Genomic DNA, 57,671 nt, shown 5'->3' with positions numbered 1-57,671 from the left:
CAGCTTAAGCGATCGCTTGTTGAATTATTTGAGACTATCTGCTAACCAGTACACTAAAGGCGCGATCGCTAAAGCGGGTAAAAAAGAGGCAACCCTTACTTTAGCTAGCTCTAATAAATTTAAGCCCAGTCCCAATAACATCAAGCCACCGACACCAGTAATAATTAAGACCGATGGGGCATTAGCTGGATCAGGTAAGCTTTGAGCTAACTTTCCTGCTAAAAGTGACAAACTGCCTTGGTATAGGGCAACAGGTAAAGCCGAGAAACCAACACCGATCCCGTAAGTACTAGCAAATACAATTGAAATAAACCCATCTAGAGCTGACTTGAGCGCCAAAAGATTATCATCGCCTCTCAGCCCATTATTGAGACTGCCGATAATTGCCATCGGTCCAATGCAAAATAATAAACTTGCAGCGACAAACCCTTCAGTAAATTTACCTTTGCCCTTAAATTTCGCTTTTAGCCAATCACCAACTGATTCTAATCGCTTCTCAATTTGTCCTAACTCTCCGATTATGCCGCCAATAATTAGCGAAATCAGTGACAAGATCACGCCGTCAAGAGCACCTGCTTTAACTTTAAGCAGGCTATTAGCCATATTAAGGCTCACAAACATGGTAATAAGTCCGATCGCTTGTTTGAGAATTGGTAAAACCTGAGACAGGAATCGTCCACGCAAGATTAGCCCTAAAAATGTTCCGAAGGCGATCGCCAAAACATTAATCCAAGTCCCACTGGTTTTTGTCCAAAAATCTAGCATTTAGTTACGGTTATTTTGTGGTGATGAGCAAGCCATAGAATTTCTGAGCAAGCTTGTAATAAGTATATTTACTTGCGATCCCCATAGAATTCCCATAATAAGGATTGTAGATCCTTATAGTCCTGTAAACCTTTGCAACTTTTTGCCCCCTCTCTTGACTTTACTAAATATAGTGAAGGGAATTAACTTATCGATTGCTCAGCAATCAGACGCCTTTTTGAATGTTATAGCTTTGCCCCTTAAAGAATTAGGGCATAGCTTGTTAAAAATTAGGGTTAAGCCCAAAAGGAGAGCAAAACATGGCTCTAGAGCCTTGCACGGAATTACCTGTCAAAATTACTGCTGATATTCCCGTACTTAAGGAACGGGGACAAAGAGAGGTGTTTTGTGGCTTGACGGGGATCGTTTGGCTACATCGCAAAATGCAGGATGCTTTTTTTCTGGTAGTCGGTTCTCGTACCTGCGCCCATTTAATCCAATCAGCAGCAGGCGTAATGATTTTCGCGGAGCCAAGATTTGGCACAGCAATTCTCGGCGAACGAGATCTTGCTGGGTTGGCAGATGCCAATGAAGAACTCGATCGCGTTGTCGATCAGTTGCTTGAACGCCGCCCAGATATTGGCACGTTGTTTTTGGTGGGATCATGTCCCTCTGAAGTAATTAAGCTCGACCTTGCCAAAGCTGCAGAGAGACTTAGTACGCGTTTCTTTCCAAAAGTTCGGATTCTCAATTATTCTGGCAGCGGAATTGAAACAACATTTACCCAAGGTGAAGATGCCTGTCTGGGGTCTATGGTTCCAGTATTACCTCGCAGCGATGAAGCTGGGCTAATGGTGGTTGGTAGTCTGGCGGATGTAGTAGAAGATCAATTTCGCCGACTGTTTGACAAAATGGGTGTTGGCCCCGTTTATTTCTTTCCCCCCCGCCGTGCCGCAAATTTACCGCCTGTGGGTAAAGGTACAAAATTATTGCTTGCCCAGCCGTTTTTAAGCGATACTGTGCGATCGCTAGTTGCTCGCGGCGCAACATTGTTGCCATCACCATATCCATTGGGGATCGAAGGGACGACAGCATGGCTTAAAACGGCTGCAGATGCATGGAATGTTGATGCTAGCCGATTTGAAGAAGCGATCGAGCCTCCTGTTAAACGAGCCAAAATAGCTTTAGACCGCTACCGTCAAGCTCTTATTGGTCGCAAAGCGTTTTTATTCCCCGACTCACAGCTAGAAATTCCTTTAGCTCGTTTCCTATCAAGAGAATGTGGCATGGAACTTGTCGAGGTGGGAATGCCCTATATTGATCGCCTGTTGATGGACAAAGAAATTGCTCTGTTGCCTGCGGGAACTCTTATCTCAGAAGGTCAAGATGTCGATAAGCAGCTAGATCGTTGTCGTGAAGCTCGTCCAGATATTACAGTCTGTGGGTTAGGACTTGCAAACCCTCTCGAAGCTGCAGGTATGGCTACTAAATGGTCCATCGAATTAGTGTTTTCACCGATTCAAGGTTATGACCAAGCTGCCGACCTTGCTGAATTGTTCGCCCGTCCGCTTGAACGACGCAGAAGATTAACGGTGTGATTTAGTAGAGCGCTTCGCGCTCTACTAAATCTGCTCTTGCTACTTAAACTCATGACGATATAACTTATGGAATTGACTCTCTGGACTTACGAAGGCCCTCCCCATGTGGGGGCAATGAGAATTGCCACCGCCATGGAAGGCGTGCATTATGTGCTTCATGCACCGCAGGGCGATACATACGCCGACTTGCTATTTACGATGATCGAGCGTCGCGATCGCCGTCCGCCTGTTACTTACACCACCTTTCAGGCTCGCGATCTCGGTGGAGACACCGCTGAAATGGTGAAAACTTCGGTGCGCGAAGCTTATGACAGATTTAAGCCTCAAGTCATGCTTGTTGGCGAGAGCTGCACAGCTGAGTTAATTCAAGATCAACCAGGTGGCTTAGCCAAGAGTATGGGACTGCCGATCCCAGTTGTGAGTTTAGAGCTGCCCGCTTATTCTAAGAAAGAAAATTGGGGTGCAAGCGAAACTCTATATCATCTAGTTCGGACACTCCTATTACCAGTTGTTCCAGCTCCAAACACACCACGTCCCAAGCGCGATCCTAATATCCGTCCGAAAGCAAACATAATTGGACCAACTGCATTAGGCTTCCGCTGCCGTGATGATATTCGCGAAGTGCTCAAGTTATTGGCGGAGATCGGCGTAGATGTAAATGTCGTAGCTCCTATGGGATCAACACCCGATGATTTGTTACGGATTCCAAACGCAGATTTTAATATTTGCCTTTATCCTGAAATTGCGCTGACAACTTGCACTTGGCTCAGTCGTAGTTTTGGGCAACCAATCATTAAAACCGTTCCTATCGGAGTCGGCGCGACTCGCGACTTTATTGCTGAAATTGGCAAAGTTGCCGACATCGATGTTAGTCAAGCTCTAGCGCGATCGCATGCCGATACTCTTGGTAATTGGGATGCAGCGAGAGTATCATCGTCAGCCGAGGCAGGTGCTTCGAGACTTCCTTGGTATTCCAAATCAGTTGACTCCACATATCTCACAGGTAAGCGAGTTTTCATCTTTGGGGATGCGACTCATGTTCTGGCGGCGGCGCGGATGGCAACTGAAGAATTAGGATTTACCCTCGTTGGTATTGGAACCTATAGCCGTGAGTTTGCACGGGAAGTACGCGAAGTTGCCAAGAAGCATGGAATTGAAGCCGTGATTAGTGATGACTATCTTGCCGTGGAAGCCAAAATTGCTGAAGCCGCTCCAGAACTAGTGCTTGGCACTCAGATGGAACGACATATTGCCAAACGCTTGGGTATACCTTGCGCGGTAATTTCTGCACCAATTCACGTTCAAGATGTACCTGCTCGTTATTCACCACAAATGGGCTGGGAAGGCGCAAATGTGATTTTTGATAGCTGGATACATCCTTTGATGATGGGGCTAGAAGAGCATTTGATTGGAATGTTCAAAGAAGACTTCGAGTTTGCAGAAGGGCATATGAGCCATTTGCATACCGTACCATCACAAGAATCTCGTCGTGAATCTGTAGCAACTGATCATGCGATCTCCTCAACAAACAGCTCTAATCAAGCCGTTCTCACACCTGTTGCTCAAGCAATTGAGGGGGTTACTTGGAGTGCTGATGGTGAAGCTGAGCTGAAGAAGATTCCCTTCTTTGTTCGCGGCAAAATCAAACGTAATACCGAGAAATTTGCTAGCGATCGCGGCATCACTTCGATCACCGTAGAAACTCTCTACGATGCAAAAGCCCAGATTGGTCAATAGAAACACAAATTAAGGTTGTCGCTTAGCAACAATCTTAAAATAAACAATTATTTTTAATAGGAGTCTATTTTGGCAGTTTTAACCGCGCATCCACCATCAGTTACAAAATGTGAAGACGGCGAAGGCAGTGTTCAAGTTTATCAAGAACCAGGAATGGTAATTGAAGGAGCTTTGGTAATCGCCGTTTATGGTAAAGGTGGCATCGGCAAATCGACCACTTCTTCCAATCTATCCGCAGCTTTCTCTCATCTTGGTAAGCGAGTACTTCAGATCGGCTGCGATCCTAAGCATGATAGTACTTTCACTTTAACCAAGAAAATGGTTCCCACGGTAATCGACATTCTTGAAACCGTTGATTTCCATTCTGAAGAACTTAAGCCAGAAGATTTCATGTTTGAAGGCTATAACGGCGTGATGTGTATCGAAGCTGGTGGTCCACCCGCAGGAACTGGTTGTGGTGGCTATGTCACAGGTCAAACCGTTAAACTTTTAAAGGAACACCATTTACTCGAAGATACTGATGTCGTAATTTTTGATGTATTGGGCGATGTGGTCTGTGGTGGTTTTGCTGCGCCATTGCAACATGCTCATTATTGCTTGATTGTTACTGCTAATGACTTTGACTCGATCTTCGCCATGAACCGCATTGTTGCTGCAATCCAATCTAAAGCGAAAAACTATCGCGTGCGTTTGGGCGGTATCATCGCCAACCGTAGCGAAGGAACCGATCAAATCGACAAGTTTAACGATCGCGTTGGTCTAAAAACCTTGGCACATTTCCGTACCGTCGATGCCATTCGTCGCAGTCGCTTGAAGAAATGCACTGTATTTGAAATGGACCCAGATCCTGAGGTTCTAGAAGTACAGCAAGAATATCTGAAGCTTGCCAAAGGTATGCTGGAAAATGCGGAGCCACTTTACGCTCAACCTCTAAAAGACCGCGAAATTTTTGACCTACTTGGTTTTGACTAATCATCAAAAAAGCCCTCGTTAATCGAGGGCTTTTTTTTAGAAATCATGCGATCGCGTAATTGCATACATCTTTACATCCCAAGGACGTTCTTTCGTGAAAACATAATTATGCAAAATCCCTTCAAACTCCATTCCTGATTTTTCTAAAACTCTTGCTGAGCTAATATTCTCCACAGCACAAAACGCCTGAATTCTTAGCAAATGCATAACATGAAAGCCAAAGGCGATCGCCACATTTACTGCCTCAGGCATCAAGCCTTGTCCCCAATAATCCCTTGACAGTGTGTATCCTAGTTCTGCCCTTCGATGAACAGGCGTAACATGCAAGCCACAAGTTCCAATTAATTTGCCACTCTCTCTTTCTACTATTCCCCAAGTCATTCCTGTTCCATCACGATACATTTTAAAAACAAAGTTGTTCAAATATTCGTAAGTCGCATTAATTGACTGATGTGCTTCCCATAAAGTGTAAGTACTTACTTGTGGATCATGAGCATAGGCAAAAATATCCTCAGCGTCAGTGATCTCCAATTTACGAAGAATCAGACGTGGTGTTTGCAAAGTTAAAAATTGATCTGGCAGATCTAGCATAGTTGGGTTTTTTATAATGAGAATTGCTGATTTTTACCAACTCTATAGATTGCTACAAGGATAGCGATCGCGATATTTTGCTACACAATGCTTTACATTTGCTCCAGTCAACACAGACTAAATGTAAAGTATTTAACAGTGATATAGCAACTCTTAACGAGCTTAAGGAGTCTCAGCCTGCGGGTACGCCTTCTTAAACTCACAAACTCTTATAAAATTTTTAAGTCCAACATCTAAAAACTAATACGAAACGATTATGACTATCGCCCCTGTCGCTCCTAGTAAGGTTTTACTCAAAGTTCCTGTTGACTCTAAGACTCGCGTAAAACAGTTCATGCAGAGCTTGCAAGACAAAGTTTGCCAAGGTTTAGAAGAACTAGACGGCAAAGCCAAGTTTAAACAAGACGAGTGGGAACGTCCTGAAGGCGGCGGTGGCAGATCGCGTGTAATTACCGATGGCGATTATTTTGATAAGGGCGGCGTAAATTTTTCTGAGGTGTTTGGCTCCCAGTTGCCCCCAGCTATTTTGCGGCATCACCCAGAAGTTGCAGGCGAAACATTTTACGCAACTGGGACATCGATGGTGTTGCATCCAAAGAATCCTTACGCACCAACAGTTCATTTCAACTACCGTTATTTTGAAGCAGGCACAATCTGGTGGTTTGGTGGCGGACTTGATCTTACCCCTTACTACGGCTTTGGCGAGGATGCAAAACATCTGCACACTACACTTAAAGATGCTTGCGATCGCCACAATCCTCACTACTATCCTGTGTTCAAGCAATGGTGTGATGACTACTTTTTCCTCAAGCATCGCGGTGAAACTCGCGGCGTAGGTGGTATTTTCTTTGACTATCAAAATGGCGAAGATGGACTTTACAAAAATAGTAATGATTCAACAACCGCTCAAGTCATGAGTGACGAAGTCGGTGATGTACCTCGGACTTGGGAAGAGATCTTTGCCTTTGTCAATAGTTGTGGTAATTCTTTCTTGCCTGCCTATACCCCGATCGCAAATCTTCGCCGCAACATGGAATATGGCGATCGCGAGAAGCAATGGCAACTATATCGTCGTGGACGCTATGTAGAATTCAACCTCGTCTACGATCGCGGTACTATCTTTGGTCTACAAACAAATGGGCGCACCGAATCAATTCTGATGTCTTTACCTCCCCTAGTTCGTTGGGACTATGACTATCACCCTGAGCCAAATACTCCTGAAGCTGAACTAAATGAAACATTCTTGAAGCCTCAAGACTGGATTAACTGGAAAGCCTAATAAAAAAGCACCCCGCACGGGGTGCTTTTTTATTGATTAATCAGCCAATCCAAACACCGTTAGCATAGTCTAACCAATACTGCACTAACCATATACTTGATATTCCTAGTATCCACAAAAGCAATTTACTCACTTTTCGCGATGGAAAACATTGACTTATATAGGCGATCGCAAAAAAGAAATAAGGAGTTCCAAATATAAAACGTCTTAAGCTAGTTAACTTTTGATCGCTAAAAACAATAATAGCTGTATGTATTAGAGCAAAATATATACAGAACCAAAACACATAACTGGTGGATAATTTTTTGGCAGATTGAGTTAAGTTAATCCCCCTTAAATTATTTGTTTTACTTGTAAAATTACTCGTTTTAAAGTCCAAGCCATAAAATGCTAAAAAAGCTGGTGGATAGGCAAAAAGTAATATCCATTGCCAAAGGTTAGGAATTACAAAAATTAGCTTTCTAATATTAGTAGATATAGAAATTAACCATGATGTAATTAATGCTATGAATGGTAAATATATTGATATAAAATCAGCGTAAGTTATTGGGACAAAAAATAAATGAGGATAAAATCCCAATTGCTTTCTCCAATTTTCCTGATCATGAAAAGGGGCGAAAAAATCTCCTCTTGATTCTAAGCAATAATATCCATAGATACAATAACCAACAGTCGCGCCAAGGCAAATTATTAGGGTTGCTATGCCATAGATTTTAAGTATTTTTAAAGAGTCTGTACTATTCTGAAATCTATTTATTACTAAAATTGAGACCAATGCAAATATAGATGCAAATGCTGCTTGTATAAGAAAAGGTCTTGTTAATGAAAGCATCAAAGACAAAATAAATATAGGTGTTAATAGATATATTGATTTAACATGTTTAATAGGTGTTTTTGAAGTTACTTTAAAATTGTTTAGAATAATCAAAAAAATCAAGCTTAAAAAAGAAAAAATCCCTTCTGTATAGCCAATCATTCTAAAGACTGAAAGAGGATTCATTGCATAGATTGCTGTAACTAAAGATATTATTTTATAGCTTTTGATATTTTGTACTAGAAGAAATAAAAATAGGGGAATACTAATTAAAGATAATAAGCCACCAAAAACACGGAAATATAGTGCTGCATCATCTACTATTTGTGGTTTTGCTAATTTATTAATTAACCATGGCCATAGGGGATAAAAAGCATTACAAGTTTGATATATTGCTAAATTTGAATAATGCTCAATATCATAAAAAAGCTTGGTGGGAGAGTTAGAGAAAAAGCTTGTAAAAATATGTGGATTTATAATGATGGCAATGACTGTGCAAAGAATAAACCCTAATGTGATGAAAATTGATATTAAAAATATACTGAATTTCATTAATGGTATAAATTAAACTTTTAAGCAATATTTACTTTAGTATGACTTTAAATCGTTAATTATAGTTAACGTCAATTTATAGGTAAGATTTTATAGCGTAGGAGGAAATTATTAAGTGTTAGAGATTAACAACCTTAGTGTTAACTATGGTGGCATTCAGGCTTTACAGGATATTAATTTAAGGGTCAATGAAGGCGAAATCGTGACCTTGATTGGCTCCAATGGAGCAGGTAAAACGACCACTTTACGAACTATTTCTCGTCTTGTTTCACCGAGATCGGGACAGATTATTTACAACGGTAAAAACGTTACCAATCTACGACCAGATCAAATAGTCAAAATTGGGATTGCCCATAGCCCAGAGGGGCGGCGAGTATTAGCAAGACAGACTGTGCTAGATAATTTGGAATTAGGGGCTTTTTTGCGAAGCGATCGCTGGGGGATTAAAGCTGATATCGAAAAGCAGTTTCAGATTTTTCCGAGGCTCGGTGAACGGCGCGATCAATTGGCAGGGACATTAAGCGGTGGTGAACAGCAAATGTTAGCGATCGCCCGTGCGGTGATGAGTCGCCCTAGATTGTTATTACTTGATGAACCAAGTTTGGGGCTAGCCCCACAGATTGTCAGAGAAATTTTTAAAACCATTGTGAATCTCAATCAATCTGGGGTAACGATTTTATTAGTTGAGCAAAACGCGACCTTAGCTTTGCAGCACGCTAATCGTGGATATGTGATGGAGTCTGGAGTAATTACGATCGCAGGACAAGCATCGGATTTATTAGTCGATCAAAGAGTCCGAGAAGCATATCTAGGATAAAACCCAAAAGACGAGTGGCGGTGCTTGGCACCGCCACTCGTCAGCAATTCTCATTATGAAACCGATTTTTATAATGAGAATTGCTAGCTACTCGTCTGTTGGGTTTCATTTTTTAAGCTTTGTGGGAAAATTTTAGTAAATTTGTGTTTTAACCAACACTTTTAGCGCACAATTTTAAGTAGATACCTAGCGCGTCACATTGTTTCGTATGATTGAGACCCTCAATAAGTTGCCTCGTTGGTTTTCACTGGGCTTAACTTTCCCGCTAATTTTTCTGAACGGGTGGTTATTGCTATTGCTTGGTCGAGAATTGCAACCATTAGTCAGTATTCTGATCACTGCGACAGTGATTTCGTTTTTGTTAGATTATCCGATCCGCTTTCTGATCAAATTGAAGGTTCAGCGTGGTATTGCTGCGGGATTAGTAATTCTCATATTTTTCATGGTGCTGGGGACATTAGCGATTTTTCTAGTGCCTTTAATTTTGGCTCAGGCGAATGAACTCATTGTACGTCTGCCTGAATGGATTAAGTCGGGGCAGCAACAGTTGCAAATTTTTGAGACTTGGGCGATCGCTCAGCAATTACCGATTGACATTAGTGGCACATTCAATCAAGTGATCGAAAAGTTAACGGGTGTCCTGAGATCGATAACCAGCCAGCTTTTTAGCATTGTCTTTGGGGCGATCGGTAGTCTGGTAAATATCTTTTTGACCTTGATATTTTCAATTTTCCTCGTCCTGCGCGGCTCATTTCTATGGAATGGTTTGCTAAGTTGGCTACCTCAGAAATGGAATGATCAGGTTCGTAATTTACTGCCACGCAATTTTGAGCGCTTTATCGTCGGACAGGTTACTTTAGCAACAATCCTTGGTGTTTCGCAAACTACAGCCATGTTAATCTTGGGGGTTCCCCTTGCCCAGCTTTTTGGCTTTGGTATTGGCATTGCCAGTTTAATTCCCCTTGGCGGCTCTAGCACAATTATCACCGTTAGCCTATTAATTGCCTTGCAGAATTTCTGGCTTGGGGTGAAGGTTTTACTAGTCGCAGTGGCAATCATTCAAATTGTGGAGAATGTACTAGGTCCTCGTATTGTCGGTGAGTTAACAGGGTTAAATCCAGTATGGATGTTAATTTCCCTCGATATTGGCTTTAAGCTAAATGGAGTTTTAGGGCTATTAGTTGCTGTCCCGATCGCAGGTTTTATCAAGGGTACTTTTGACACAATTCGTGGCGTGAATGGTTCTGTCAAAGTTGAGGCGATCCCCGAAGCTCACACCGAAGTTTCAATAAAGTAAAAGCAAGATAGTAAACGCAATATGCAGAGCATCTTTAAGTTTTTGTAACGTATGCCCCGATCAATAGATATCCTGTTAATCTAAGTAAAAGAAACATGAGTAGCACTCAAGCGCCGCTCATGTTTCTCTTTTACAGAACTACTGATAATTTGGGCATATGAAGCGTTTTCGGGATGAATGGATTGATGAATGGTGTCAGGAAAATGGTTGGACTGACCTATTTGTTGAACGATGCTGCAATTATTGGGCATTTCCGCCAAGTTCAGTGATGCCATTGCCAATACCGAATGACACCCTTCGCAAAATCAAAAGTGCCAAAGGTATGAGCGATGACGAGAGGTCTTGGACATTTGCCGCGATCGCAATTTCCTGCATAGCATCAATATTTAGCTTTATTTTAAAAAATCCCGTACCAATTACCTGTGCTTTCGGCTGTGTCGCCTTTATTGTCGGACAACTAGAAATCGAAGAATTTTAAAAAAGGCTCGCACTAGCGAGCCTTTTTTTATAGTGCTAGTACTTTTGCTACTAGTGCAAGACTTTCTTCGTAAAGAGATTCTCGTCCCCAGCGCTGCAATTGTTGTCCAAGAAGAGTGTCAGCACTTTGATCTGACAAAGGCGATACTTGATGAACGCGATAGTTTTGCGCTCCGCCTCCAGCTTCCATCCGCATACAGCCTGTAGACTCCGAACAGAATACGTTGCAAGCGTCGGTATTTTGGTTAGAGGCGGTCAAGCGTAACCCAATCAGATCGCCAATCACCTCACCTGCATCGCTGAGGGGGATAGCAGCCAATTCAGCCTTAATTTTGATATTGTTTCGACCTTCAAAAATAATATGCTGGATATCGTAATCACCACCCTCAGAACTGCGTTCGATTGGTTCCCATTCCAGACGACTGGCGATCCAGCCGAGAAACATTAGAGCTTGGGTGCTGTTGCCACGTTCGTAGTCGATGGTGATCCCATCAATTTCCCAAACAGCAGATCGGCGATCGGGTTGGTCAAAGGCTTGGGCAGTAAGTTCTTGCCAAGGTCCAAGGCGTTGCCAATTCAAGTCTGCAATTTGCGTACTTGCTTGGATCATCCCTTGAACTTTGAGTAAATCTGACTCTGAATTAGCAAATGTAGCTGAGTCCATAATTAAGCGATCGCTTAAATTAACCAGCTTCTCAAACATGCGTGTATTCGGTGCAGGGCTATCTTTCCACCACAAAAATACAGGTAAGTCGGGGATCAGTAATTCTGGAAGAATACTATGTACGCGATCGAAGGCGCGTTTCGCCCCAGTCAGGGTGATATATTCACCACAAACCAAGGAGCTGCGGCTTTTTTGGATCGGACAATAGGCTGCGACCTGTGCCGATATGCCTTGATCCTCTTCATCAAGAGTTACCAAATCGACTACTCGGCATGGACTCTGAGAGACGATCGCATCAACGGAAGCCATCCGTGACACTACATCCATATTTTCTGGTTCGTACACCAAAAGATTAAATGTTGTAGCGCGAGCAGCTGAATTTTCACCATAGGACAACCAGATTTTGCTTAGCTCTGCTTCGACTTGAGATACCGAGACATCTTTGGGAGCTTGCAAAGATACAACGGAAGTTGCTTGGGTATTCATAGGAATTAAGAATTACAAATTACGAATTGGGAATTACGAATTGGGAATTACGAATTACAAATTTAAGGATGATTAATTCATAATTCGTAATTCCTAATTGATCAAAGTCGTCGCCACTGTCGTCCATCACGTTCGATCAGTTGCTCGGCTTCAGATGGGCCCCAAGTTCCAGCTTCGTATTGTGGAACGACGCTGGGATCATTGGGCATTTCCCATGCAGTAAGCGCAGGTGTTACCACTTTCCAAGCGGCTTCCACTTCGTCACCGCGTGTAAATAGTGTCTGATCGCCCAACATACAGTCTAGCAATAGGCGATCGTAAGCATCGGAGCCTTCGATACCAAAGGTTTTGCCATAGCCAAAGTCCATCTCTACCGATCGCGATCGCAGGTCAGCTCCTGGCATCTTTGCCTCAAACTTCAGAGCCACACCCTCATTAGGCTGAATCCTGAGTGTCAGTACGTTAGGTGAGACCTGCTTTGCTGCTGACTGAAATAGTAAATAAGGCACATCACGAAACTGAATCGCAATTTCGCTGACTTTTTTGGGCATCCGTTTGCCAGTTCGTAAATAGAAAGGAACACCTTGCCAACGCCAGTTATTTACTTCAAACTTCATGGCTACATAGGTTGGCACTAAAGAATCAGGATTAACATTAGGTTCACGGCGATAGCCTTCCACCTGTTTACCCTTCATCCAGCCCTGTCCATATTGCGCTCGTACACATGATCGCTCAAGGCGGCGTGTATCGGCGAGTCGGGTTGCCTGAATCACCTTCACTTTCTCATTTCGCAGAGAGTCTGCATCCATGGCGTTAGGTGGTTCCATTGCTGTCAAGCAAAAAAGTTGCATCAAATGATTTTGCAACATATCCCTGAGCGCCCCAGAGTTTTCATAATAACCAGCTCGATCTTCAACACCAACGGTTTCTGCAACCGTAATTTGGATATGGTCGATAAACTGGCGATTCCATAGTGGTTCAAAAATCGCATTGGCAAATCGCAGCACCAAAAGATTCTGAACGGTTTCTTTGCCCAAATAATGATCGATCCGATAAATCTGTTTTTCGTCACAAGCTTTCTGAACTACTCGGTTGAGATCTTGACATGATGACAAATCGCGCCCAAAGGGTTTCTCAATTACTAGTCGAGTCTTTTCGGCGTTCTTGATCATCCCAGCTTGCCCCAACTTCTCGATCGCATCGGTAAAGTAATTGGGTGAAACGGCTAAATAAAAGACTCGATTACCGCGAGTACCCCTTTCTTTATCAATTTGATTGAGAAACTCATCAAGCTTTTTATAATCCTCAAGATTGCTCATATCGAGGGATTGGTAATATAAGCCTTCAGCAAAATCTTGCCAAATTGCTTCAGCGCCAATACCCACGGAGAACTTTTCCACGCCCTCACGCATTTGCTCGCGAAAGTAGTCATGACTCCAAGGTCTTCGAGCCACTCCTACGATTGTGAGTTCGGGCGGGAGCCGACGCTGCTGTTTGAGATGATAGATCGCTGGAACTAGCTTGCGAATAGTCAAATCACCCGACGCACCAAAGATTACAAGGATCAGAGGTTCAGGTGTTCTTTCTTGCTGTAAACCAACCCGTAAGGGATTTTCGAGTATTTGTACCACAGGCTCGTTTGTTGAACGCTAGGTAGATTCTAGCCAATATATTCATTTTTCTAACAATATCGTCTATTTTCCTTTAGGATCACTGGGCTAATTGTGGAGTTTTCTGGTTTGCAGGCGCTAAACCCCACAAAACTGAGTTTAATGAAAACATGACAATTAAATTTTCAAACGTCAGAAAAGATCTTGGTAATGATAAAGCACAAAATTGCTACGCAATTTTGTGCTTTTAAAGACCTGAATGGGTTTTAGTCTTAATTCATGAAAGTGTTGCAACACTTTCATGAATTGGTATCAAAGCTAAATGGATGTATCACACCAACAGAAACTTTCTCGGCTGGCTGTATCCCAGAATGCCAGTAGCCCGACCTCTAACGGCACGAACAACCGTGGCTTATTGGTGATCCTTATCAGAGTACGGTTGAGCTAGAATTTGTACCGAAGAATTCCGAAGATGCTAGTCCCTTTGCGATCCGTCTGCAATATACTCGCGCCTCAGTAAATAATCTGGATTACAACACAGGTGGTGTGAACCTTGAGTGGGCTTTCAATAAATCTGTGGCGCTTTTTGGTCGCTATGGATTTGGCAATATCAGCAATCGCAGCAATGCTATTTCCGCAGCACTCCCTAGCTACACGGTTTCAGGTAATGCCTCTCTGAGTCCTCAAACTTGGTCTGCGGGTTTCGCGTTCCCTGATTTGTTTAAGGAAGGCGCAATGGCTGCGATCGCAGTTGGACAACCTTTCATCGAGAGTAATGTTGGTAATGCTACTCAAACCAATGTGGAGTTGTTCTATCGCTTCCCTATCTCTGACAATATCAGCATCACTCCTGATTTGCAGTTAATCTTCAATCCCAATAACAACAGTGGCAATAGCACAATCACTGTCGGTACATTGAGAACTGTATTCTCGTTCTAGATAAAAACCTCACCCCTAATCCCTCTCCTTGCAAAGGAGAGGGGAATAAGAAAAATCAGTTGCCCATTCCCAAAAGCATATCGACTAATTGAGAGATACCGCTACAGCAGGGATTTGCATATTCAGGTAGTTTATTTTGTTTGGCTAAGTTATCAAGATCTTTTGCTCTTGCGATCGCATTATTAGTTCGTGCGTTGTTGAGTAGTTCTGGATAATAGCATCCAGATTTATCGTAATTTGGAATATGCTTCTTTAATAGTTTTTCAGCCTTATCTGGTGCAATATTTGCTGAGTAATCTTGGAAATGGACAAGAAACCAAAACTCAATGCTAGGATTGGTGACCGCCAGCCTGACGTTTTCTTTTTTCGCTTTCTGAATAGCTTGATACCAATTATTTGGATCTTTCTGAATATGCTCGTCACCATCAAAAACAGCCCAAGCTAAATCTTCCTTTTCCCAAGTCCCTTCTCGTTTTACATCTTGCCTCTTGTCTAATACTTTATTCACCACACTAAGTGGATCAGTTCCATCATGGGGGAGGATAGTAATTTTTACTGTAGATAAACGCAAATCTTGTTTGATTGCTTTGAGATATAAAGGCTCTGTATATTTGCCTTCGCAAGCAATTAGAATCTTTTTGGCAACCTCTTTTTTAGGAGCATTTCTTTTAAAAGAAGGTTTAGCCATTATCCTCACCTACTGGCATAAAGTCATCTTCATCAGAAATAAATGGAACTGCTCCAAATCTTCCATCTAGATACGCTTTGTCAATCGCTAAATCATTACGCACTTTAAAATCACTAAGTGAATATAGCTCTGTACTTTGGTCAGGACGTTTCTGCGTAAACCAAATCTGATCTCTTCGCAGCAAATTATTTCTCTGCAAAGTATTATCGTGACTAGTAAAAATGAGTTGAGTACGATTGGGATTAGTCTCAGGATTTTGGAATAGTTTGACTATCTCACGAGTAATATTTGGGTGTATGTTTGAACCCAATTCATCCGCTATAACTAGAGAACCTAATAGAAACATAAGCTGAACCCTGCAAGCTAAATCGAATAGTTTTTGCGTTCCCATAGACTCTTCTTCAAATTTCCACGAGATAATTTTTGCGTCTTCTGTTTTATGCAAAGCGTATATTTGATAACTATTCTCAGCATCTTTAGTCTTTCTGATTTCAATGTCATATAAGCCTGTATCAAACTTAAGTAAAATATCTCTACCTTTTTTTAAAGCTATAGGCAAGATCACGGTGAATGTATTGCTAGGAGACTGTTCAAGCCATAACAAATTGATGATCTTGGTGTCAAATTCTCCACAATAGCTTCCAAATCGATTTAAACTTAACCAGTTAATAAGAGGTTGAACTACTGAAACTTCTAATTTGGAGAGAAGATCTATAAAAGGTTCACGCTCTTTTAAGCTTTTTTCAAGTTGAATATGCGAACCAGAAAAATCTGAACCATTTTTCCAATCAAATTTTTTGTTTTCTTCGTTCCAAATTCGACTATATAGTAATCGTGATCTCTTTGTAGATAATGGAGAATATTCAAGTTTTTCGGAAAGTATCCTAGTGCTGTTTAGAACTAAAGAATATATGTATATATTTCCATTAAATGCTGTACGAAGATAAAAATGGCTTGGCAGTAATACACACTGATGATCGAGCTTAAAAGGTATTAAGTCTGCTCCATGATCATAATCCCCAACAACCAAAAAATTAAGTAGGTAATTAAGAGCTTTTAAAATATTACTTTTGCCTGAAGCGTTAGCACCGAAGATCGAAATTACTGGCAAAATATCAATATCCCAACCCTCAACGTGAAAAGGCTGGGCAATTTCATCATCAGACTTAACTCGACGACTGCTTTCACTATTACTGGGTTTAGCCTTGCTCTTACTTGCTGCCACAGCACTTAACGTTTCCGCACCCTTAATCGAGCGAAAGTTCTCTACAGTAAAGTCTAAAAGCATAATTTTTCACTCAAGAGGCAAAAACATGTGAATAAATCACGTAAATACTATTGTAGCAACTTAAAAGTAGCTAATTATGTTAAATCATCATCTTCCCAAATTGTATATCTTTGTTCAAAGACCTCATCCCAACTTAGCGCCGTGATTTCTGCTTTCTTGCCCATCTCATCCCTAGCATCCTGTTTCGCCGCCGCAAAACATTTGTCCCAAATCGAACTTAGAAAATCTCGATTCAAACTTGGCATCTCTTGCTGACTTTCCGCAATCTCACGCCGCGCCGAACGAATTGAAATTACCCAACTAGCACTGCGTTTTTCAGGTTGACATTTCCACTTGATCACATGCAACATCAGTCGAGTTAGCTGACTGCTTACGCCCCTTTTTTCCGATCGCCCCATTGACTCCTCTAAACTCTCCAAAAGGCTGTAGGCTTCAGTCATCTGTCCCTCTTGCAACAATTGCTTTGCTGTCACCACCGCTAAATATGGCGACTCAAACACCAGATTTTCCCATGTTGTTTTTGTCATGACTGCTTATATTCTTAACTAAGTGAGCCAGATCTAAATCTTAGCTTAGACTACTAAACGCTATAATTGACCTGAAGCTTAAAATTTCACTTCCTAAAATTTTTATATTTTTCAACCCATAACTTGATCGCATGGTCTCTTCGCCACCCGCCAACCCAATCACAAACATATCTTATACTCCCATCACATTTCCCCTTGCGGCCGTGGTCGGTCAAGAAGCGATTAAAACCGCTTTATTGCTAGCTGCGATCGATCCTTGCATAGGTGGCATCGCCCTCGCAGGTAGACGTGGCACAGCCAAATCTGTCCTTGCGCGTGGTATTCATGCCTTACTGCCTCCCATTGAAGTTGCGATCGCCTCTCTAAGTAACTGCGATCCGACTAATCCTGATGAATGGGATGATGCTTTGGTTGAAGCGATGCAGGGAAGAGAGCTTAGCGAGATCGAAACTAAAGTAATTCCTGCGCCGTTCATTCAGATTCCTTTGGGAATTACTGAAGATCGGCTGATTGGCTCGGTAGATGTGAGTCGGTCTGTGCGCGAGGGGCAAACCGTATTTCAGCCAGGGATTTTAGCAGAAGCCCATCGCGGTGTTCTGTATATTGACGAAATTAATTTACTCGATCCTCAGATTTCTAATTTACTGCTTTCGGTTCTCTCTACAGGCTATAACCAAGTCGAACGCGAAGGTATTAGCTATCAACATCCTTGTAACCCATTGCTAATTGCGACCTATAATCCAGAAGAGGGCATCTTAGGCGAACATCTGATGGATCGGATTGCGATTAATCTATCAGCCGATGGAGTTCTGTCTCTCGATCAGCGAGTGGAAGCAGTGGATATGGTGTTGGGTTATGCCAATTCTCCTGAAGCCTTTTTAAGTAGTTATGACTCTGATATTGATGACTTGCGGACACAAATTATTTTGGCGCGGGAATGGCTGAAAGACATCACAATTTCGAGGGCGCAGATTCAATATTTAGTTGCTGAAGCAGTGAGGGGTGGAGTCCAAGGACATCGCGCTGAGTTATTTGCCTTGCGAGTGGCGAAAGCGGCGGCGGCTTTGGAAAGTCGCACTCAAGTTAATGCTGATGACTTACGTCAGGCCGTGGAGTTGGTAATTGTGCCGCGATCGCCTTTACAACCCGAACAACAACAACCCGAACAGCAACAGCAGCAGCAAGCACCGCCGCCGCCGCCAGATCAAGATGAAGGAGAACAAGAACAGAATGAAGATCAAGAGGATCAGGAACAAGAACAAGAGCAGGATGAATCCCCTGAAATTCCTGAAGAGTTTGTCTTCGATCCTGAAGGTGTAATTCTTGATCCTGAAGTTCTCTTCTTTGCTCAGTCAATGCAGAAGCAAGGGCGATCGGGCACGCGCAACGTGATTTATTCCCAAGAGCGAGGGCGTTATATCAAGCCAATTTTGCCTCAAGGAAAGAGCGATCGCATTGCTGTCGATGCCACTCTCCGTGCTTCGGCTCCCTATCAGAAGGCGAGAAGATTGCGCCAACCGCATCGTAAGGTCATCGTTGAAGATGTGGATATCAGAGCGAAGAAGTTGGCTCGGAAGGCGGGAGCGCTGACAATTTTCTTAGTAGATGCTTCTGGATCAATGGCATTGAATCGGATGCAGTCGGCTAAGGGTGCGGCTTTGCGGATGTTAACTGATAGCTATCAAAACCGCGACCAAATTTCTTTGATTCCATTTCGAGGTGAAAAAGCCGATGTATTGTTACCGCCCACCCGTTCCATCGAAGCAGCACGTCGTCGCTTGGATACGATGCCCTGTGGTGGTGGTTCGCCACTAGCGCATGGTTTGACTCAGGCGGTAAGAGTGGCGATTAATGCTAGACAGTCGGGCGATGTTGGTTCGGTGACCATTGTGGCGATTACTGATGGTCGTGGCAATGTGCCATTAGCGCGATCGATGGGTGAGCCGATTGATCCTGAAAATAAGCCTGATATCAAAGCCGAGTTGATCGATATTTGTCGCAAAATTCGCGCCTTGAACTTAGGGCTTTTAGTAATTGATACCGAAAATAAATTCGTGTCTACTGGCTTTGCCAAGGAACTCGCCGCCGCAGGTGGTGGCAAATATTACCATTTACCCAAGGCAACTGATCAAGCGATCGCAAATGTCGCGCTGAGTGCGATCGCGGATCTGAGACAGTAAAAAATGCCCGCATAGCGGGCATTTTTTACTGTCTCGGCGTGTAGTATTCAGCACGCAGTTTTTGTAACTGCGCGTTTGTGTAATAAAAGTTGAGAATGCGATCGTAAGTCCAACCCATACGAGCTAAATTATAAGAACCTGTTTGGCTCATGCCCACGCCATGCCCCAAGCCACCACCAACAAAAGCATATCCAGTCAATACTTTATCTTGATAAATTGGCTCTAGTTTAAAGAAAGTGCTATCAGGTGGATCGAAAGCATCGATGATTTCATCTTTTTTGACGAAGATTTTGCCAGTATCAGTGGTTACTTCCATTTCTAAAACTCGTCCTGAAGCCGCTCTTTTTGAGACTTGCAACTGTTTAATCGCACTAAAATTAGTTGTACTATCTCCAGAAAATCGCAAAAACTTTTTCAAAGAAGTTTGCAATTCTTCTAATGAGCCGATTCTACGCCAACGAAGATTTTTCCACCCCGCCTCATTAAATCCCATCTGACGTTCTAAAAATGCTTTGAGATTTTTATCGTCAGCAATATTTGCCGATCGCTGATTTTCAGGACGATTTGCAAGATCCAGTACCGATTGCAAATAGGGACGTGGCGTTCCATCCCAAATATCATTGTAGTCTGCGGTAATGCCACCCGTTGTTGATGAATAGAGCGCGTCGATCGCCTTATTGTTGTAGGTGAGAACCAAGCCTCTGGTATCTGCGATCGCGCGATCGGCGACTTCTGTAGTATCTTCTAAGCCTCGATATACTTGGCACTGGGTATCAGCACAAAGCTCATATTCATCTACCTTAAAGCGATGTAAACTAGCCAGCACATAAGTACGAGCTAGGATCGCTTGGGCCTGCACTGACGCATAAGGGGCATTGTAACCAATTTCATGGGGAACTACGCCACGCACATAAGTTTCTAAGGGAACGTTATTGACTACGGTAAAACTTTGATGAGCATTAGGCTGCAACCTCAAACTACCTGCATAAGCACGATTGCTAATCTCAGCTTTATTCTCTCTTTGATAGCTAACTTCAACCAGTCCTGTACTGCTACTAACATCAAGGCGATCGCGGTTATACCGAAAATCTCCCACTGTCCATGACGCGATCGTTTTTTGGGGCAAGATCCGCCGATCGAGCTGTACGGTCAGATTTCCTTGCGATCGCAGGGTGTAAAACATCAAATAACGCAGCAGCATCGAGTCATACATATCGCGCTTTGCCCATACTTGCCAACGCCTTGGTTGAGCAATTTCAGTCTGGATGCCTTTCTCGTTCCAATGGAAAGCGCTCGCCGCCGCATTCTCAAAACTACGATGATTACTGAGGACTAATTTCTCTTCAAGAACTGGTTGTGTTAATGGTTGTAGCGCGATTTCGATGACTAAGCGATCGGTTGTTAGCGTTTGCGTGCTTTTACCATCCGCCGATGGAAATGAGAGAGTTAAATTGCCACCTGATGTTGCCTTGAGTGTGAGCCTATCCTGTGGTCTTTCGCCAAAACGTTGCACAATACCAATTTTCAGGATTGGGTTAGAGTCAACTTGAGCTTGCACAATTTCGCCAGCCGTTAGCGTGAACGAACAAATAGTTACAACCAATGTTTGGCGAAGGGTTTGACGAACGATACCAACAGTTTTTTGCATGTCAAGTCTAATTACAATATTTAAGACACTTATTCTAACGGGCTTTTGCCCAACGGATTTCAATCTCCTCAAGAGTAAGCCCTTTTGTTTCTGGAACCAGAAAAAAGACTAGCACCCAAGTACTAACCAGAGCAGAAATTACAGCCGCAATGTAGATAATGCGAAAATCCTTCTGATGGTGGATTATCATGGTTGCTCTTGACCAAGTTCAGTTTGACGAAATTTCCAAATTGGATCTTCAACTCCTGCTTGGGAAAAACCGCGATCGCGTATCAGACAGGCATGGCATTTGCCGCAACCACCCTTGATTCCAGCATAACAAGTATGAGTTAATGCAAGAATTTCCTCGAAGCGATCGCCTAATACCTCAACCGCAAGATTGACGCTCTCAGCTTTGGTTAATTGCATCAAGGGAGTATGGATAATAAAGGAATCAGGAACGCCCCATATCCCTTCGCCGATCGCCTTCGCCATGAAATCGATAAATACTTGGCGGCAATCATAGTAACCTGCGAAATCTGCTTCACAGACCCCTATAAAAATATCTTTAATACCAAGGACAGCAGCCCGGTTTCCTGCCAAGGTAAGAAACAAGATATTACGTGCTGGCACAAACGTTGGTTCAACTCCTCCTGGCAATTCTTCTGTGGAATCATATTGTCCTAAAGGAGTATCTGAAACTAGGGGAGATGTCCCTTTTAAAATAGGACCTAATTGAATAATTTCATGACTCGCGAGGTTAAGAGATTTGGCGATCGCGATCGCACTTTCCAGTTCAACCACATGGCGTTGTCCATAATCAAATGTAATCGCATGGACTTCATCAAACTGTTGACAAGCAAGAGCAGCACAGGTTGTTGAATCCTGTCCTCCGCTAAGAACACATAATGCTTTTTTCATGCAACACCTATATATTTATGAGTTTGTAGAGAGAGTCTGTAGTTTGGGTTTTGTTGAAGTAACTCTAAAATAATTGAAACGGCGCGATCGCGTACATTCCATTCTGGCTGTAAAAATATAGGGCGATCTTGGACTGTTGTTAAATAATCCTTGTAAAACTCCAATTCCTGACCCGTACTAATTACAAATTTGATTTCGTTTGCACGTTCCCAAAACAGCTCTTTGACTGGGTAGGTTGGACTGATATGTTGTTTAGGAGAAAGAGTAATCCAAGCTGATGATGGAATCTCTTGCCAGAAAGCTCCAGATGTTTCAATATTAACCTGTCTATCTGTATCCAATAATGCTTGTACCATTTGTGGCAACTGCTTATGGATAAACGGTTCTCCTCCGCTAATCACAACTCTAGGAGATTTTAATTCCTTGAGTAATTCTGTGAATGATTTCATCTCTCTAGGTGCATTAACACCCCCATCACTGTAGCCTGTGTCACACCAACTACAACGAACTGGACAACCTGAAAGACGGATAAAATCCACCAGAGTGCCTATCCAAAAACCTTCCCCCTGCACAGTACTCTGAAAAGTCTCATGGATAGGCACTTGGAGTACCTCCTGATGTATTGACATTTTGGGATATTACTAAAAACAAACTGAAATTAAATTAAGCGGCAAATGAATATTTGATGATCAATTTATATAAGGTATATGTGCTGAAAGTCAAGTTTCAGCCCAATACTAATTCTCAAAATGGCATTACACTTACGGAATTGGCATAACTTTGCATCAATTCTCATTATAAAAATCAGTTTTGATGCAAATCCGCCGACGGCGGACTTGCGTCAAAACCGATTTTGGGGTTCTCAGTGCCGCAAAATCGGTTTCATAATAAGAATTGAAACGAGTTACACTGACAGAATATTTGATCATCATATAACTAATGACCTGTCCAGTTCCCAAAGAGCAACAACCACTCAATGAATATGTCGAGCTTAAGGAAGCTTTCTTTTATCGCTGGGCAAAGCTTGCGCGATCGCAATATTTGCGAATGTTGTTGCTCATGTGGCTAGGATTCACAGTTATTTTTTCGCCAGTAGCGATGAGCATTGAGTCGCCAAACCGACACTTGTGGCAATTTATCTGTGTGGCTAGTATTGGCGGCGCTGTGGGGCTAATTTTGCCAGTGTTATTATTATTGTCAGGATGGAGTCATGTAAAGCAAAGGCTTGATAGCGCTAAGATTTTTTATGAAGAGTCGGGCTGGTATGACGGACAAACTTGGGAAAAGCCAGAAGCGGATTTAGTCAAAGATCGTTTGTTAGTAGCCTATGAGATTAAACCCGTTTTAAGTAGATTGCAAAAAACACTTTTGGGAATCATCGGATTTCTTGCGCTTAGTTTTTGGGTTTTAAATATTTCATAAAAACATGTAGGGTGGGCAATGTCCGCCCTACTCCTAGGTTGGGGGAAGTTTTTAGTAGAAATCACCCAAAGAAAAGCGAATCCCACTTTTTTGCTTTTTTATGCCCTATAGGGTGAAGTTAGTTTTGCAAAATAAGACTTAACATATGTTTACAAGTGAATTACATGTGCAGCAAAACTTCAACAGAGCGTGCTTAGTTACATTTAACGAAGTTTTGGGCTTGAAACAAATTGAGGTAAGGGAATATGACTGTTTTAGACCAATATTTTAAACTTTCCGATCGCGCTAATGATGACGAGCAAGCATTCAACGAATTGGTAGAGTTATTCGCTGAGCAAGCCGAAGTCCATCCATCAGGAGCAAAAAAAGTAGTTGGCAAAGATGAAATCGCACAACTATATCGTAAATTTTTTCAATCTTATTCTGGGATGCAACGAGTTTGGACGACCAGAAAGACAGAGAATGGACTAGAAGCTATTTGGGCGATCGCAGGTAAGCGTGATAGTGGTGAACTATTCGCGATGCAAGGCAGACATATTGCCGAAGTCGATGCCCAAGGCAAAATCTACGCCTTAGAAGTTCATGTATCCAAAGCAAATTAATCCATCCATCGAAGAGTATCTTGCCAGTTTTGATAAATTTGGCATTCACCTTGGTCTAGAGCGCATTCAACAACTGCTCAATACTTTAGGAAATCCCCATCAACAAATTCCCGTGATTCATGTCGCTGGCACAAATGGAAAAGGTTCCGTTTGTGCTTTTTTGCTGTCAATTTTACGAGCCTCAGGCTATCGCGTTGGGCGTTATACTTCGCCACATCTAATTGATTGGCGCGAACGAATTACGATTAATGGCGAATGGATTAGTAATGAGAATTTATTTGAGGCTTTGGATCAAGTCGATGCGGCGATCGCGTCAGAGTTCCCACCAACGCAGTTTGAAGTGATCACGGCGGCGATGTGGTGGTATTTCGCTCAACAAAAATCACAGCGAAATCTAGATATTGCGATTATTGAAACAGGTTTGGGCGGTAGATTAGACGCAACCAATGTATGCGATCGCCCTTTAGTTTGTGCAATTACCTCAATTGGGCTAGATCATTGTCAGCAATTGGGAAATACCTTAGGTGCGATCGCATCCGAAAAAGCAGGAATTATTAAACCTAAATGTCCTGTAGTCATTGCCAAGAATCATCCTGAAGCGATCGCGGCTTTGCAAGCAAAATCAACAGAATGTGATGCGCCCATAACTTGGGTCAATGCTGCTACTCGCACAGATACAGGCGCGATATGGCAAAGTTTCGCATATCCTTTCCCGTTACTGGGAAACCATCAATTAATTAATTCAGCGATCGCGATCGCTGTAGTTCAATCGTTGAGAACGCAAGGTTGGCAAATTAGCGATGATGCGTTGCGTACAGGCATGGCGAATACAGAATGGGCAGGTCGATTGCAATGGATAGAATTTAACTTGAATGGAAAGTCGTGCAAAATCTTAGTTGATGGAGCGCACAATGTCGCGGCAGCAGAATATCTCAGACAATTTGTGGATGAGTCTTTTCCAAATCAACGTAAACGGTGGGTAATGGGAATTCTGAATACAAAGGATCAATCTGGAATTCTCAAAGCACTGCTGCATCCTAATGATTTACTTTATCCAGTGCCTGTTCCTAATCCCGCAACAACATCGCCGCAGGATTTAGCTAAGATTGCCTCTGCAATCCTCAAGACTGAGCCTCATGCTTATGAGCATCTGCAATTAGGACTGGAAGCTGCTTTTGATGATCAGCGATCGCATGATATTGTGATTCTCTGCGGCTCACTATATTTAGTTGGTGAGTTTCTTGGTCAAAAATTCTAGCTATAGTTAGCAATATGAGGACAAAGCCAAAGCCCAGTCATAGAGTTGCAGCGCTTTGCGTCGCAACTCTATGACTGGATTTAATACCAATCCACAAAAGTGTGACGACACTGCTGTGAATTAAAAACCAAACCCTGTAAGGGTTTTAAAAACACAAAATGGCTACGCCATTTTGTGTTTTGGTATAACGATTAGGAGATGCAAAGTGCTGAGCGATCTAAATCTTCAAAGTGAATATCGCAGCGATGTCTGCGATTTAGTGCAAGATTTTTACATTCCTTGTTTAGAAAACTCGATTCTCTACAGTCGAGCGGTGGGATTTTTTTCTAGTACCTCAATGGCAACAGTCGCCAAGGGGCTAATGTCATTACTTCGCTCTGGCGGTAAGATGCGTTTGATTGCTTCACCATGTTTGTCAGAGCAGGATGCTGAAGCGATCGCACTGGGACTCAAACAGCGAGATGAAGTTATTACGCAGAGTTTGTTAAAGGAATTAGATCAAGAGTTTGAAGAGGTTGTCAAAGATCGTTTAGCCTGTCTGGCGTGGCTTTTGAGTAAAAATATTTTAGAGATTAAGCTTGCTATTCGTAAGGATATTCGCAATCAAAGAGGGATCTATCATGAGAAGCTAGGGATTTTCTCTGACGAAGCGGGTAATCTTGTTGCCTTTACAGGATCGGCAAATGAGAGTTCTAGTGCTTTGATGGATAATTTTGAGTGTATTGATGTTTTTTGCTCTTGGGAGGAAGGCATAAGGGAAAGAGCTTTGAGCAAGGCTGAGAACTTTAGACGGTTATGGGAAAATCGAACCCCATTGCTTGACATTCTCGATTTTCCTGAAGCCGCCAAGCGATCGCTGTTGCGTTTACGACCTGATCAATTTCCTATTGATGAAATCAAGAAAAGAAATCCTGTGATGTCAGAGGCAAATAAAGAATATATGCCCATTATCATTCAACAAGATCATGGTTTACCGATATTGCCTTCTAATTTAGAACTGCGGGATTATCAAAAAGAGGCGATCGCGAATTGGTTTAAGAATAATGGACGCGGTACGCTAAAGATGGCGACGGGTAGCGGTAAGACGATTACGGCGCTGGCGATCGCTACTGAACTTTATCAAAAGATTGGATTGCAGGTTTTACTGATCGTTTGTCCCTATCGCCATCTGGTAATTCAATGGTCAAGGGAATGTCAGAAATTTGGACTGAAACCAATCTTGGCTTTTGAAAGTGTTCATAATTGGCAAGATCGGCTGTCTACGCAACTTTATAACGTGCGATCGGGAAATCAGAAATTTTTGACCATAATCACTACAAATGCGACGCTGATTGGTCAGGGATTACAGTCGCAGTTGCGATATCTTCCTGAGAAAACTTTAATTATTGGTGATGAGGCTCATAACTTAGGTGCAAAACGTTTAGTGGAGAGTTTGCCACGTAATGTGGGACTAAGGCTAGCTTTATCAGCAACTCCAGAACGCTATTTTGATGAGGATGGAACAGAAGCAATATTTGAGTATTTTGGTGCAGTAATTCAGCCAGAATTTACACTAGCGGATGCCATCAAAGCGGGAGCGCTTGTGCATTATCTCTACTATCCGATTTTGGTGGAACTGACGGATTCTGAGACTGAGAAATATGCTGATCTGACGAAAAAAATTGGTCGAGCGATCGCATTTGATAGCGATCGCAATGATAACGAGATGGTAGCGGCTTTATTGATGCAACGGGCGAGGCTATTGGGGGCGGCGGCGAATAAGCTAGTCGCTTTACGAGAATTGATGCAGCAACGTCTGGAGACAACACATACATTGATTTATTGCGGTGATGGCTCGGTCGAGGATGAGGTGACAACTGAGAGCACTCGTCAGTTAGATGCGGTGGCGCAGTTACTAGGCTCGGAATTGGGATATCGCGTTAACACCTATACAGCCGAGACATCTTTGGATGAGCGCGAAAATTTGAGGTTGTGGTTTGAAACTGGTGAATTACAGGGACTAGTGGCGATTCGATGTTTAGATGAAGGTGTGGATATTCCTGCAATCCAAACGGCAATTATGCTGGCGAGCAGTAGCAATCCCCGTCAATTTATTCAGCGTCGGGGCAGGATTTTGCGATCGCATCCTGATAAAAGACGGGCAACTTTGTTTGACATGATTGTATTACCGCCTGATTTGGGGCGCGAGACTTTGGATGTGGAACGCAATTTACTGAGAAAAGAGTTACAACGTTTTGTGGAATTTGCAAACTTGGCTGATAACGGCGGTGAAGCGAGACTAAAGTTGGTGGACTTACAGCAACGCTACGGGCTACTGGATTTATAGCTATATTTACCCCAGAGAGTGGGTTTTAAAGAAAAAGGCGGGGATCTGGGGGGATCTAAGAGATATTTAAGATAAAATTAATAAACGTATGGGGTGATTGACCATGAGCAAAGTACCAAGTCTAAGTAGCATCGACGAGCCATTTAAAAACGCTCCGCCTGAAATTCAGCGAATTGTTACTCAAGTAATCAAAATAGAAAAAGATCGGCTCGACAAGAATGAGTTGGGGCGGATTAATGAAGATATTTTGACAATTGTTAAGGAAGAAGTGCAATGAAGCTGATCTCGATCAAGCTGTTTAATTTTCGCTGTTTTTATCAGCAAACGCCTGAAATCATGTTAGCGAGACTGGACGATCGCAACATTACGATCATGCATGGCAACAATGGCACTGGTAAAACCTCGCTGCTAAATGCTTTTACATGGGTGCTATACGAGAAATTTACATCTGCTTTTGGCGATCCTGAGCAGCTTGTCAACCGTCAAGCGATCGCTGAATCCCAACTGAATCAGCCCGTGGAATGCTGGGCAGAAGTTTTATTTGAGCATGATGCTAAGCGCTATCGGGTGCGGCGGCTAACCCGGGCCTATAAGCTTGCTAATAATGGTGAGAAAAATATTCAGTACTGCAAAAGTGAGTTGTTTTTACAAGTGGCGGGTGATGATGGACGTTGGGTTACCCAAAATCATCCTGAAGCCGTAATTAATGGCATTTTGCCTAGAAGCTTGCATCAGTATTTCTTTTTTGATGGTGAGCGAATCGAGCAAATTGTGCGATCGGATAATCGCAATGAGATTGCGGAAGCGACAAAAAAGCTTTTGGGTGTGCAGGTTTTAGATAATGCGATTAAGCATCTTAAGGAAGCAAGAAAGTCCCTTGAGGATGAACTTAAAAACATTGGTGATGCCCAAACTAAAACCTTGATTTCTCAAAAACAAAAGCTGGAGAACGATAGTGCTGAATGTGAAGTCAGAATTAAGGAAATCGAACAGGAACTAGACTCGCAAAATCAACTAAAAGCATCTTGTAATCAACGCTTGACGGAATTGGGTGGTATTGATGAAATCCAAAAGCGGCGTGAGAATCTTGAATTGCAAGAAAAAGAAACCCGAAGTAATTTGCGAGGTGTAAAAAATGAACTTAAGGAGGCGATTTCTAAGCAAGGTTATAGTGTATTTTTGCCTCAGGCGATCGCAAATTTTCGTGAGTTAGTTGGCGGATTGCATGAACGCGGCGAATTGCCTGCGGATATCAAACAGACCTTTGTCCTAGATCTATTGGAACGCCGCAAATGCATTTGTGGTGCAGCATTGCATGATGACTCTCCTAACTATGAGCAGGTCAGGTCTTGGCTAGAGAAAGCAGGTTTAGCAGATGTGGAAACTGCAACTTTGAAGCTAGAAGGTTTTGTCGATGAGGTAGAGAAACAAGCCACAGATTTTTGGCAGGGCATTGATACGAAGCAAGCAAGTATCAGTCATGTTAAAAACACTCTTTCTCGACTTGAGTTAGAATTAGAATCAATTAGCGAACAGCTACGCAAGAGTCCTGTTGAGGATATTCGCCAGATGCAAACCCGCCTTGATGAGATCGATCGCAAGGTTGAGGACTTAAATTTAGAGAAGGGCAAGAAGCTTCAGAAATGGACTGATTATCAAGGTCAAATTGAAAATCTTCAGAAGCAAATTAAGAGCAGTAAGCAAAATGAAGGTAAGCAAAAGCTTGCTCAAAAGCGTATTGATGCTGCACAACAAGCGATCGATCTCCTGATTGAGTTAAAAACTAATCGTAATGAGCTATTTCGTAAACAATTGGAAACTCGGATCGATGAAATCTTTAGCCAGATCTCGTTCAAAGCGCAAATACCGAGACTGAGTGAAAAGTATGAGTTGAGCTTAGTAGAAACTGTGGCTGGACAAGAGGTTCAATCTGGTGCTTCGACGGGAGAGAATCAGATTCTCAGTTTGTCTTTTATTGGTAGCATCATCGATCGCGTGAGGGAATGGAGCAAATCTGGTTTGGTGATGGGGCCAGATAGTAGTACTTTCCCAATCGTGATGGATTCGCCCTTTGGGAGTCTTGATGAAATTTACCGTCGGCAGGTGGCAAGATTGATTCCTCAATTGGCAAATCAGCTTGTGGTGATGGTTTCCAAAACCCAGTGGCGCGTTGAGGTTGAGGAGGAAATGACTCCCCGCATTGGTAAAGAATATGTGTTTGTCTTTAACTCTAATAAGCCTGATACGCAAACCGATGACATAATTCTCTATGGCAAGAGCTATCCGCTAGTGCGAAAGAGTGCCTATGATTATGAATATACCGAAGTCTTGGAGGTGAATCATGGTTAATACAACTGCGACTCCTAAAGCAGAGATTGTCAGCGATCGCTGGGTTAGGGCAACTTGGGATGAGTTTCAAACTTTATCTGAAGATCCTGCCTATGCAGAAATGGCTAGATTTTATTACGATCACGATACTATGAGGATTGAGATGGCGGCTTTAGGTGCTTTGCATGGGCGCAATAATTCGGTTGTTTATGATGTGATTAGTTTGTATGCGATCGCTAAAAATATTCGTATTCTTAAGTTGACAAATACTAGCTTTCGGAAAACAGGTATTCAAGAATGTCAGCCTGATTGTTCTTTTTATATTGGCAATCAATTTCTCTTAACGCCTCAAAATAATAGCTCTATAGATCTCGATCAATTTGAGGTTCCACATTTGGTGGTAGAAATCGCTACGACATCCCTTAATGATGACTTGGGGCGCAAGCGGATTTTGTATGAGCAGTTGGGAGTAAAGGAATATTGGGTAGTGAATGGCGGCGAGTCACAGGTTTATGCTTTTGAAATGTCAGGGGGGCGCAGTGGCACAATTAAGGAGTCACAGGTTTTAGAGGGTTTGAGTATTGCCATAGTTGAAGAAGCACTTAAACGAAGTTTGACAGAAGATGATAGCGCGATCGCGAGATGGTTATTACAGACTTTTAATGGGTAGGGGTATGGCAGTCGATTCTGTAAGTTTATCTGACACCTATAATGAGTTATTAATTGCGGTAAAGCAACGGATTCGGGCTGCTCAATATGAGGCTTTGAGGGCAGTCAATCGGGAGCTAGTGATGCTCTATTGGGATCTTGGCAAGATGATTATGACTCGTCAACAGGGGGAAACTTGGGGAAAGTCGGTGGTGGAGCAATTGGCTAAAGATTTGCAAGCTGAGTTTCAAGGTGTAAGTGGGTTTTCTGCGGCTAACCTTTGGCGAATGAGACTTTTTTATCAAACTTATGGTGACAATGAAAAACTCGCGCCAATGGTGCGAGAAATTGGATGGTCGCATAATTTAGTAATTATGGAGAAATGCAAAGATAATTTGGAGCGGGAGTTTTATTTGCGGATGACGCGCAAGTTTGGCTGGACAAAAAATGTGTTGATTCACCAAATCGAGAATCAAACCTATGAAAAGACTTTGCTGAACCAGACAAATTTTGATGTGACTCTATCCGATGATATTCGCGATCGCGCAAAGTTGGCGATTAAGGACGAATACACCTTTGATTTTCTAGAATTGAGTGATGAACATAGTGAGAGGCAGCTTGAGACGGCGATTTTGGCTCAGGTGGAGCCGTTTTTGCGAGAAATGGGTGGGATGTTTGCGTTTGTGGGTAGTCAGTATCGTTTAGAGGTGGGGGATGATGAGTATTTTATCGATTTGCTGCTGTACCATCGACATTTGCGCTGTTTGGTGGCGGTTGAGTTGAAGATTGGGAAGTTTAAGCCTGAGTATGTGGGTAAGATGCAGTTTTATTTAGCTGTGTTGGATGACAAGGTGCGGATGATCGATGAGAGGCAATCAATTGGAATTATTCTCTGTAAGTCAAAGGATCAGATGATTGTGGAATATGCTTTGAAGGATGCGAGTAAGCCAATTGGGGTGGCGACTTATCGGTTGTCAACACTGCCGAAGGAGTTGAGAGATCAGTTACCTGCGCCTGAGCAGGTGGCGATGTTGTTAAATGGTATTGAGGAGTAATGTGATCATTGATGTGAGCGCGATCGCTTGTTGATGATGACTGGTTTGATGGTGACTGAAGTTAATGAATCGATCGCTTGTGTGTAAGATGTTTTTAGATTGGGTATTGAGGAATAAGTAAGAATGGCTGATGCAAGGGTAAAGATCGCGAAAGATAAGGCGGAGTTAGGGGCAAATAATGAGTATTCGTAGAATCTATATTGCTGAAGACAAAGCTGAACTTGTACGGTCTTTAAGATCTGCTGAAAATCCTACTGCGCCGTTTCAGACCTATGCTGACGTGATGACTTTTGCGGCTGTCCTTGGGGCTAAGCGAGGAAAGAAGATTCCTCTCGGTAAAACATCCAGAAAAGAACCCGATCCAATTCCTCAAGATCAGTTTGTAGCTAGAGGCTATGAGCCTGTAATCAATTTAATTGCGATCGCCCATACCAAAGATCCTAAAAGTCTTGCCCTTGACGAAGAATCTGGAAATATCCGCGTTCAAATTTTTGAAGAGTATGCCAATGGAGGGCTTGAAGTTTTACAGAACACTTTACAAGGAAGCGTGGATTATACCGACGCAATTTTGTTGATGCTGCTAGCGGAAAAAGATCAAGAATCGTTAGAAGATTTTGATTTGAGTAGATTTCTATGAGCAAAGACTTACTGTACTATTCCAAAAAGTTTGCGAAGTTGCGTGTAGACCGTGTGCGGGGAATTGCACCACATAAGCCAATATTACTTTTATCTGCGATCGCGCTAATTCAGCAGGGAATAATCAGACAAAACCGAATATTTTTATCACCTGAATTAATCGCCACATTTCTCAAATACTGGAGCTTTTTGGGTTCAGAATCCCATCGTTCGGATATTGCCCAGCCATTCTTTCATCTTCAAAGTGAAGGCTTTTGGCATCTAAAAGCAAAGGCTGGATTTGAACCTGTAATTAACTCCAAAGTGAAAATCAAAACTTTAAGTGGGTTAAGAGATTCGGTGCAGTATGCTTACTTTGATGATGAACTTTTTGAGTTAATTCAGAATTTATCATCAAGAAATAGTTTAATTGATATCCTAGTAAATAATTGGTTTTCTGATAAATCATCACAAATTGAGCAACTTTTTCAAATCAATTCCTTTCAAGAATTTCAAGATCGCTTACGAGAGAGAGGTGGGGCTGTCTATTCAGTTGGTGAAGTAGAAGATGAATCTAAATTAATTGTGCGAGATGCTGCCTTCCGTAGAATAGTTGTCTCTGCTTATGAATATCGATGTGCATTTTGTGAGTTACAGGTTCTCAATTCACTAAACCAACATATTGTCGATGGAGCGCATATCAAGCCGTTCTCCCAATTTCGAGACGATCGCTTTGATAATGGGCTTTCCCTTTGCAAAAATCATCACTGGGCTTTTGATCGCGGTTGGTTTACCGTTGATGATGATTACAAAATTATTGTCTCTAACGATCTTAGGGAAGAATCACCTCACGCTCAGACAATGCGAGATTTTCACGGTCAGAATATCGTTTTGCCAGCACAACAAAGCTATTTGCCAAGAATCGAAGCTTTACGATGGCATCAAGAAAATGTTTTTAATCAATGCGATCAACTTTTTCTAGAGTACTAGTCACTCATGTACAGATTCTTAAATTCTTTTGCTGCGGTGGGATTAATTTTTTCTAACGCTGCAACAATCCGCAAAACCGTTTCAGAGTTAGGATCTCTAACTTCATTGATCCAACGATAAATATTTGAACGACCTACACCTAAAGCATTAGCCAGATTTGTTTGGCTAATACTATATTTTTCAAGAACTTGTCCGAGTGTTTTACCTGCTTTACCCATACCTTTGATCGTGTCAGAGGATGTTAAGCCTGTAAAGAAATGTGTCCAAATGGACTACAAAATTATACACCCTTGTAGTCCATTTGGATTCATACGATCAATTCGTAGACTAATTGGACTACAAAACTTTCACTATTTAATTGCTAATGCCATGAGCTACCAAGAAATGCTCCACCCTTGGGCGATCGCTCGTCCTCTCCCCAATAATATTCAAAGCGTAATTGTAGGAAGATTTCGACGCAGAGTAGATGCGGAAGAACATTTGAAGTTTTTACGGCGGCGCATCCCTACGGTTAATTTTTTTATTGTTTTTGACTGCCAAATAGATCAGTTGGTACTGCCGCAGAATAACAGCAGGTAAAATCATTTCTCAAAACCCCGATTTTATGCGACTCCATAATCTGTATATGGACGCTTATATGGTGGTTGCAAACCCAACACAATATCCTGCCTTTCCACACCCATAGCAACTAACTCCTCCGCAGGATTTTGATCGGTCAAATTCTGTTGCAGCCAAATCTTGCCATCCTTAATATCAAAATGCATAACACATCGATACACACGAGTTAACTCTTGCCAGCCAATATTGAGCCACTGATAATGATCCCTTTCTACATCAAAAATCAGTTGCACCTCAACCTCATCATCTGACACATCACCACTCACATATCGAGACAACAAACTTTGAACATACTCCCGATATTTACCTACTTTATCCATTTCACGATCTCCTCATTTACAGGATTAGGTTTGCTTAGCTCGTTGCTATATATTGAAAGAGTATTGCCCTGTTAAATAGCTGTCATGATGAAGAAATGGTTTAATACCGCAGGTCCTTGTAAGCCAAATATTCACTATATGCTACCCGCAAGCGATCGCCTGCCAGAGCTAGAGCAGTTGATCGCCCAAGAAAATTACTTTGTCATTCACGCCCCAAGGCAAACTGGCAAAACCACAGCGATGATGGCATTAGCGCAAGAACTAACAGCCAGTGGCAAATACTGCGCCGTCATGGTTTCAGTAGAAGTAGGATCAGCATTCCCCGATCAACCAGAAATAGCTGAAAAAGCAATCTTAGGAGCTTGGTACAAAAATGCACGCTTTTGGCTGCCTAAAGAACTACATCCACCCAGCGCACCAGAAGCAGAATCAGGGCAGCGTATAAACGCCGTATTATCTGCTTGGGCAGAAATTTCACCTCGACCAATAGTTCTATTTATTGACGAAATAGACTCTTTACAAAATCAAACTTTAATTACAGTATTGCGACAGCTAAGAGATGGCTTTCCACTACGTCCGCAAGGCTTTCCACAGTCAGTTGCCCTAGTGGGAATGCGCGATGTCCGCGATTATAAATATGCATCAGGAGGCGGTGAGAGACTCAATACCTCAAGCCCCTTTAACATCAAAGTGCGTTCCTTCACGCTTAGTAACTTCACTCTTGAAGAAGTGAGAAATCTCTATCAACAACATACAGAAGCCACAGAACAAATATTTACACCAGAAGCAATAGATTTAGCATTTCATTTAACACAAGGTCAGCCTTGGCTCGTCAATGCGATCGCCAAAGAAATCACCGAATATATCGCCAAAGATACCAATACTCCAATTACACCTGAATTCGTCAACCAAGCCAAAGAGATTTTGATTCAAAGACAAGATACTCATTTAGATAGCCTAGCTGAGCGATTGCGAGAAGAACGAGTAAGAGCGATCATTCAGCCAATCCTTGCAGGGCAGGAATTACCAGATGTGCCACAGGATGACGTGCGCTATGTTTTGGATTTAGGTTTATGTAGTAACGAGAATGGATTAGCGATCGCTAATCCCATTTATCAAGAGGTACTGCCCAGAGTGCTTGCCTATGTGACATCAGCCTCAATGGGATATATTCAACCAATTTGGCTAAGTGAACAGGGTGAATTTCTACCTGAACGCTTGTTAGAGTCATTTCTAGGATTTTGGCGACAGCATGGAGAACCATTGTTTAAAAGTACCCCCTATCCAGAGATTGCGCCACATCTAGTGCTGATGGCATTTTTGCATCGGGTGGTCAATGGTAAAGGGACTTTGGAACGCGAATATGCGATCGGTTCAGGAAGAATGGATTTATGTTTACGCTATGGCAAAGTGACTTTGGGAATGGAGTTAAAAGTATGGCGCGATCGCAAGCCAGACCCACTCAATGAAGGTTTAAAGCAATTGGATAAATATCTATCGGGATTGAATTTAGATACGGGCTGGTTGGTAATATTTGATCGCCGTGAGCGGTTACCGATGCTTAGCGATCGGACAACGACTGAGATGGCAATTAGTCCCGCAGGACGAAATATTACCGTGATTCGGGGATAAATAATTTGTCAATTCTAATTTGCCAATTCACAGGCTTTAGCTTTCATCTTGCCATTTGTCGTCCATTTGGACTACAACAGTAGTAGGGATATCCCGAAAAACAAGGCAAATTTACCAACCATGACTGAACCACAACGCACTGCACCCCAGTTAATTGAAGACATCAAAGCGCTGATAATTGAGATCCAGCAGTTGTATTGCCATGACGAAATCCCTTGGATTATTGGCTATTCAGGCGGCAAAGACTCCACCGCCACCCTGCAACTCGTTTGGCAAGCCATCCAACAACTACCAAGCGATCGCCGCACCAAACAGATTTACGTCATCACCACCGACACCCGCGTTGAAAACCCCATCGTCGCCGCATGGGTGAAGCGATCGATCGCGAATATGCAAGCCGCCGCCATCGAGCAAGGCTTACCAATTTCTGCAAATCTGCTAGTCCCTGATGTCAAAGACACCTTCTGGGTCAACTTGATTGGCAAAGGCTACCCCGCCCCCCGCAACGGCTTTAGATGGTGTACCGAACGCCTCAAAATTAAACCATCTAACCAATTTGTCCAAAACGTCGTCAGGGCAAAAGGTGAAGTAATCATCGTCCTTGGCACACGCAAAGCCGAAAGCTCTAGGCGATCGCGATCGATGACCGATCACGAAATGGGCAGCATCGGCGATCGCCTTGGTGACAGCAATCTCACATCCCTGCTCTATAGCGGCAGCCTACCCAATTCCTTAATCTATAGCCCAATCGCCGACTGGAGCAACAGCGAAGTATGGCTATACCTCATGCAATATCCCAACCCTTGGGGCAATAGCAATCAAGACCTCTTCACCATGTATCGCGGCGCAACTGCCGACAATGAATGCCCTCTGGTGATCGACAGCAACACCCCTAGCTGTGGTGACTCTCGCTTTGGTTGCTGGGTCTGCACCCTCGTCAACAAAGACAAATCTATGGAAGCGATGATCCTCAATGATGACGAAAAAGAATGGATGCAGCCCATGCTAGATCTACGCAATGCCCTCGATAGCCCCGATGACTGGGACAAACGTGACTTTAGGCGAATGAGTGGCAACGTACAGCTATTTACCCACAACAGCGACGGCAAACAAGAAGTCAAGCCGATCCCAGGACCTTACACCAAAAAATGGCGCGAACATTGGCTGAGGGAATTACTCAAAGCACAAACCGAAGCGCGTAAAAATGCACCTCCTGAAATGCAAGAAATTGAACTAATTACTCAAGCTGAACTTAGCGAAATTCGGCGGATTTGGCGTGAAGATAAACATGAATTTGATGACGCACTGCCACATATTTATCTCGATCTAACAGGTCAAAAATTCCAAGATATCAACAATCCCAACAATCAAAGCCTGTTAGGAGCCGATGAATGGGAAATTCTTGCTCGACTCTGTGGCGAAAATGCCATGCACCTCGAACTCACCACCAAACTGCTCAGCGTTGAAAAGCAACATTATGGCAAAATGCGCCGTGTCGGTATCTATGAAGCCCTCGAAAAATGCTTTGAAACCAGTTCGCGATCGCAAGAAGAAGCAATTCAAAACGCCCATCGATTTAAAGATCTTCGAGATGCTGCCCAAGCAGGAGATGCTGATAAAGTGCGTCAACTTGCACTAGGACAGCCAACCAAACCTGACGACTCAGAGTCTCCCAAAAAAGTCAATAGTTGGGCATCGATGAAATTTGGCTCCCCAATTGCAGAGGTACAGTCTTGATTTTTCGCGAACTAACTCTGCAAAATTTCGGTGCTTATCAAGGAAAGCACACGATTAATCTTTCTGTCGATGTCAATCAAGACCATCCACCAATTGTCCTGTTAGGTGGCTTAAATGGCGGTGGAAAAACGACCTTTATCGATGCCCTCCGCCTTGTCCTATATGGCGCAAAAGCCCAATGCTCCACGCGAGGCAACTTAAGCTATGGCGAATTTTTATCTCAAAGCGTCAATCGCGAAGCCAAAATCGGCGAAGAAGCTGCGATCGAATTAGTCTTTGAACAAGCCAGCTTCAATAAATCCGAACTGCGCCAAGTTCCGATCTCGATCTCCCGTCGTTGGACACAGCAACCAAAAAATGGTCGTGACATTCTAGAGGTGCGTGTCGATAGTTGGAATAACGAAACCCTGACTAACACATGGGATGAGTTTATCGAAGAGATCATGCCTATAGGCATTTCGGGCTTATTTCTATTTGATGGTGAACAAGTTCGAGAACTTGCTCTGCAAGACACTCCCACACAGGGTATTGTCGATGCTATTCGCACAATTCTCGGACTAGAGCTAGTCGATCGCTTAGAAATTGATTTAGAAGTATTAGCCAGCAAAAAACGGCGTGAATCATCTGACACAGAAGCTTTTAATAAACTCACAGAGATTGAGACCCAAATCGCGCAACAATCCGCAGAGATTGAATTAGAAGAAGCACATAAAACCCAACTGGAAGCCGACCTCGAACAAGCTAAAGCTACTTTTGCAGAAGCTGAACGTGAATTTATGCGTAAAGGCGGGAAAGCCGCAGGAGATAAGCAAGAGTTAGAACAAAGCTATCACAGACTCAAAGAAGAATCTGATCAGCAAAGAAAAGCATTGCTAGATTTAGCAGAAACTTGTTTACCCATGATGTTGATTAAATCACCTCTGTTAGAACAAGCGCTTTCCCAAAGCCAAAAAGAGATACATTTGCAAAAAGCTAAAGCTGCTCTAGATCTAATTAAAGAGCGAGATCGCAAACTGTCAGAATTTATAGACCAGAACTTCCCTAAAAAATATAACCGCTTAGTCCAAGAGTTTTTGGAAACCGAACTCGCTCAACTCGAAGATGAATCGCAGCACGGAGAAATATGGCTTGGTAGCGATATAGAGCTGGTGAAATCACTCTCAAATCTTTTAGCGCATGATTTACCTAAAACCGTTGCTTTAGCAAGTACCGCAGCGCAAAAATTGGAATCTTGCGATCGCGAAAGTACCCAAATCCAAAATGTGATTGCCTCTGCCGCAAGTCCAGAAATCTATCAGCAACTCTTGCAAAAGAAAGAAGAATCCGAAGCGGTTTGCGAATCTTTAGCCAATCAGCTAGACGATGCTCAGCGTAACTTAGCCCTTTTAGAACGCAAGTTAATCTCCAGCAAAAAAGAACTAGAAAACTATGGAACTACCATAGTCGCAAGGGGCAATCTAGAATTTTTCTTCCAGTCAGTTGTTAAAGTACAATTTACAATGGATTCGTTTAGAAAAGAACTCACCGCCCATAAAATCGCTCAACTAGAAAACAGCGTCACAGAATGCTTTCTCCACCTTTTACACAAATCGCGCCTTGTGCATCGCATCACGATCGCCCCCGATACATTTCGATTAGAGCTATACAACGCTGAAGGTAAAGCTATCCCCAAACATCGCCTTTCCGCAGGTGAAAAACAAATGTTAGCGATCGCCTTTTTATGGGGATTAGCCCGTGTCTCAGGTTGCCAGTTACCTGTCGTGATCGATACCCCTCTCGGTCGTTTGGACTCATCCCACCGACTCAACCTTCTAGATCGCTATTTCCCCAACGCCAGTCAGCAAGTCATCCTACTCTCAACCGATACCGAAATCGGCAAAGAAGAAGTAACTCGCCTCCGCCAAAATCAACTACTCGCACACGAATATCTCCTAGACTACGACGAATCAACCAACCGCACCTCCGTGCGATCAGGATACTTCTGGTAACCAATCACCAATTACCAATTACCAATCATCTAATCCTATGGAACCACCTATTGATCGCATTCGCCTCTCTCAAAATGCCAGAGAGCAACTACTCAAACTCAAACGTGCTACTCGTATTGAATATTGGAACATCCTCTGTCGTTGGGCGTTATGTAAATCTCTTGCTGAACCAACTCCTCCATCAATGATTAATATTGTCACAGATAGCAATGTGGAGATGACTTGGCAAGTTTTTGCTGGTAATCTGTCAGATATTCTAATTGTTGCCCTCAAACAACGCTGTTATAACGATGGACTAGCCACCGACAAAGAAACCCTAGCCACCCAATTTCGCCTTCACTTGCATCGTGGTATTGGCTATCTTGCAGGTGATCGTAATATCAAAAAGTTAGAAGATCTAATTTTATTGGCTAACAACCATGATTACAGAGAGCAACCATAGCCAAATCATTACTATGTGTCAGCAGAGTTCTATTGGCAAAAAGTTGCCAACTGCGCTTTATGTGCATATCTCTGCGATCGCCTATCTCTCTCCACAATTACAAGAATGCGATAGCCAAGCCAGATTACTACTTCCAGAAGAAAGTGAATTTACTCTGATCAAATTTAATTACGAACAACCCAAGATTTCTTATTTGTTTTATCCAAACTTTGACACAGATCCACATCCTGCATTACATCACAGTATTCAAGTTGACCTAAAAGCCCAAATAGTTCAGCAGCGAGACTATCAAAACCCACCTAATCCTCCAATCCTGCATCGCAAAGAAACCTTTGTAAACCCAGATTACCCCAACTATCAACTATTTGCCCAATTAACCAAACAAGAAGAAGCGATCGGCTTATTTCATGAGACGCGCACCATCGGCACTCGTAAAGGATGGGAGCAACGTTTACAGGAATACAATGTCAAACTTAAAGGTCATCAGGTCATCTTGCTCCCCTCGCCCTCTGGGAAAGGGACTGAGGGTGAAGGCAACATCAAAATTGATCGCCATAAAGCTGCCATTCATCGCCCCGATCTATCCAAGCCTGTTCGACTTGCCCTAGAAGCGGGACTCTTTACAGAAAGCTCAACCTTCTTTGACTATGGCTGTGGGCATGGCGAAGATATCAAAAGAATTAGCGATCGCGGATTCACTAGCTCAGGTTGGGACCCATACTATCGACCACAATGCGATCGCACAAGTGCCGAAATCGTCAACCTCGGCTATATTCTCAACGTCATTGAATCGCAGATCGAAAGAAGAGAAGCCCTCATCAAAGCATGGGAATTAACTCAGAAAGTTTTGATTGTCTCCGCACAAGTTTTAATCGGTGATGTGGGCAAAGGACAAATCGCCTACAGTGACGGTGTGGTGAGTAGCCGTAACACTTTCCAGAAGTATTACGAACAAGAAGAACTCAAACTCTATATCGATCAAGTGTTAGGCGTAGATTCTGTGCCTGTCGCTCTCGGCATTTATTTTGTATTTCGCGACGAGATGCAAGCGCAAAGCTTCAGAGCATCACGCTTTCGTTCGAGAGCGACAACACCCAGAATCCGACTAGTCTCCAAACGATTTGAAGACTATCGCAAATTACTTACTCCCTTGATGGATTTCTTCACAGAGCGGGGCAGATTGCCAACTGGAGATGAATTGCAAAACTTCGAGCCGTTACTGACGGAATTTGGAACGGTACGCCGCGCCTTTAACTTAATTGTTAGTGCTACCAATCAAGATGAATGGGATGCGATCTCCGATAAGCGCCGCCAAGATATTCTTGTATTTCTTGCACTCAGCAATTTTGATAATCCAGACAAAAGGCTTAAACTTAGTCAGCTTTCGCCACTATATCAAACCGATATCAAAGTTCTATTTGGGTCATACCAAGGGGCAAGTACTACTTCTGCTTTGATGTTATTTAATTTAGGAAAATCTGGATTCATCGCAACCTGTTGCCAAAACAGTAAGATTGGTAGATTAGATAGTCAAGCGCTCTATGTGCATGTCTCGGCACTTGATAATTTGGATATTATGTTGAGACTATATGAAGGATGTGTCAGTCGTACAATTGGCAGAATGGATGGCGCAACCTTAGTCAAGTTCCATTTGCATAACCCCAAAATATCCTATCTATTTTATCCAGACTTTGATATAGATCCACACCCCAAGTTACAGACATCAATGCAAATTGATTTGCGAGATCTGCAAGTTCGCTACCACGATCGCCGTAGCTCGACCAACCCGCCGATCTTACATCGCAAAGAATCTTACTTGATGCCTAGCTATCCGCAGTACGAGAAGTTTGCTAAGCTCACCCAACAGGAGGAAAGTTGGGCACTAATAGACAATATTACAGAAACTTGTCATATGCAAGATTGGCAACAGATTCTCGATCAGAATTATGTCGAACTTCAAGGACATAGAGTCATCTGGCGTAAAGATGCCGATCCTAATACAATTAAGTTACTGAAAGCTCAGAGAAAAATAAAATCCCACACAAGCAGTTCATAAACTACTTTTAGAACTTAAATATCATGAAATTCTTTGGCGATCGCAACAAGATATTCATCGATAAATTTTGACCAGCCAATCACGATTAATTGATTGTGAGTCAGCTTTTCAGGATTAATATCATCGTATCCAAATCCAATTTCGCGACCTTCGAGATCGCAACAAATTAAACCTGCGGCTCTTGCGATCGCTAAGGGACCAACAGTATCCCAAAGCTTAACGCGACGATTGAGATAGATATAAGCGCTTGCCCGACCTTGGACAACTTCCATTACCTTTAAGCCAAAACTACCGAGACTATAAAACTCGACATTGGGAACAGCAGTGCGAATCGCATCGCCATAGGCGAGATCATCTTTTTTGCTCACAATTATGCGATCGCGACTTGTGCCAATTGGTTCATGGGGATATAAAACCTCAGGGACATTTCCATTAGTAGCGATAAATAAGCCATTGATGGCAGTTCCGCCGAAATATAAGCGATCGCTCTTGGGAGCATATACCCAGCCAAGAACTGGCTGAAATGACTCTAAAACACCTACCATAACTGAGTAGAACTCCCGCCCATGAATAAAGTCATCAGTGCCATCAATGGGATCGATAAACCAGAATTTTTGAGCAATTTCTGATTTTTGTTGCCAGAGTTCTAGCGATCGCGTATTTTCTTCGCTAATTATTCCATCATTAGGAAACCACGCCTGAAACCTTTGACTTAAGAGGTGATCAAGTTCGCGATCGACATTTGTTACATAATCATCAAAACCTTTTTCATCCACTTGAAAACCCAACTCTCTCAAATGAATTGCCTTTTGACCGATTTCACGAATAAACTGACAAATTTCTGTTTGTAATGCAGGATTCATAATAACTAAAGAGAATAAACTTAAGTAACTTTTTGGGATTTTGGATAGATATGGTGTGGGCTTTGCCCACATTATATCTATCCACTGCATGAGTTCTAGCTATTTGAGAGAACGAGAAAATGCGCGAAAGTATAGCGATCGCCAAAATTCTTTAAGCGGATAAGCAATAAATGTAATCGGATTAATCGTAACAATAATATCGCGGAAACCAAGTTTAGCTAAAGCGACGATCGCCCAAGCTACAAAATTTGCTGACATTACACCATAGGGGTTGAGATCGCTTTTGAATGGACCTAAAATTAATTTGCGAATTTTGCAAGGTGCATCAAGGCGGCGTAATGTCACCAAATCCCCGATCGCGCGTTTTGAGAGTTCATACAATGGACTAAAGGCAGGATTGACTTCGGCTTCGGAAGTATTCACCCAAATCTCTTTGGTGGTGATTGGTTGAGAATCAGTTACAGTTTCTAAGAATAAATCGATCCAACGGGAAACAGAAAAAGTATTGACTTCGTAGGATTTATAAATTGATATAGAATCTCTTGCTCCTAATACATTTACACCATGATTAAGAATGAGAATATCGACTTGTTGTAAGCGATCGCGTAGTTCAGTTTCATTGCCGAGTTGCCAAGTCAAGACTTCTACTGCTTGATTGTGTTGATTGTCGCTGTCCGTAATTTGAAAATTAGGATTAGGCGAAGTTGTTAGTGCAATGATCCTTGCCCCCTGCTTAGAAAACTCAGATGCTAATGCTCGACCCATTGTGCCTGAAGCGCCTGTAATCGCAATGCTTTTATCTTTAAGTGACAAGGCTGAATCCAAAACCCTACTTAACAAGTGTAACCGTACTACAGCGCTTTGCGCTCAACCCCGAACCAATAAAATCATTGAAAGCTCTGTCTTGCAACACTTTCAATGATTTTATTGTATTTCAACTCAAAAATTGCTGTAAGTGGGGTGGTGCAATTAAACGTAGGATGGATTAAGCGATCGCTAACCCATAATTCTTGCTTAGGGGAAACACTAGAAATCTTATTCCCTCCCCTTTGCAAAGGGAGGGTTAGGGTGGGGTAAATTTTATATAAAATCATATAACATATTCTTAGTAGTCAAAACCTTTAACAAAGTGGGCTAAAAATAGATTTTGCAACAGTTCCCATTTGATTTTAATGATTTACCAACTCCTGCTTATTTGGTGGGTGGATGGGTACGAGATCGCATTCTAAATCGTCAAGGTAAATATCTTGATCTAGATTTTGTTTTGCCAGAGAAAGCAGTTGAAATAGCTAATGCGATCGCCCGTAAGTATAAAGCAGGATTTGTGATTTTAGACGCAGAGCGTCAAATTGCGCGAGTTGTCTTTAAAAATGGAACGGCAGATTTTGCTCAGCAAATGGGGCACAGTTTAGAAGCCGATTTGGGGCGGCGCGACTTTTGTATGAATGCGATCGCTTTAGAATGCCATGAACTAAATAAAACTGATTTTGCGCCAAAGGCGCAAAATCAGTTTGTAGATCCATTTGATGGAATTAGCGATTTAAAAGCTAAGCTAATCAGGATGGTTGCTCCTGAGAACCTTGCCGACGATCCTTTGCGAATTTTGCGGGGATATCGACAGGCAGCTCAGTTAGGCTTTGAGATTGAAAGTTTAACTCGGCAGGTTTTGATTAAACTTGCGCCAAAATTAAAGTCTATGGCTGCTGAACGGGTGCGGACAGAACTAGGCTATTTGCTATCAATCGGGAATGGTAGTCAAGGGATGATGGCTGCCATCAGCGATCGCATTTTAGAGGATTGGTTGCCAAGCCAACATTTGAATCTAGAACGATTTGCCAAAATTGAGAATGTGATTTCGAGCTTAATAGCCAAATTCCCGAATCTAGAATCATTTTTTAGTAAGCAATTATCAGGCGATCGCTATACTCTGGTGATTATCAAATTGGCTGCATTGACCAATAGCACGACAGCCTTGGAATCTCTGGGACTAAGCCGCGCTGAGCAACGCTGGCTCGTCGGGATTTTGCGTTATCTGCCTCAATTCATCAAGCTTTTAGATCAAGCTTCACGCACAGAACAATATAAATTTTTTCAACCAACGTTAGAGTTTTTCCCTGCGATCGCGGCTTTGGCTATGGCTAGTGATTGTGAACTGGAAGCGATCGCACCTTGGTTGGAGCGCTGGCTCAATCCCCAAGATGCGATCGCTTATCCTGTAGCGTTAATTACTGGCGATGATTTGCGAAAAGAATTGGGGATTTCGCCTAGTCCTAAAATTGGCGAACTATTAGAGAATGTGAAAATTGCTCAAGTCGAAGGCAAGATTTCATCAAAACAAGAAGCGATCGAGTTTGTAAAAGCGCTTATCTAAATTCTCACTAATTCTGAACCATTGATAGACTTACGGACATGGATTTGTGTGGGCAATCTCTCGGCTAACGATTGAATATGTGTAATTACACCGATGAGACGATCCTGTTGGCGCAGGGATTCGAGGATTTGGGTGACAGACTCGAGGGTTTCGCTATCGAGCGTGCCAAAACCTTCATCTAAGAAGAGGCTGCCAAGCTCTATTCCCATTGATAATTTTTCTGATAAAGCCAATGCCATTGAGAGCGAAGCAGCAAAGGTTTCACCACCTGAGAGTGTGCGAATACGCCGTTTTTCGCCACCATTCCAATTGTCAGACACCCAATAATCGCCACTTTCAATTTGGAGAATATAACGATCTTCAGAAAGTTGTTGTAATAAAACAGAAGCACGGTTAGCGAGTTCTTGTTGGAGACTATCGAGAATATATTCTTGGAATTTGTTGGATTGCAGATCTTGGGAGAGGGTATGGTAAATCTGCTCTTGAGCCTGTAGAGCAACTTTCCGTTCTTCTAAATCTTGTGATTCCTGCCGCCTTTGCTGTGCTTGTTCTAGCCATGCTTTGATCGCTGCCCGCTTTTCACTAGCTAGTTGGAGATCCCGTTCTATTTGTTGTAATTCTACGCGAAGATTTGCGATCGCAATTTCATCAGTATGTTGATCCGCGATCGCCTCCGCAAACATTTGCCGACGAGTGGTTAAGTCCTGTTCTTGGCGTTGATAGGTTTCGATTTCTTTTTGCCATGACTCCATTTGCGATCGCGTAGTTTGAGCAGCCAGAAATTCTGATTCAGTAAAGTTGATAGATTGTAGTTCATTGTGCCAGTTTGTCTCTTGTTGAGTGCGTTCAGCAATTGCGATATCATGATTTTCTTGAGTTTTTGTGGCAGTCTCTTCTCGTTTTACAAAGTTTTCACGAGCTTTTTGATAGGATTTTTCTATAGCTTGGAGGCGATCGCTTAGTTCAGATTTTGCTTGGAAGATACTTTGGCGCAATGATTCATAACTTTTGCCTGCGGTAATTTCTTGCAGCCGTTGTGATATTTCTTGTAGTTGGGATTGACGATGTACTTTCTCTTGTGCGGCTTTTTGAAATTCTGTTTGGGCTAATTGTAGATTTTCTTGGTTGATATTTAGCTTGCTTGCAGCATTGCGAGAAGCGATCGCAATTTCTTTTTGCTCGTTAATCAGTTTTTGATAGGCTAATTCTTGTCTTTCTAATTCTTGGCGATCGCGAATAATATCTGCGGCTGTCCATGCAGTTTGGAGAATGAGATCGATCTGTTTTTGAAATTTTGCAACCTCAGTTTCTAACTCCATAATTTCCTGGGTTTGGGTTTGCAATTGCAGTTGCGATGTCTCAAAATTCGCCTCAAGTTTTGCCCTGACTTCACGTAGTTTTGCTAACTGTCTCTCGCTGACATCTCGCTGTTTCTTGAGAGCATCTGTATCGATCAGTTCAATTGTAAGAATCTCTGGCAATCCCTCTACAACATAAAGATTATTACAAACGGGGCAGTTGTCACCATCATGGAGTTCAGCGCGCAAAGCATTGACATGGCTACTTTGTAAGGCTTGCAAATTTGAGGCTTCGGCTTTAGTCAGGGCGATATTTGCGGTTTGAAATTCATTTTCTGCTTTAGCGATCGCCTGTTTGGATTTCTCTAATTGCTGCGTGAGGTTAATGATTTCTGTATGTAATTGTGTAGATTTTTGCGTTAGTTTCACAAGCCCATCTTGCAACATTTGCTGCTGAGCGAGCGGTTCCGCAACTAGGCGTAGATTTTCGAGACGATGAGGATCGTTATGGGAATTAGCGATCGCTGTTGCAATTTTTTGTAATTGCTGAGTTGAATTCTGCAATTCTAGTTCAGCTTGTTTTGTTGCTTTTGTTGCTTTTTCAAGCTGCTGCGATCGCTCTAGAGCATTCTTATTAGCACGTTCTAGCTCTGACTCGCATTGCTGCTGTTGCGCATGTAGAGCTTCTGCTAGAGCAAGACTACGCTCTTGGGATTCTATATGGCTTTGAGCTTCAATTTGGTCGGTGCGAGATTGCTCCAAAATTTGTTGTTGCTTTTCAAGATCAACCTTAGCTATTTCTAACTGTTTATTGGCAGTTGTCAGATCTGCGATCGCATTTTCTACGCGCTTGCGAGTAGTTTGCAAAATTGTCCAAGTTCCTACAATCGAGTTAGCTAACTGAGCATTACGGAATTGAACTTCTAAAGCTTGGACTTTTGGCGCATCTTGCTGAAGCTGCTCTAATTTTACTGATAACTGTCTGTATTGCTGGAGTTGAGTAAACAATCTTTCTTCGGATTCTAATAGCTTGCGGCTATTTTTCGATTTGACATCTAATTCAGGAATCGAAACTTCAAGATTTTCTAATTCTGTTTGTTGAGCATTCACCTCTTCAATAGTTGGCGCTTGCATCCCTTCAAGGACTTTATCTAAACCTTCACGCTCAGCTTTAAAACGACTAGTGCGATCGCTTGCTTCTTTCCTCATTTGCTCGAATATTTGAAATCCTGCCAACTGCCGCAAAATCTCGCGACGTTTACCAGCTTCACCCTTGAGGAATTCATCAAACTGCCCTTGCGGCAAAATGATTACACGGGTAAAGGTCTCGAAATCCATGCCAATGATTTCTTCCACCTTTTGCGTGGCACATCTTTCCCATTCTTCTCCTACTAATTCATCTAGCAGAAAGTTCTTTATGTCAGTTTTGCCTCGATTGCGCCATGTTCGCACCACTCTATATTCAGTCTGCCGCATCACAAACCGAAATTCTACTTTTAACTGGGTTGAACCTTGGCTAACTAGTTCTCTCGATGAATTGGGCTTTTGAGCCACTTTGTCATAAAGCGCAAAGGTAATTGCATCCAATAGCGAAGTTTTCCCCGCCCCCGTAGCGCCTGTAATCGCAAATAAATCGAGGCTAGAAAAATCTAGCGTTTGACGAGTGCGAAAACTGGTGAATCCTTCGACAATTAACTCAATTGGACGCATCACTAAACTCCATATATAACTCTTTAAATGCATTAATCACATCAGGCGACAAGTTTTTTTCCCGATCGCTATAAAATTTTTGAAACTCAGCGATCGGATCAAAGCGATCGTAATCTTTAGGTTCTGGAACCTGTACCGATTCATTCACGATTAACTTTGTTTCCACCATTACCGCTTGAGGACAGACTTTTCGCACCCGATCCGCCAGTCCGATGGGCGGCGTATCGACAGCGATCGCAAATTTCAAATAGCCGACATAATCGCGATGCGCTTCTAATTGCTCATCAAGCTGATCGATATGACATTCCACTCTTTTAAGTGGCTTTTGGCAAGCAAGGGGCTGAAATTGCACTTTCGCAGGTCTACCCACTTCCACTTCAATCAAATTAAATCCCTTCTCTTCGCCCACTTCGCCAAAATCTACTTGAATTAATGATCCTGCATAATAGGTCGGTGCGGCATTGGCAATCTGTTGAGGACGATGGATATGACCTAAGCCTACATACTGACATTCTGAAGGGATTGATTGTCCTGAAAGACTATAGACAGCACCACTATAAAAGGCAGCCTCTGAGCCTGTAAACTTCGCGCCATCAACGGTCATATGTGCCATCATCACATTCACGGCATCGGTTTTAAATGCAGTAGCCAGATCTTGCAAAACATAGGTTACTAAGGTTTTATAATCATTGCGTTGCTCAACAGCATCCTTATTCCAAACATCCTCGGCAGCTAATAAGCGCCGCTCTGAGGCAAAAGGCATTGCGCCGACACAAAGCTTTCCATTAGCAGTATCAATATTAACAACGCCCCCTTCTTCGGCAATTCTCGGTCTACCTAAAGCTCTCACTCCTGCAAGAGATAGCAAATGCGCAAGACTATCAATCCGATTGGCTGAGTCATGATTTCCTGCGATCGCAACTGAAGGAATACTTAACTGATTAAGCTTATAAAAAAATTCATAGGCAATACGTTCTGACTCAGTCGTAGGATTCGGCACATCAAAAATATCCCCCGCTACAAGTACAGCATCAACTTCAAATTCCTGAGCATATTTGAGAATTTCTTCTAATGCTAAGGCAATTTCGGGAGTGCGATCGACTCCTTTTAATTTTCTACCCAAATGCCAATCAGAGGTATGGATTAAACGCATATTTTGGGTTTTACCCATCAGAACAACTTAATAAAGCAATATTTTTAGAACGTAAAACGTTCCGAGAATATTGCTTTATAGATGAGAAATAGCATAAACATGGCGATTAGGCAACTTAAGGAATTCTGTAGCGCAAGCCATATCCAATCATTTCACCAATGTTAGCGACTTTAGCACTTGCATATAGACTCCCATTCCCACAGGTTCACAACGCCTAAACCCACCATCTGCACTACTATCTGGAATACTTCCACCTGAGATGAGTGCTGGATTTCCTTTTAGCACTAAAAAGCTCGAAATACTCCTGATGCTGTTGTCACGAGCATTATCTGTATAAACTACCACTGAGCCAAATTCCGTCTGGACTTCATTTGCTCTTTGCAATCCTCGTGAGCCAGAGCTAGATGAGCTGATACTAATACAGGTATTGTTTTCTCCTTGATAAGCGATCGTGTAACCAGAGTCATCATCACCATTAGCATATTTGTTCGCTTCTCCCTTGGCATAAACTAAGCGAAACCCTTCTGGAATAAAATTTGGCGCAACAATTGGGATTGGCAATTGCAGAAGTAATGCCTTTTGTTCTGAAGTCAATAAATTCCCAGTTTCTTTCTTTGACTGACTTCCAGTTGAAGTAGAGATAGTATAATTAGGCTCGGTTTCAAAAAACTCGCCAGTACTATTCAAACAATTCATTAGTGATTCAGAATATTTCTCTCCACTATCTTTTTGAAAGAAATTATATTCAGAGGGAGAGCCACCATCTACTGATATAGAGAGATTCTTACCATTCTGACTTAAAGTGACAGTTCTTCCATGTTTTTTCCAGCCATCAACAACAAAATAATCCTTCTCAGAAGATAAAGTGCCAGTAGTCTCGCCAACGGCTACGGCATAGCGTCCAGATGGCATAGAAACACCTTGATAACAGGTTCGGTCTCCCTTAGCTGCGATCGTAATGTATCTTGAGCCTGAGTTGTATACACCTGTAGGTAGCAGAATTTGCTTAACTGAAGATCTCGAATCGATTGCCTCCACTTTTATTGTTGGCTGTGGCGTGGTTGATTCTGCTGTTGTTGCCTGAGGTTTAGCTAAGTTTTCTTTTTCGTTATTGACAGCAGGTTGTTGACTACAAGCAGTGGCTTAAAAAATGATGTTTAGTAGGATAAATGGAATATATATTTGCGATCGCATATTTAGCAATACTCACTATGTTTTACAATTCAAATTTGCTTGACAGATATTACAATGAGCTACAATATTTTTCTTAATAGGAAGACGTAGCTTTTGGGAACATACTGGACATTCAAATACAACTTTTATCTCATCAGAGATATCAAATTGATATCCATCAAATGAACATGTAGATCCCTTTAAATTGCCAGCATGACTTAGATCAATAATACGCTTTTGATGCCATTGATAAAGAATGCGCTTGAACAAGCCACAGTTTTTTAATGGAGCCTGTTTACTCTCAATTCTTGCTCTTTGTAAACCTCTGCGAAAAGCATCTTTTGCCGCAGAACTTTTAATATAATTATTCACTTTCTCTTTAAAAACAATTGACCGTTTACCAAGTACATACCCAAATTCTTCTGGCGTGAGATATCCTAACCTTTGCTCTTGATATCGAACATATGATTGTCCATAGCTATTACTTTCTCTGGTTTCTGTAAGTCGGAAGGCATTTAAGCTTAGCCATCCAACACCTAAATAAACAGAGGTAGTATCCGTAAGAATTTCATTGTCATATTGATCAGGGAAGAATAGTTTTGCACGGTATAAGAAAACATGCGTAATTTCATGGGATAAAATTGCTATAACATCACGATAGCTATCTTTATATCGTGCGTTTATCTCTACTAAGTATTCATTTTCTGGTGTCAGTTCTACTTGACCAGCATGTTCTAGGCTTTTGCGGTAGTTAACGAGAATTGAACCGTCTGGAAGCATTAGATGGTTTACAATCAAGCTTGCCAGTTGATGAGTAGCAATCACAGAATCTTCCTTAGGATTAATCAATATTTGCTTAGGAGAAATACTCCTAGAAAATGATTGGATGCCTTCAGAAGACAAATGTTTATACAAAGCTTTTATTGACTCTTTGATACGTCTCATATTTGGGTAAACAAGTGAGTCTCCTGTTTTAACGTTAGATGAAGATTGGTTTTGATCATTAACAGATGAGCCGCCACTAAGATTAATAGAAATAGATTGAATCGTCCAAATTGGTCCCCAAGGCAACCCCCACCAGCCTAAAATTAGTGATAATAATGAGTATGGCAAACCCTTCAATATAGCTTCAATTTGGTTCGACACTCGATACGGGCGAGAAGTACGATAAAAGCTCAAAAATCCTATTGAGATGGCGTAGCGATACACTACATATTTCATCTTGTTTCACCACATTGAACCATCTTTGATTGTGCTAAAGATACTAGTCTCGAATCTTAACTTTAAAGGTTTGCCGATGTAAATCGGTGTAGCCCAGCTTGAAGATTGCATCTCTATGCTTAATCGTACCATAGCCTTTATTTGTGGCAAGATCATAGCCTGTATAGATTTCTGCCAGCTCCACCATTCTACGATCGCGCCATACTTTCGCGACAATACTTGCCGCCGCAATTGATATTGATAGAAAATCCCCCTTAATTACTGTAGTTTGCGGAATCGGCGCAATTAGTTTAAATCGTAAAAGTTGATTACCATCAATGAGGCAATGCTTGGGTTGTGGATTTAGCTTTGCGATCGCCCTTTCCATCGCTAGTAAACTCGCTGCGAGGATATTCATTTCATCAATTTCATTAACCGTTGCCTTACCAATTTCACAGGCGATCGCGACTTCACGAATGATCCGATCTAACTTTTCGCGCCGTTGGGGTGACAGCTTTTTGCTATCAGTCACACCTAAATCTTCTAAATAAGCAAATTTATCCATAGGCAAAATCACAGCTGCCGCCACAACTTCACCAAAAAGACAACCCCTTCCAACTTCGTCAACTCCTGCTACAGGGTAATTTGCAATTTCTAGTGATCGGATGTCTTCTTGATTCATGGAAACGGTTCATCTTTTGGTATATGTTACAGCGCTTTGCGCTGACTTAAAACTCAGTGAAAATTTTGAAAGTGCCGCTTCGCGGCACTTTCAAAATTTGTTATCCTAAATACAGTGCCACAAGCACCACAAGCAAGTTTTAATAGTAGCTAACTCATCAGTCAAGACCCACCGCAATGACCACAACGCCGATCGCACCCAAAACAACTACACAACCCACACTCGTCAATCGTCCCGACTCATTAGGACGGTTTGGCATTTTCGGGGGCAAATATGTCCCCGAAACCCTTATGAGCGCCCTTGCTGAACTGGAAACTGCCTTTTATCATTACAAAAACGATCCAGATTTTAATAACGAGCTAGACGGCTATTTGCGTGACTATGTGGGAAGACCCAGCCCCCTATATTTTGCGGAGAGATTGACGCAGCACTATGGAACAGCTCAGATTTACCTCAAGCGTGAAGACCTCAACCATACGGGTGCGCACAAAATCAATAATGCCCTAGCACAAGTTCTCCTCGCTATCCGCATGGGCAAAAAGCGCGTCATTGCCGAAACAGGTGCAGGACAGCATGGTGTGGCTACGGCAACTGTTTGCGCCCGTTTTGGTCTAGATTGTGTGATTTATATGGGCGTGCAAGATATGGAGCGCCAATCACTGAATGTATTTCGTATGAAACTCATGGGTGCAGAAGTGCGTCCCGTTGAGGCTGGTACTGGTACGCTCAAAGATGCTACATCTGAAGCAATTCGTGACTGGGTAACAAATGTAGTGGATACCCATTACATTCTCGGCTCCGTTGCTGGCCCCCATCCTTACCCAATGATTGTGCGAGATTTTCATGCCGTGATTGGTAAGGAGAGTCGTCACCAGAGTCAAGAGAAATGGGGTAGTTTACCAGATATTTTGCTTGCTTGTGTTGGTGGTGGCTCCAATGCGATGGGTCTATTTCATGAGTTCGTCGATGAGCCAAGCGTTCGCTTGATCGGTGTGGAAGCCGCAGGTAAAGGGACAAATACGGAGTTCCATGCCGCAACTTTAACGCTTGGGCGCGTTGGGGTACTACATGGCGCAATGAGTTATCTATTGCAAGATTCGGAAGGACAAGTCCAAGAAGCGCATTCTATCAGTGCTGGCTTGGACTATCCAGGAGTTGGGCCAGAGCATAGCTATCTCAAGGATTTAGGTCGTGCTGAATATTACAGCGTCACGGATCAAGAAGCTCTCGATGCATTTCAACGACTCTCACGTTTGGAAGGCATTATTCCAGCTTTGGAGACATCCCATGCGATCGCCTATCTGGAAACTCTCTGCCCACAACTAACTGCCGATCAGCGCATTATCATCAACTGCTCTGGTCGTGGTGACAAAGATGTAAACACCGTAATTCAGCATTTGCATCTTTAACAATAATCAACGCCGCGCAAAGCGCGGCGTTGATTAAATCGCTGACAGCCATCGCTCTGCTTCTAGTGCTGCCATGCATCCAGTTCCTGCGGCAGTGACTGCTTGACGATATTCGTGGTCTTGGACATCGCCACAGGCATAGACACCTGCAATATTAGTAGCTGTTGACTTTCCTTCTGTGATGATATAACCCGTCGCATCGAGTTCTATCTGTCCTGCAAATAAATCTGTATTCGGACTATGCCCGATCGCATAAAACAGTCCACCCACGGCTAAATCACTCTCCTCATTAGTGACAGCATGGCGAATTTTTACTCCTTTAACAATCTCTTCACCATAAACATCAATCGGAATAGATTGCCAATGCACCGTAATTTTTGGATGTGCTAATACCCGATCTTGCATAATTTTACTGGCTCTCATGCGATCGCCACGCACGAGCAAATGGATCTTCGAGCCATATTTAGTTAAGAAAATTGATTCTTCCGCAGCCGTATCACCGCCGCCGACTACCGCTAACTCCACACCACGAAAGATTGGCGCAGCCCCATCACAAATAGCACATGCCGAAATTCCACGATTCCAATACTTTGTTTCACTGGGTAAATGGAGCCTTTTCGCAGTTGCACCTGTGGCGATGATCGCGCTGTGGGTTTGGATTTGGTGAGATGAGTATTTAATCGTAAAAGGGCGATCGCTGAAATCAACAGAAGTCACATCTTCCATTATCAATTCCGCGCCACAATTGATAGCTTGTTTCTTGATATAGCTCATCAACTGTGGTCCCATCACTCCAGTGGGAAACCCAGGAAAGTTCTCTACTTCCGTCGTCGTCATCAATTGCCCACCAGGGATACCTCCCTTCTGGAATCCCTCAAATACAAGTGGATTAAGGCTAGCGCGTCCAGCATAAATTGCAGCAGTATAGCCTGCGGGTCCTGAACCAATAATCACTACATTTCTGATGTCTGACATAATCATTTGGCTTGCAAAATTTTAAATTTTAGACTTGATTTTAGGTAGTTTTAGCGCAAGCAAAGCCCGCGCCAAAACTACCTAAAATCAAATAAATTCGTGCTGATTGCGTATAGTAATCCACTGGGTATATCTGCTTAATTAAGATATTTTTCACTATACGTGACAAAATATATCGCATCTGGTCGATTTTTGTTGGATAATGTGATAATACCTACAAAAATGAAGCTACATCAACTCTAAATCGATTTTAGATCGATAAAATTATGGATATTAAGCTCATCAACATCGGCTTTGGTAACATTGTTTCGGCAAACCGAGTTGTAGCGATCGTTAGCCCCGAATCTGCTCCAATCAAGCGTATCATTAGTGACGCGCGTGAACATGGTAAGTTAGTTGATGCTACCTATGGTAGACGCACAAGAGCGGTAATTGTTACCGACTCTAGCCATGTAGTTCTATCTGCAATTCAACCTGAAACTGTTGCTAATCGTTTTGTCATCAGTAAAGAAGGCGCTACAGATTAAACCAACTTAAAAATCCTTGCAAAGCAAGGATTTTTAAATGTAATTTGACATTTGGTTAACGGGCAAAGTGCTATCAACTCTATCTCTATAGGGAATTACGAAACGTTGAGCCAAGATAAATTGAGCGAAGGCAAATTAATAGTTGTAACGGGCCCAAGCGGTGTCGGCAAAGGCACTCTATTGCATAGGCTCCTAGAGCGCTATCCCGATCGCATTCTCTTTTCGATCTCGGCAACAACTCGATCGCCCCGTACAGGGGAAGAACATGGTCGAGAATATTTCTTTTGGGATCGGTCTGAATTTGAGCAAAAGCGCGATTCAGGCGAATTTCTTGAATGGGCAGAATATGCGGGAAATCTTTACGGTACGCCGCGCCAAGCAATCGATCAAGCGATCGCCTTGGGGCAAATAGTGTTGCTAGAAATCGAATTAGAGGGTGCGCGGCAAGTTGCTCAGTCTTTTCCTAGCGCTCAACGAATTTTCATTGCCCCACCTTCGATGGAAGTTTTAGAAAGCCGTTTGCGCGATCGCAGTACCGATAGTAATGAACAAATTATCAAGCGCTTGCACCATGCCAAATTGGAAGTAGCTGCGGCAAATGAGTTTGATATCACAATCATTAATGATGATCTAGAAATTGCTTTGCAGCAACTTGAAAGCGCCATGTTTGATTAGAATGATTGTGCTTGTGTTGGCTTTGCCAACACAAGCACAATCATTACTAATTGTGGTTTTGTTTATGACTACGTGGAGTCTCGTTGGTGCTTTGCTGTTATCGGTTTCGACTCAAGTTCTCGATGGTCGTGAAGTAGCCGCAGTGCCTCGGTCAGTGATGAGCTATGCCAATCGCCCAGTCCTAGCCTCAGAAGAGATCGCCAATAATCAGTCCGATCCCGTCGTGAAGCAAGCGATCGCAACGATGCTCAACGATCTTAAACAAGCGGGGCTAACTAATCCCGATCAAGGTGTATGGATTCAGTCCCATGATGGCGCGATCGCCTCAGGTCGTCTATCGAGTCGCCCATTGCCCTCAGCTTCACTCACCAAAAATGTCACCACCTTGGCAGCATTGCAAACTTGGGGATCAAACCATCGCTTTATCACCAATATCAGCACCACAGGCAAACTTACAGGCGATACGCTCAAAGGGGATCTGATTATTGAAGGCAGTGGCGATCCGTTTTTTGTATGGGAAGAGGCGATCGGGCTTGGCAATAAACTCAATCAACTAGGTATTAAGCGCATTCAAGGCAATCTGATCGTTACAGGTCGGTTCTCCATGAACTTCGAGCCTGACCTGCAAGAATCAGCAAACTTTCTCCGCCTAGCCTTTGATAGCAGCCAATGGCAGGGTGAAGTTGCAGAGCAATATGCGACGATGCCCGCAGGAACGGCCAAACCGCAACTAGTAATTCTTGGTAATGTGCGAATTGTGCCAAATCTTGCTGTAGCAAATATTTCCACTAGTAACTTACTGATTCGCCATGCATCGTTACCGCTTTGGCAAATCCTAAAACGCATGAATACCTTTAGCAATAATGAGATGTCTGAAACTCTTGCCACGCAAATGGGGGGAGGGAAACAAGTTGCGGCGATCGCGGCTAATGCGACAGGTATACCAATTTCAGAAATAAGGTTAATTAACGGCTCTGGCTTAGGGCAAGCCAATCAAATTTCCCCTCGTGCTACGGTGGCGATCCTGATGGCGATTCATAATCGCGCCCAAGTCGAGGGGTTAACCCTTGCGGATCTCTACCCAAGTAGTAATTGCAACTGCGGCACGATCGAGGGGCGGAAAATGCCGAAAGGGGCGATCGTCAAAACTGGAACGCTCTCAGATGTAAGCTCTCTATCAGGAGTTGTCCAAACTCAAGAGCATGGCGCAATTTGGTTCGCGATCGTCAATCGTGGTGATGGCGATATTGATGCTTTTCATCGATCGCAGGATCGCGTATTACAAACTTTAGTTGCTAAATGGGGTTTACCAAAATTACCAAACGCTAGCTTTGTAGAAACACCTTGGAAAGATAGCGATCGCAACGAAATCGCGAAATAAGTAGATATGCAGAATTATTTACACATATTCATAGTAATGGGAAGATTCTAAGGATTACTTAATTGTGATCTAATTACTGTGAGATTAATTGCTCCACTTTCCCCTGAAACGACAAAGCTACTGTGGAGAATCTATCGTCAAAGTCACCGCTTTGCAATCCGTCAACGAGCACACTGTATTCTTTTGAGCGCTCAAGGGATAAGGATAGCGCAACTGATGCAAATTTTTGGGGTGAGTCGCAAAACGATTCATAACTGGTTTGTGGCTTGGGAAAGGCTCAAGTTGGTGGGATTATGTGACCGAGCAGGGCGAGGTCGTAAATCCACGTTTACCCTTGAGCAGCAAGAACAAATAAAACAATGGGTGAATCAATCACCGAAACAACTCAAGCGAGTGCTGCAAAATATTG

General features: G+C 42.7%; 52 protein-coding genes and 1 pseudogene. 31 read left to right on the top strand and 22 right to left on the bottom strand.

The features are described from left to right. Positions 1-24: 24 nt before the first annotated feature. Positions 25-765 carry a DUF554 domain-containing protein gene (locus APA_RS16765; protein ID WP_201323394.1) on the bottom strand — a complete coding sequence of 247 codons (741 nt, stop codon included), beginning with the start codon at positions 763-765 and terminating at the stop codon, positions 25-27. Between the two features lie 299 nt (positions 766-1,064). Between APA_RS16765 and APA_RS16760 the strand changes: the two genes are divergently transcribed. The 3 genes from APA_RS16760 to bchL all read left to right on the top strand — a co-directional run bounded on the left by APA_RS16760 (position 1,065) and on the right by bchL (position 5,051). After that, on the top strand, positions 1,065-2,342 hold the full coding sequence (locus APA_RS16760; RefSeq protein WP_201323393.1) for a ferredoxin:protochlorophyllide reductase (ATP-dependent) subunit N: 1,278 nt from the start codon (positions 1,065-1,067) through the stop codon (positions 2,340-2,342). Positions 2,343-2,408: 66 nt separating this feature from the next. Then, positions 2,409-4,079, top strand: a complete 1,671-nt coding sequence (gene bchB / locus APA_RS16755; protein WP_201323392.1) for a ferredoxin:protochlorophyllide reductase (ATP-dependent) subunit B — start codon at positions 2,409-2,411, stop codon at positions 4,077-4,079. 69 nt (positions 4,080-4,148) lie between these two features. Next, a complete protein-coding gene (gene bchL, locus APA_RS16750) occupies positions 4,149-5,051 on the top strand; it encodes a ferredoxin:protochlorophyllide reductase (ATP-dependent) iron-sulfur ATP-binding protein (protein ID WP_142656663.1) in 903 nt (300 codons plus the stop codon). Between the two features lie 36 nt (positions 5,052-5,087). Here the strand turns inward: bchL and APA_RS16745 are convergent, their stop codons facing one another. Next, positions 5,088-5,642, bottom strand: a complete 555-nt coding sequence (locus tag APA_RS16745; protein ID WP_236579617.1) for a GNAT family N-acetyltransferase — start codon at positions 5,640-5,642, stop codon at positions 5,088-5,090. Between the two features lie 256 nt (positions 5,643-5,898). On the opposite strand from APA_RS16745, the gene hemF reads away from it, so the two are divergent. After that, positions 5,899-6,921 carry an oxygen-dependent coproporphyrinogen oxidase gene (gene hemF / locus APA_RS16740; RefSeq protein WP_201323391.1) on the top strand — a complete coding sequence of 341 codons (1,023 nt, stop codon included), beginning with the start codon at positions 5,899-5,901 and terminating at the stop codon, positions 6,919-6,921. Positions 6,922-6,961: 40 nt separating this feature from the next. Here hemF and APA_RS16735 read toward each other — a convergent pair whose 3' ends face one another. Next, the gene (locus APA_RS16735) at positions 6,962-8,287 is read right to left on the bottom strand and encodes a hypothetical protein (RefSeq protein WP_201323390.1); all 1,326 of its coding nucleotides are present in this window, start codon (positions 8,285-8,287) and stop codon (positions 6,962-6,964) included. 115 nt (positions 8,288-8,402) lie between these two features. On the opposite strand from APA_RS16735, the gene APA_RS16730 reads away from it, so the two are divergent. From APA_RS16730 to APA_RS16720, 3 genes are all read left to right on the top strand, one after another. Further along, the gene (locus APA_RS16730) at positions 8,403-9,104 is read left to right on the top strand and encodes an ABC transporter ATP-binding protein (protein WP_201323389.1); all 702 of its coding nucleotides are present in this window, start codon (positions 8,403-8,405) and stop codon (positions 9,102-9,104) included. Between the two features lie 208 nt (positions 9,105-9,312). Continuing rightward, positions 9,313-10,401 carry an AI-2E family transporter gene (locus APA_RS16725; protein WP_201323388.1) on the top strand — a complete coding sequence of 363 codons (1,089 nt, stop codon included), beginning with the start codon at positions 9,313-9,315 and terminating at the stop codon, positions 10,399-10,401. Between the two features lie 157 nt (positions 10,402-10,558). Next, positions 10,559-10,879 carry a hypothetical protein gene (locus tag APA_RS16720; RefSeq protein WP_201323387.1) on the top strand — a complete coding sequence of 107 codons (321 nt, stop codon included), beginning with the start codon at positions 10,559-10,561 and terminating at the stop codon, positions 10,877-10,879. A gap of 27 nt (positions 10,880-10,906) precedes the next feature. Here APA_RS16720 and opcA read toward each other — a convergent pair whose 3' ends face one another. Both opcA and zwf read right to left on the bottom strand, forming a co-directional pair. Beyond that, positions 10,907-12,028: a glucose-6-phosphate dehydrogenase assembly protein OpcA gene (gene opcA, locus APA_RS16715; protein WP_201323386.1), complete on the bottom strand. Its 1,122-nt coding sequence runs from the start codon at positions 12,026-12,028 to the stop codon at positions 10,907-10,909. Between the two features lie 101 nt (positions 12,029-12,129). Further along, positions 12,130-13,659, bottom strand: coding sequence for a glucose-6-phosphate dehydrogenase (gene zwf, locus APA_RS16710; protein ID WP_201323385.1), 1,530 nt, complete (start codon positions 13,657-13,659; stop codon positions 12,130-12,132). Positions 13,660-14,184: 525 nt separating this feature from the next. Between zwf and APA_RS16705 the strand changes: the two genes are divergently transcribed. After that, positions 14,185-14,577 carry a carbohydrate porin gene (locus APA_RS16705; protein ID WP_236579616.1) on the top strand — a complete coding sequence of 131 codons (393 nt, stop codon included), beginning with the start codon at positions 14,185-14,187 and terminating at the stop codon, positions 14,575-14,577. 55 nt (positions 14,578-14,632) lie between these two features. Here the strand turns inward: APA_RS16705 and APA_RS16700 are convergent, their stop codons facing one another. From APA_RS16700 to APA_RS16690, 3 genes are all read right to left on the bottom strand, one after another. Further along, on the bottom strand, positions 14,633-15,265 hold the full coding sequence (locus APA_RS16700; RefSeq protein WP_201323384.1) for an RloB family protein: 633 nt from the start codon (positions 15,263-15,265) through the stop codon (positions 14,633-14,635). Continuing rightward, positions 15,258-16,553 (bottom strand): ATP/GTP-binding protein, encoded by a 1,296-nt coding sequence (locus APA_RS16695; protein WP_201323383.1) that lies wholly within the window; start codon positions 16,551-16,553, stop codon positions 15,258-15,260. The genes APA_RS16700 and APA_RS16695 overlap by 8 nt, the downstream gene beginning before the upstream one ends. 74 nt (positions 16,554-16,627) lie before the next feature. After that, entirely contained in the window at positions 16,628-17,080 is a 453-nt protein-coding gene (locus APA_RS16690; protein WP_201323382.1) for a DUF29 domain-containing protein, read from the bottom strand. Positions 17,081-17,211: 131 nt separating this feature from the next. Here APA_RS16690 and bchD point away from each other — a divergent pair, with 131 nt between their 5' ends. Further along, positions 17,212-19,260: a magnesium chelatase ATPase subunit D gene (gene bchD, locus APA_RS16685; RefSeq protein WP_236579615.1), complete on the top strand. Its 2,049-nt coding sequence runs from the start codon at positions 17,212-17,214 to the stop codon at positions 19,258-19,260. A 25-nt stretch (positions 19,261-19,285) separates the two neighbouring features. Here bchD and APA_RS16680 read toward each other — a convergent pair whose 3' ends face one another. From APA_RS16680 to APA_RS16665, 4 genes are read right to left on the bottom strand one after another with little or no spacing between them, the layout of a single operon-like run. Further along, the gene (locus APA_RS16680; RefSeq protein WP_201323381.1) at positions 19,286-20,908 is read right to left on the bottom strand and encodes a SpoIID/LytB domain-containing protein; all 1,623 of its coding nucleotides are present in this window, start codon (positions 20,906-20,908) and stop codon (positions 19,286-19,288) included. Positions 20,909-20,942: 34 nt separating this feature from the next. After that, positions 20,943-21,098 carry a hypothetical protein gene (locus tag APA_RS16675; RefSeq protein WP_201323380.1) on the bottom strand — a complete coding sequence of 52 codons (156 nt, stop codon included), beginning with the start codon at positions 21,096-21,098 and terminating at the stop codon, positions 20,943-20,945. Next, positions 21,095-21,808, bottom strand: coding sequence for a 7-cyano-7-deazaguanine synthase QueC (gene queC / locus APA_RS16670; RefSeq protein ID WP_201323379.1), 714 nt, complete (start codon positions 21,806-21,808; stop codon positions 21,095-21,097). The genes APA_RS16675 and queC overlap by 4 nt, the downstream gene beginning before the upstream one ends. Further along, positions 21,805-22,437, bottom strand: a complete 633-nt coding sequence (locus APA_RS16665) for a 7-carboxy-7-deazaguanine synthase QueE (RefSeq protein WP_201323378.1) — start codon at positions 22,435-22,437, stop codon at positions 21,805-21,807. The genes queC and APA_RS16665 overlap by 4 nt, the downstream gene beginning before the upstream one ends. 310 nt (positions 22,438-22,747) lie before the next feature. On the opposite strand from APA_RS16665, the gene APA_RS16660 reads away from it, so the two are divergent. The 10 genes from APA_RS16660 (at position 22,748) to APA_RS16615 (ending at position 33,052) form a co-directional block, all read left to right on the top strand. Further along, complete coding sequence (locus tag APA_RS16660; protein WP_201323377.1) at positions 22,748-23,230, top strand: CGLD27 family protein; 483 nt, start codon at positions 22,748-22,750, stop codon at positions 23,228-23,230. Between the two features lie 245 nt (positions 23,231-23,475). After that, positions 23,476-23,832 (top strand): nuclear transport factor 2 family protein, encoded by a 357-nt coding sequence (locus APA_RS16655; protein ID WP_201323376.1) that lies wholly within the window; start codon positions 23,476-23,478, stop codon positions 23,830-23,832. Beyond that, entirely contained in the window at positions 23,813-25,090 is a 1,278-nt protein-coding gene (locus APA_RS16650; RefSeq protein WP_201323375.1) for a folylpolyglutamate synthase/dihydrofolate synthase family protein, read from the top strand. Before APA_RS16655 ends, APA_RS16650 begins: the two co-directional genes overlap by 20 nt. Before the next feature lie 940 nt (positions 25,091-26,030). Beyond that, complete coding sequence (locus APA_RS16645; RefSeq protein ID WP_374101366.1) at positions 26,031-27,416, top strand: DNA phosphorothioation system restriction enzyme; 1,386 nt, start codon at positions 26,031-26,033, stop codon at positions 27,414-27,416. Positions 27,417-27,519: 103 nt separating this feature from the next. After that, a complete protein-coding gene (locus tag APA_RS16640; RefSeq protein WP_201323374.1) occupies positions 27,520-27,693 on the top strand; it encodes a hypothetical protein in 174 nt (57 codons plus the stop codon). Continuing rightward, a complete protein-coding gene (locus APA_RS16635) occupies positions 27,690-29,765 on the top strand; it encodes an AAA family ATPase (RefSeq protein ID WP_201323373.1) in 2,076 nt (691 codons plus the stop codon). Before APA_RS16640 ends, APA_RS16635 begins: the two co-directional genes overlap by 4 nt. Continuing rightward, a complete protein-coding gene (locus APA_RS16630; RefSeq protein WP_201323372.1) occupies positions 29,758-30,414 on the top strand; it encodes a Uma2 family endonuclease in 657 nt (218 codons plus the stop codon). The genes APA_RS16635 and APA_RS16630 overlap by 8 nt, the downstream gene beginning before the upstream one ends. A 4-nt stretch (positions 30,415-30,418) precedes the next feature. Then, positions 30,419-31,447: a YhcG family protein gene (locus APA_RS16625; protein ID WP_201323371.1), complete on the top strand. Its 1,029-nt coding sequence runs from the start codon at positions 30,419-30,421 to the stop codon at positions 31,445-31,447. 178 nt (positions 31,448-31,625) lie between these two features. Continuing rightward, entirely contained in the window at positions 31,626-32,084 is a 459-nt protein-coding gene (locus tag APA_RS16620) for a DNA phosphorothioation-associated protein 4 (protein ID WP_201323370.1), read from the top strand. Next, complete coding sequence (locus APA_RS16615; protein ID WP_201323369.1) at positions 32,081-33,052, top strand: HNH endonuclease; 972 nt, start codon at positions 32,081-32,083, stop codon at positions 33,050-33,052. The genes APA_RS16620 and APA_RS16615 overlap by 4 nt, the downstream gene beginning before the upstream one ends. Here the strand turns inward: APA_RS16615 and APA_RS16610 are convergent. Next, the gene (locus APA_RS16610) at positions 33,049-33,270 is read right to left on the bottom strand and encodes a helix-turn-helix transcriptional regulator (protein ID WP_201323368.1); all 222 of its coding nucleotides are present in this window, start codon (positions 33,268-33,270) and stop codon (positions 33,049-33,051) included. The two genes, APA_RS16615 and APA_RS16610, sit on opposite strands and share 4 nt — an antisense overlap. Positions 33,271-33,421: 151 nt before the next feature. Here APA_RS16610 and APA_RS16605 point away from each other — a divergent pair, with 151 nt between their 5' ends. Continuing rightward, a complete protein-coding gene (locus APA_RS16605) occupies positions 33,422-33,631 on the top strand; it encodes a hypothetical protein (RefSeq protein WP_201323367.1) in 210 nt (69 codons plus the stop codon). Between the two features lie 23 nt (positions 33,632-33,654). Here APA_RS16605 and APA_RS16600 read toward each other — a convergent pair whose 3' ends face one another. Next, positions 33,655-33,990, bottom strand: a complete 336-nt coding sequence (locus APA_RS16600; RefSeq protein WP_201323366.1) for a XisI protein — start codon at positions 33,988-33,990, stop codon at positions 33,655-33,657. Between the two features lie 87 nt (positions 33,991-34,077). Between APA_RS16600 and APA_RS16595 the strand changes: the two genes are divergently transcribed. The 5 genes from APA_RS16595 (at position 34,078) to APA_RS16575 (ending at position 41,845) form a co-directional block, all read left to right on the top strand. After that, positions 34,078-35,622 (top strand): ATP-binding protein, encoded by a 1,545-nt coding sequence (locus APA_RS16595; protein ID WP_201323416.1) that lies wholly within the window; start codon positions 34,078-34,080, stop codon positions 35,620-35,622. Between the two features lie 120 nt (positions 35,623-35,742). Further along, positions 35,743-37,359, top strand: coding sequence for a DNA phosphorothioation system sulfurtransferase DndC (gene dndC, locus APA_RS16590; RefSeq protein ID WP_201323365.1), 1,617 nt, complete (start codon positions 35,743-35,745; stop codon positions 37,357-37,359). Next, positions 37,356-39,347 carry a DNA sulfur modification protein DndD gene (dndD, locus tag APA_RS16585; protein WP_201323364.1) on the top strand — a complete coding sequence of 664 codons (1,992 nt, stop codon included), beginning with the start codon at positions 37,356-37,358 and terminating at the stop codon, positions 39,345-39,347. The genes dndC and dndD overlap by 4 nt, the downstream gene beginning before the upstream one ends. 37 nt (positions 39,348-39,384) lie before the next feature. Next, positions 39,385-39,789: a DNA sulfur modification protein DndE gene (gene dndE / locus APA_RS16580; RefSeq protein WP_201323363.1), complete on the top strand. Its 405-nt coding sequence runs from the start codon at positions 39,385-39,387 to the stop codon at positions 39,787-39,789. Continuing rightward, positions 39,767-41,845 (top strand): DNA phosphorothioation-associated putative methyltransferase, encoded by a 2,079-nt coding sequence (locus APA_RS16575; protein ID WP_201323362.1) that lies wholly within the window; start codon positions 39,767-39,769, stop codon positions 41,843-41,845. The genes dndE and APA_RS16575 overlap by 23 nt, the downstream gene beginning before the upstream one ends. Before the next feature lie 14 nt (positions 41,846-41,859). Here the strand turns inward: APA_RS16575 and APA_RS16570 are convergent, their stop codons facing one another. Beyond that, positions 41,860-42,708: a 3'(2'),5'-bisphosphate nucleotidase CysQ gene (locus APA_RS16570; protein ID WP_201323361.1), complete on the bottom strand. Its 849-nt coding sequence runs from the start codon at positions 42,706-42,708 to the stop codon at positions 41,860-41,862. A gap of 99 nt (positions 42,709-42,807) precedes the next feature. Further along, a complete protein-coding gene (locus APA_RS16565; RefSeq protein ID WP_236579613.1) occupies positions 42,808-43,521 on the bottom strand; it encodes a bifunctional sterol desaturase/short chain dehydrogenase in 714 nt (237 codons plus the stop codon). A gap of 334 nt (positions 43,522-43,855) precedes the next feature. Here APA_RS16565 and APA_RS16560 point away from each other — a divergent pair, with 334 nt between their 5' ends. Continuing rightward, positions 43,856-45,079, top strand: coding sequence for a CCA tRNA nucleotidyltransferase (locus APA_RS16560; protein WP_201323359.1), 1,224 nt, complete (start codon positions 43,856-43,858; stop codon positions 45,077-45,079). Here APA_RS16560 and APA_RS16555 read toward each other — a convergent pair. From APA_RS16555 to APA_RS16535, 5 genes are all read right to left on the bottom strand, one after another. Further along, a complete protein-coding gene (locus tag APA_RS16555) occupies positions 45,076-48,087 on the bottom strand; it encodes an AAA family ATPase (RefSeq protein ID WP_201323358.1) in 3,012 nt (1,003 codons plus the stop codon). The genes APA_RS16560 and APA_RS16555 overlap by 4 nt on opposite strands. Continuing rightward, a complete protein-coding gene (locus APA_RS16550) occupies positions 48,074-49,258 on the bottom strand; it encodes an exonuclease subunit SbcD (RefSeq protein ID WP_236579612.1) in 1,185 nt (394 codons plus the stop codon). The genes APA_RS16555 and APA_RS16550 overlap by 14 nt, the downstream gene beginning before the upstream one ends. A gap of 129 nt (positions 49,259-49,387) precedes the next feature. Continuing rightward, entirely contained in the window at positions 49,388-50,278 is an 891-nt protein-coding gene (locus APA_RS16545; protein ID WP_201323357.1) for a hypothetical protein, read from the bottom strand. 171 nt (positions 50,279-50,449) lie between these two features. Next, positions 50,450-51,634 carry a hypothetical protein gene (locus APA_RS16540; RefSeq protein ID WP_201323356.1) on the bottom strand — a complete coding sequence of 395 codons (1,185 nt, stop codon included), beginning with the start codon at positions 51,632-51,634 and terminating at the stop codon, positions 50,450-50,452. A 43-nt stretch (positions 51,635-51,677) separates the two neighbouring features. Beyond that, positions 51,678-52,295 (bottom strand): ribonuclease HII, encoded by a 618-nt coding sequence (locus tag APA_RS16535; RefSeq protein WP_201323355.1) that lies wholly within the window; start codon positions 52,293-52,295, stop codon positions 51,678-51,680. A 176-nt stretch (positions 52,296-52,471) separates the two neighbouring features. On the opposite strand from APA_RS16535, the gene trpB reads away from it, so the two are divergent. Then, positions 52,472-53,704 carry a tryptophan synthase subunit beta gene (gene trpB / locus APA_RS16530; RefSeq protein ID WP_201323354.1) on the top strand — a complete coding sequence of 411 codons (1,233 nt, stop codon included), beginning with the start codon at positions 52,472-52,474 and terminating at the stop codon, positions 53,702-53,704. Between the two features lie 39 nt (positions 53,705-53,743). Here trpB and trxB read toward each other — a convergent pair. Then, positions 53,744-54,685, bottom strand: a pseudogene (gene trxB, locus APA_RS16525) (thioredoxin-disulfide reductase); the annotation flags it as partial. 260 nt (positions 54,686-54,945) lie between these two features. Here trxB and remA point away from each other — a divergent pair. From remA to APA_RS25830, 4 genes are all read left to right on the top strand, one after another. Further along, positions 54,946-55,206 (top strand): extracellular matrix/biofilm regulator RemA, encoded by a 261-nt coding sequence (gene remA / locus APA_RS16520; RefSeq protein ID WP_009629073.1) that lies wholly within the window; start codon positions 54,946-54,948, stop codon positions 55,204-55,206. Between the two features lie 105 nt (positions 55,207-55,311). Further along, positions 55,312-55,881, top strand: coding sequence for a guanylate kinase (gene gmk / locus APA_RS16515; protein ID WP_201323352.1), 570 nt, complete (start codon positions 55,312-55,314; stop codon positions 55,879-55,881). A gap of 64 nt (positions 55,882-55,945) precedes the next feature. Next, the gene (locus tag APA_RS16510; RefSeq protein WP_201323414.1) at positions 55,946-57,262 is read left to right on the top strand and encodes a D-alanyl-D-alanine carboxypeptidase; all 1,317 of its coding nucleotides are present in this window, start codon (positions 55,946-55,948) and stop codon (positions 57,260-57,262) included. A gap of 78 nt (positions 57,263-57,340) precedes the next feature. Then, the coding region (locus APA_RS25830) for a helix-turn-helix domain-containing protein (protein ID WP_201321415.1) at positions 57,341-57,671 on the top strand (331 nt) is incomplete at its 3' end.

The sequence above is a fragment of the Pseudanabaena sp. lw0831 genome (assembly GCF_016584665.1).
In the GTDB taxonomy this organism is placed as follows: Bacteria; Cyanobacteriota; Cyanobacteriia; order Pseudanabaenales; family Pseudanabaenaceae; genus Pseudanabaena.
The sequence above is the reverse complement of the archived record's forward strand: the minus strand, read 5'-3'. Positions and strand labels throughout refer to the sequence as shown.

What these genes read in the sequence shown, in the direction of transcription:
- APA_RS16765 (WP_201323394.1), bottom strand. Translation starts at nt 765, where the DNA reads ATGCTAGATTTTTGGACAAAAACCAGTGGGACTTGGATTAATGTTTTG.
- APA_RS16760 (WP_201323393.1), top strand. Translation starts at nt 1,065, where the DNA reads ATGGCTCTAGAGCCTTGCACGGAATTACCTGTCAAAATTACTGCTGAT.
- bchB (WP_201323392.1), top strand. Translation starts at nt 2,409, where the DNA reads ATGGAATTGACTCTCTGGACTTACGAAGGCCCTCCCCATGTGGGGGCA.
- APA_RS16745 (WP_236579617.1), bottom strand. Translation starts at nt 5,642, where the DNA reads ATGCTAGATCTGCCAGATCAATTTTTAACTTTGCAAACACCACGTCTG.
- hemF (WP_201323391.1), top strand. Translation starts at nt 5,899, where the DNA reads ATGACTATCGCCCCTGTCGCTCCTAGTAAGGTTTTACTCAAAGTTCCT.
- APA_RS16735 (WP_201323390.1), bottom strand. Translation starts at nt 8,287, where the DNA reads ATGAAATTCAGTATATTTTTAATATCAATTTTCATCACATTAGGGTTT.
- APA_RS16725 (WP_201323388.1), top strand. Translation starts at nt 9,313, where the DNA reads ATGATTGAGACCCTCAATAAGTTGCCTCGTTGGTTTTCACTGGGCTTA.
- APA_RS16720 (WP_201323387.1), top strand. Translation starts at nt 10,559, where the DNA reads ATGAAGCGTTTTCGGGATGAATGGATTGATGAATGGTGTCAGGAAAAT.
- opcA (WP_201323386.1), bottom strand. Translation starts at nt 12,028, where the DNA reads ATGAATACCCAAGCAACTTCCGTTGTATCTTTGCAAGCTCCCAAAGAT.
- APA_RS16700 (WP_201323384.1), bottom strand. Translation starts at nt 15,265, where the DNA reads ATGGCTAAACCTTCTTTTAAAAGAAATGCTCCTAAAAAAGAGGTTGCC.
- APA_RS16695 (WP_201323383.1), bottom strand. Translation starts at nt 16,553, where the DNA reads ATGCTTTTAGACTTTACTGTAGAGAACTTTCGCTCGATTAAGGGTGCG.
- APA_RS16690 (WP_201323382.1), bottom strand. Translation starts at nt 17,080, where the DNA reads ATGACAAAAACAACATGGGAAAATCTGGTGTTTGAGTCGCCATATTTA.
- bchD (WP_236579615.1), top strand. Translation starts at nt 17,212, where the DNA reads ATGGTCTCTTCGCCACCCGCCAACCCAATCACAAACATATCTTATACT.
- APA_RS16680 (WP_201323381.1), bottom strand. Translation starts at nt 20,908, where the DNA reads ATGCAAAAAACTGTTGGTATCGTTCGTCAAACCCTTCGCCAAACATTG.
- APA_RS16675 (WP_201323380.1), bottom strand. Translation starts at nt 21,098, where the DNA reads ATGATAATCCACCATCAGAAGGATTTTCGCATTATCTACATTGCGGCT.
- queC (WP_201323379.1), bottom strand. Translation starts at nt 21,808, where the DNA reads ATGAAAAAAGCATTATGTGTTCTTAGCGGAGGACAGGATTCAACAACC.
- APA_RS16665 (WP_201323378.1), bottom strand. Translation starts at nt 22,437, where the DNA reads ATGTCAATACATCAGGAGGTACTCCAAGTGCCTATCCATGAGACTTTT.
- APA_RS16660 (WP_201323377.1), top strand. Translation starts at nt 22,748, where the DNA reads ATGACCTGTCCAGTTCCCAAAGAGCAACAACCACTCAATGAATATGTC.
- APA_RS16655 (WP_201323376.1), top strand. Translation starts at nt 23,476, where the DNA reads ATGACTGTTTTAGACCAATATTTTAAACTTTCCGATCGCGCTAATGAT.
- APA_RS16650 (WP_201323375.1), top strand. Translation starts at nt 23,813, where the DNA reads ATGTATCCAAAGCAAATTAATCCATCCATCGAAGAGTATCTTGCCAGT.
- APA_RS16645 (WP_374101366.1), top strand. Translation starts at nt 26,031, where the DNA reads ATGCCCATTATCATTCAACAAGATCATGGTTTACCGATATTGCCTTCT.
- APA_RS16640 (WP_201323374.1), top strand. Translation starts at nt 27,520, where the DNA reads ATGAGCAAAGTACCAAGTCTAAGTAGCATCGACGAGCCATTTAAAAAC.
- APA_RS16635 (WP_201323373.1), top strand. Translation starts at nt 27,690, where the DNA reads ATGAAGCTGATCTCGATCAAGCTGTTTAATTTTCGCTGTTTTTATCAG.
- APA_RS16630 (WP_201323372.1), top strand. Translation starts at nt 29,758, where the DNA reads ATGGTTAATACAACTGCGACTCCTAAAGCAGAGATTGTCAGCGATCGC.
- APA_RS16625 (WP_201323371.1), top strand. Translation starts at nt 30,419, where the DNA reads ATGGCAGTCGATTCTGTAAGTTTATCTGACACCTATAATGAGTTATTA.
- APA_RS16620 (WP_201323370.1), top strand. Translation starts at nt 31,626, where the DNA reads ATGAGTATTCGTAGAATCTATATTGCTGAAGACAAAGCTGAACTTGTA.
- APA_RS16615 (WP_201323369.1), top strand. Translation starts at nt 32,081, where the DNA reads ATGAGCAAAGACTTACTGTACTATTCCAAAAAGTTTGCGAAGTTGCGT.
- APA_RS16610 (WP_201323368.1), bottom strand. Translation starts at nt 33,270, where the DNA reads ATGGGTAAAGCAGGTAAAACACTCGGACAAGTTCTTGAAAAATATAGT.
- APA_RS16605 (WP_201323367.1), top strand. Translation starts at nt 33,422, where the DNA reads ATGAGCTACCAAGAAATGCTCCACCCTTGGGCGATCGCTCGTCCTCTC.
- APA_RS16600 (WP_201323366.1), bottom strand. Translation starts at nt 33,990, where the DNA reads ATGGATAAAGTAGGTAAATATCGGGAGTATGTTCAAAGTTTGTTGTCT.
- APA_RS16595 (WP_201323416.1), top strand. Translation starts at nt 34,078, where the DNA reads ATGAAGAAATGGTTTAATACCGCAGGTCCTTGTAAGCCAAATATTCAC.
- dndC (WP_201323365.1), top strand. Translation starts at nt 35,743, where the DNA reads ATGACTGAACCACAACGCACTGCACCCCAGTTAATTGAAGACATCAAA.
- dndE (WP_201323363.1), top strand. Translation starts at nt 39,385, where the DNA reads ATGGAACCACCTATTGATCGCATTCGCCTCTCTCAAAATGCCAGAGAG.
- APA_RS16575 (WP_201323362.1), top strand. Translation starts at nt 39,767, where the DNA reads ATGATTACAGAGAGCAACCATAGCCAAATCATTACTATGTGTCAGCAG.
- APA_RS16570 (WP_201323361.1), bottom strand. Translation starts at nt 42,708, where the DNA reads ATGAATCCTGCATTACAAACAGAAATTTGTCAGTTTATTCGTGAAATC.
- APA_RS16555 (WP_201323358.1), bottom strand. Translation starts at nt 48,087, where the DNA reads ATGCGTCCAATTGAGTTAATTGTCGAAGGATTCACCAGTTTTCGCACT.
- APA_RS16550 (WP_236579612.1), bottom strand. Translation starts at nt 49,258, where the DNA reads ATGGGTAAAACCCAAAATATGCGTTTAATCCATACCTCTGATTGGCAT.
- APA_RS16540 (WP_201323356.1), bottom strand. Translation starts at nt 51,634, where the DNA reads ATGAAATATGTAGTGTATCGCTACGCCATCTCAATAGGATTTTTGAGC.
- APA_RS16535 (WP_201323355.1), bottom strand. Translation starts at nt 52,295, where the DNA reads ATGAATCAAGAAGACATCCGATCACTAGAAATTGCAAATTACCCTGTA.
- trpB (WP_201323354.1), top strand. Translation starts at nt 52,472, where the DNA reads ATGACCACAACGCCGATCGCACCCAAAACAACTACACAACCCACACTC.
- remA (WP_009629073.1), top strand. Translation starts at nt 54,946, where the DNA reads ATGGATATTAAGCTCATCAACATCGGCTTTGGTAACATTGTTTCGGCA.
- APA_RS16510 (WP_201323414.1), top strand. Translation starts at nt 55,946, where the DNA reads ATGACTACGTGGAGTCTCGTTGGTGCTTTGCTGTTATCGGTTTCGACT.